Raw genomic sequence first — 54,996 nt, 5'->3', positions numbered from 1 at the left:
GCAATGCCCTTGCCGGCGATGTCGAAGGCGGTGCCATGGTCGGGCGAGGTTCGGATGAAGGGCAGGCCGAGCGTGACGTTGACCGCCTCGTCGAAGGCCAATGCCTTGGCCGGGATCAAAGCCTGGTCGTGATACATGCACAGCGCCGCGTCGTAGCCCGCCCGCGCCCGGGGATGGAACAATGTGTCGGCCGGCAGGGGACCGAAAGCGTCGATGCCCTCCGCGCGCAGGATGTCGACGGCCGGGCGCACGATACGCTCGTCCTCAAGGCCCATGGAGCCGCCTTCGCCGGCATGCGGATTGAGGCCCGCGACGGCGAGCCTCGGCTTGGCGATGCCGAACCGGCTGGCGAGGTCGGCGGCGGTGATGCGTGCGGTGGCGACGATCAACTCGGTGGTCAGGGCCTTCGGCACCTCGGCCAGGGCGATGTGGATGGTGACGGGAACCGTGCGCAGGTCAGGACCCGCCAGCATCATCACCGGCAGCGCCTCGACGCCGGTGTGCCGGGCCGCCAGATGCGCCAGATATTCGGTATGGCCGGGAAAGCGGAATCCGGCATCGTAGAGCGGCTTCTTGGCGATGGGGCACGTGACGACGGCGGCGGCGTCACCGGCAAGGCAGGCAGCGACAGCGCGATCGATGGCCTCGACGGTGCCGGCTGCATTGGCCGGATCCGGCCGGCCCGGACTGTCGACACAGCGCGCCGTCAGCGGAACGATCGGCAGGGCCTGGGCGAATGCCCGTGCCGATTGCGCGGGCGTTGTCTCGATGATCGGCACCGACAGGCCGAGCTGGCCTGCCCGCGAGGCGATCAGTGCCGGATCGGCAAGCAGATAGAAGGCAGGTACGCCAAGAGCTTCACGCGCCATAAAGGCGGCGATGGCGATTTCGGGGCCGATGCCGGATGGATCGCCGGCGCTCAACGCCAGCGCGCTCACCGCGTCATCCACGTCAGCGCCATTCACGTCAGCGCCACTCACGTTAGCGCTTGACGATGTGGGCTTTCGCCTTCAACTCTTCGACATATTTCTTGCTGAGCTCGTCGGCATTCTTGTCGCTGGAGCCTTCGCTCTGGAACACCATCTGGGCGGTCTTGTCGTCGGACACTTCACGCGATGAGCATATGCCGATGAACTCGACGCCGCGCTCGGTCTCGCGCGTGACGGTGGCGCCACCGACCTTGGTCGCCTTGATCTGCTCGGCCCAGTCCGGCGGCAATTGCGGCGCCAGCACCCGGCCCAGGTCGCGAACGGTGACGTCGATCAGGCCCTTGGCGAATTCGCGCGTCGTGGTGCAGCCGTTGAAACGGGCGCGCATGGCGTCGGCCTCGCGCTTGCGCTTGGCCAGCGTGGCGCTGCGCTCGGACGCCGGCACGACGAAGATGACCTGCTGCAGCATGTATTCGGTGGCGCTTGGCTTGGCGCCACCCTTGTCGAGCATGCGCCTGACCGCATCCTGCTCGGTCACGCTGCCGCCCTCGCCGGAACGGTAGCGCGCGCCCAAGGCCTGGTTCCAGGCCATCTGGGCGCGGATGAACTCCTTGAAGTGGTCCTTGCCGACGCCGGATTTTTCCATGACGCCGTTAAGCTGGCTGAGTTGCATCTTGTTGCTGGTTGCAAAGCGCTGATAGGCCGCTTCGACTTGGGCGTCGCTGATGCGGATACCAAGCCGTCTGGCTTCCGCGAGGCGCAGCGTCTGGTCGATCATTTCCTGGGCTGCATCGCCCTTCTTGCGCTGCAGTTTGAGGAAGGCGGCACGATGCGCGATATCACCAGTTGTGATCGGTACGTTGTTGACGACGTATTTGATCTCACTGGCGAAAGCCGGCGGCGTCATGACGGTCATCGACACGGATGTCGCCGCCACAAGCAGCGCAAACCCTGCTGAAAAGAGGTATTTCCTCATCGTTGGCATCCCAATTTTATCATCCCGGCTCCGCCCAATTTCGTCCTCATCCGGGTGCGCGAATCCGTGCCAGCCCTATGCGGCGAAACGATGTCGCCGACTACTGGATGGTGTCGATGGCGTTGGTCGACGAGCCGAAGTCGCCGAGCGTACGGAACGACAGGTTGAAGCCGATGCTCTGCGTCACCTCCCTGGTGTTCAGGTCGCGCGACTGCGAGTACGTCATCAGATAGGTGAAGCAGGAATCATTATAGGCAAAGCCCACCCCATCCTTGACCAGCAGGCTTTCCTGCAGGTCGTAGGTGCCTGTACCGAAGACGCGCCAGTTCTCGGCAAGATGCGTCGAGGCACCCAGCGTGACTTCATGACGGTCGGTCGTGAAACCATAGAGCGGCTGAGCCTGGATGAAGGCATATTTGGCGCTCAGCGATACCGGCAGCCCCGAATAGGCGGCTTTGAACTCGGCACGGCGGATCTCGAAGGTCTGTTCGTCGAAGCGACCGCTGACCGAGGCCGCGAACCCGTTGGGGCTGTTGATGCCAAACAGGCCGACATAGTCGGACTTGGTGTCCTGAAGACCCGAATAGGCGCCGACATTGACCAGATCCGGCGCCGCGAAGGAGTTCTCGCCGCCAATCTGATAGGACTGGCCGAAAATGGCGTTGGTACCCCAGCCGTTCATATAGGAGCCGGAATAGCGGAAGCCGACATTGGCGCGCGTGCCGCCTTCCACACGATCGTAGCCGGAGAACTTGTCGCGTTCGAACAGGGTGGTCGCATCGAACACCATGCTCTGGGCGTCTTCGTTCGGAATGGCGAGGCCGCCGACATACTGTTCGTTCGGACGCACAAAGACCTGTGCCATCGGTTCGATGACATGGCTGGACCCGCTGGCCATCGAAAACAGCAGCGGCCAGCGCATCTCCAGCCCGGCGGTTGCCATGTAACGGGCAAATGAAGAGCGCATGTCATCGCTGGTATTTATATCAGGATTGGCCGCCATCTGGTTGACGGCGGCGAGCGACGCCGACGACGCGTTGAGATAATCAACGTCGCCCTGAAATGCTAGCAACGGCGTCAGCACCAGCCCGCCGTCGGTGACGAATGTCCGCTTCCACTCGGCCTCAGCTGTGAGACGCCCCGATTCACCTTCAATGCCGCGCACGCGCTGCACAGGCGTGGTGGCATCGTATGGGGTGTTGTAAGTCTGATCGAGTTCATCGCGACGGAGCACCCGCGCGTGGACATTGAGCGACAACTGGCCGCCGGCGACCGCGACGTCGGGGATGTTTGTATAGTCGAACGACGGCAGCACCCAGGGCTGCTGATCGCTTCGCGCGGAGATATAGTTGTTGGGCGTGTTCTCCTGGACATCGAAGTGCATGGCGCGCACGTCGAAATAATTGCGGCCGTTGAGACCCGTCAGGTAAACCGTCGACTGGTGGACGGCGGCATTGTACTTGTCGATGTTGTAGGTGCTGGAGAAGTCCTTGTCGGTCTGCAGCAGAACGTCCCAGCCGAAATTCCAGCGTTCGTTGATGGCGAACTTGCCCTGCGTGCCCATCATGCCGCGGAACTTGTTCGGATCGCCCGCCGCGCCCGAATCGATGTTGTGGCCACCGGTAGAGGGGAAGGCGGTGGTATCAATGAAAGCGTCGGGGTTCTGCTGCTGGATCCCGGCAATCTTCAAACTGTATTCGCCGTTGTTGAACCGCTGGCGCCACTCGGCCTCTCCGAGGAAGCCCTGCTTGGTGTAGCCGCTTCCCGACACCGTCAGGTCATAGGTCGGCGACAGTGCGAAATAATAGGGAACCTTGACGCTGTAGCCCAGGTGGCTGTTGTAGCTGATACTGGGGATCAGGAAGCCGCTCTTGCGCTTGACCGTCGGGTCGGCAATCTCGAACGCCGGCAGGTAGGCGAGCGGGAAGCCAAAGAACTCGAAATTCGCGTTCTCGAAGCGAACCGTTTTCTTCTCGCCGTTCCAGATGATCTTCCTGGCCTTCACGCGCCAGGTCGGCGCTTTGTTGGGCTTGTCCTCGCACGGCTCGCAGGCGGTGTAGACGCCATTGTGGAACGTGGTCAGCACGCCGCCCATGCGTTCGGCGCTTTCGGCGGCGAAATAGGCCTTGTCGATGGTCTCGACGCGCAGTGCGTTGACGAAACCGTCGGCGAAATCGTCGGTTATATCGATATGATCCGAATTGATCTTGGTGCCGTCGCTGTTGATGACTTCGACATTGCCGCTGGCGACCATCCGCTTGGTGTTGCGGTCGTATACGACTTTCTGGGCAACCAGGCGGTTGCCGCCATAATCGATCTGCACGCCGCCGACGGCAGTCACGGTCTGGTTGTCGTTGTTGTAAACCAGCGTGTCGGCGGCCAGCAGCATCTGCGAGCCGGACGGAACCTTGGCCGCAACGTCACCGACCTCCTGCGCGACCGCAGGCAGCGGGACGGCGCAGGCAAACAAGCATGCCAAAGCGCTCGCCGCATAAAGGCGCGCCAAATGGGCCTGCCTGCTACTGGGCAAAACCGCTTCCCTCACTAGCCGTCTTCCTTGTATAGCAGGAAAGTCACCCCGAAGAACATAGCTACCACGACCGGCACCCACGCGGCTACGGCAGTCGGCACGAATCCCGCCACGCCGAATGCCTTCACCAGCACCGAAACGACATAAAGCAGAAAGCCGGCAACGACGCCACCCAGAATCATCGTTGCCGATTGTCCCATCCTCGCAAACCGCATTGAAACTGTTGCAGCAATCAGCGTCATGGCGACGAGGAGGAACGGCAACGCCACCAGCGAATCAAACTGCATGGCAAAGGCATTTGCCTTGAGGCCGAAGGAACGGGCAACCTCGATTTTTCCGGGCAGGTCGTAGAAAGGAATGGTTTCCGGGCGTGCCAGCCGCTCCTGCACGAATTCCGGCTTCAGATTGGTCGGCACGCGATCGTTCGCCGCGGACTGGATGACGCCGTTCCTGAAGGTCTTGACGTCCTGCAATTCCCAATAGCCGTCCCGAAGGTAAGCGCGCACCGCATCCTTGCGCTCGGCGATATTGCCTTGCTGGTCGAGGATGAAAAAGACGGCGTCGGACATCTCCAGGCCCTGGTTGAGGATGGCCCGCGCGCCGATGATGGTGTCGCCGGAACTGGTTTTCTGGCGAATCCAGGGCGCCGCGTCGGCCGAAACCGTGTTCGATTTTCCGGAGCGCAACTGGGTCTCGATCTGTTCGGACAAGGAGAAGGCGTGCGCGGCGAGCGGGTTGATGATCCCGACCGATACGACGCCGAACAGCAGTGCTCCGATGCAGCACGGCAAAAGGAATTGCCAGGCGGAGACGCCGGCCGAACGCGCGATGACCAGCTCGTAGCGCCGGTTGAGCGATACCAGCGTCGCCATCGCCGAGAACAGGCCCACGAACGGCACCGTCTGCAGCATGATCATCGGCATCCGGAGGCCTGAAATGGCCATCGCCGTCCCATAGGTGAAGCCGGGCAAGCCGGTGGTACGGCCGGACAGCTCGGTGAAATCGATCAGGAACACCAGCGCCAGCAGGCCGAGGAAGAACCAGATCGTGATCGCCACGTAGCGGAAGAAGAAATATCGGCCCAGCGTCCAGCCCATCAGCCGACCCTCTGACCTGAAGTGTCGCGCCTGGACAAACGCAGTTTGAGGGAATTCCAGCCGTCACCGATGCGGCTGGCCAGATTTGTCATCCAGTCCGCCCAGGCCACCGGCAATTCCATGGTCCGGTTGGAGACGATGAACCAGATCGCCACCGCCGAGGCCACGATGGGCACGCCATAGACCATATAGCCGTATTGCGGGATCTCATCGGCCTTGCTCGCGGCAAAGAAGCCCAGCCAGCGCACGAACAGCGATATTGCAATGGCCGTGATCAGCGGATTGACGCGCGCCTCCCGGTGCGAGCGCGCGTCGCCCGCGACCGCCAGTGCGATCAATGCGAAGACCATGGAATAGGTCCACTCTGAAAACCGCTGGTCGATCTCGGCCCGGTACTCCTGTGGATTTTGCTGATAGTTCTTGTCGTTGGCGCTGGGATTGAGCAGGTATTGGGTGGTCTGGTCCTTCGGCAGCAGCGTTACTTGATTGGCCGCCGACATGAAGGCCGACATGTCAAAGGCATAGGAGGTGAACCGGATGACACTGAGGTCACCGGTCAGCGTTTTGCGATGAATGACGCCGTCATTCATCATCAGCACCTTTTCGCCGCCGCGTTCGATGATGCTGCCGGTCTTGGCATAATAGACGAGATTGACGCCTTCCTCGCGCGAATCGGCGACGAAGATGCCACCCAGTTTGTTGTCGGGGAGCCGCTCGCCGATCTGCAGGAAAAGCCCATCCTCGATCTTTCGGAAGGTGCCTTCCTGGATGATCAGCGACAACAGGTCGGAGCGCGACTCCGCCACCAGGGCGCGGTTCTTCTGCCGCGCATAGGGGTCGATGCCGTTGTCCACCGCAAAGGAAAAGACGCTTGCGGCCAGCGCCAGAAGCATGATCGGCCGCACAATCGTCCACCGCGAGGCGCCCGAGGCGTTGACGACCGCGAGCTCCGAATCCGAATTCATGACGCTGAGTGTCTGGGCGACCGCCACCACCAGCGCGAAAGGCACGACGATCGGGATGATCGAGGGAAGGATGAGGGATGCGACCTCGAAGAAGGTCAAGGCGGACTGGCCGCTGTCGGTGACCAGATCGATCTTGGCCAGCACCTGCGTCGTCCACACGATGGCCAGCGTCCAGACCAGCGCCGCCATGAAGACCACGAAAGCGCGGCGCATGATGTAGCGTTCAACGACCGTCATGAAGGCTTTACTCGGTTTTCTCGAACGGCATCATGCCACCACGCTAAGGGTAGCTGTCCGGCGACGACCGCACAACTGGCTCCGATGGGCTCGATCAGGCAGGCGATCCGGTTCCCGTCCCACGTCGCGTGCCGCTGTGGACCGGAGTGTCGGCGGCAATGGATAAGAAAGGGCGAACATCGATGGTTAACAACAGGTTGCGGCATGAAGCGGGGCCGTGCCGCGACGAATCGCCATCGATTCCATGTGTCATATGGGTAGCCATTTTGGCAAAGTCTTGCCAAATGCCGGAAAACGACCAAATGTCGCGGATCGCTTCAACCGCTTCGCGCACAGTCAAACACTCCCCGAAAGCAGGACATGATGAACCCGAGACCGTCGATCGCCTTTGCAAAATTCGCCGCGCCCCAGGCTGCGGCGAGCAGGAAGGGCACCGTGCTCGTGCTGTCGGCGGATGACGGCGGCTTGACCGAGGCGGCCAGGGCTTACGATCCCGGCAAGACGCTGGAGCGCGCTTTCCCGGTGGCCGAGTTCACCGGCAAGTTCGCCGGCGTCGTCGAAATTCTGGCGCCGGAGGGATCCTCGCTCGACAGGTTGGTCGCGATCGGCGCCGGCAAGGCGTCGGGGCTCGACGAATATGCCTGGCTGAAACTCGGCGGCACCATTGCGGCGTCGCTGCGCAAGGCAACCGATGTGGCCGTGGTGCTCGACCTGGCCGGCGCCTCGCCCGATGGCAAGGATGCCGCCAGCCTCGCGGCGGGCATTCTCCTGCGCAGCTATTCCTTCGACAAGTACAAGACCAGGAAGGACAAGGATGACGCAAAGGCCGATCCCAGGAAGCCAGCCAAGGTCACCATCCACACCGCCGACCCGGCAGGCGCCAAGAAGGCCTTCGCGGATGCCGAGGCGGTGATCGACGGCGTGCTTCTGGCGCGCGACCTGGTCAACGAGCCGGCAAACGTGCTGGGACCGGTCGAGTTCGCCGCCCGCGCCAAGGAACTCGAGGCACTCGGCGTCAAGGTCGAGATCCTGGCCGAGAAGGAGATGAAGAAGCTCGGCATGGGCTCGCTGCTCGGCGTCGCGCAAGGCTCGCCTCGCGGCGCCCGCATGGCCGTCATGCAGTGGAACGGCGGCAAGCCCAAGGACAGCCCTGTCGCCTTCGTCGGCAAGGGTGTCACCTTCGACACCGGCGGCAATTCGATCAAGCCCGCATCGGGCATGGAAGACATGAAGGGCGACATGGGCGGTGCCGCGGCGGTCACCGGCCTGATGCATGCGCTGGCCGCCCGCAAGGCGAAGGCCAATGTCGTCGGCATCATCGGCCTCGTGGAAAACGCCGTCGACGGCCATGCCCAGCGCCCCGGCGACATTGTCACGTCCATGTCGGGGCAGACCATCGAGGTGCTCAACACCGACGCGGAAGGGCGCCTCGTGCTGGCCGACGCGCTGTGGTACTGCAACGACCGCTTCCAGCCGAAATTCATGGTCAATCTGGCGACGCTGACCGGCGCCATCATGGTCGCGCTCGGCGTGCATTACGCCGGCCTGTTCTCCAACAATGACGAGTTGGCGCAAAGGCTGACGGCCGCGGGCCAGTCGACGCAGGAGCGGCTGTGGCGCATGCCGCTTGGCGCCGAATACGACAAGCTGATCGATTCCAAGAACGCCGACATGAAGAACATAGGCGGCCGCTACGGCGGCGCGATCATCGCCGCGCAGTTCCTGCAGCGCTTCGTCAAGGACACGCCCTGGGCGCATCTGGACATCGCCGGCACGGCGATGGGCTCGCCGTCGAACGAGATCAACCAGTCGTGGGGCTCGGGCTTTGGTGTGCGGCTGCTCGACCGGCTGGTGCGCGATCATTACGAGAGCTGACCTCGATCCATGGCCGAAGTGCTGTTCTACCATCTGACTGAATCCACGCTGGAGGATGCGCTGCCGGGTTTGCTCGAGCGCAGCGTCGATCGCGGCTGGCGCGCCGTGGTGCAGACCGGCACCGACGAGCGGCGCGATGCGCTAGACCAGCACCTGTGGACCTTCCGGGACGATTCGTTCCTGGCGCACGCGACCGATCGCGAGGCCTATCCCGGCGAGCAGCCTGTCCTGTTGACCACCGGCGACGGCAATCCCAACGAAGCCAAAATAAGGTTCCTGGTCGATGGCGCGGCGCCGCCCGACCTCAGCGGTTACGAGCGTGCCGTGTTCCTGTTCGACGGCCATGACGCCGCCCAGGTCGATGCGGCCCGGGCGCATTGGAAGACGATGAAGGACGCGGGCCACTCCGTGACCTATTGGCAGCAGACGCCGGACCGGCGCTGGGAGCGCAAGGCTTAGCCCTGCGGCTTTTCGCGAATGGCGCTGCCTACTGCTTTGCTTTGATCCGGTTTTCTTTCCGGGTGACGTAGTCGCCATGTTTCAGTTTCATGAATTCGTCCGCCAGGTTGCGATGCGAGCTCCTGAAGACATACCATTCTCCATCCGGAACCCGGCGCTGGTAGAGGATTCTGCCGGACTGGCGATGTTCGAAACAGGAAAGCGCGCTGGAGTCGCCTCCGGCGCCATGCCATTTTGCGCGAAAGCAAAGCTTGCCTCCCCCGGGAATGAACCAGATGCCGTCACCATAGCCCAGCTTGCCCTTGTCCGAGGTCCAGGCGCTGAACTGACGGCGCTGCACGGCAAAATACCCTGTGCCGTTTCGACCCCAGAGCCATGAACGGTTCTGGTACATTTGATAAATGCCTTCGTCAGGCACCACCTCGGCCTTCTTGGCCAGGTCGGCGATTTGCACCGCTGTCTTGGCCATTGCCGGAAGCTGGAAAGCAAGAAATACGATGGAACAGGCAAACGCCGTTCCGATACAATTCCCCAGTACTCGTTTCACGACCCCACCCCAACCATTTTACGCCACGCCCAGTTTTTACGCCTACACCCGGTCCAGCACCCTAGGGAAGGACGTGCTGGGTAACCCTCCAATCAGGCAGCCCGTAGCCCCCCAGCCACGGCCACACTTCCTTCTGATTGAAGTAGACGACCGAGGTCAGGGCCGGAAATTCCGAGTAGGACTTGCGGGAATCGGCCTCCCATTGCGAAACGTATCCCTGCTTCCCGACATAGCCGAGCTCAGCCACCTCGATCGGCTTGTTGAAACCCGCGACGCGATCATAGCCGGGCTTCAATGTCTCGGCGAACGTCCGGTCACGACCGGTCTCGTCATTGTCCTTTTTCTGCAGACCGAACACCGACAAGCCTATGACGTCGACATAGTCGTCGCCGGGGTAATATTTTTCCAGACCCTCGTCGCCTTTGGGTGACCACATGTATTTGGCGGCAGGGGCGGCTTTGCGGCAGATATCGACCTCGCGCTTGTAAGCGGATATCCAGTCCTTGGGCGCCCAGTTGGCCCAGGTGAAGCGACCGTTCTTGTCCTCCATTTCCTGCGCCCAGCGAATGGTCACGGGGCTCTTCATGCCTCCCACGAGATCGCAGATTGCCTGCATGTTGGCGTCATATCTGCCGCTCAATATGCCGTCGCGCAGTTCGTTCGGGGTGATGCGCCAGTCCTTCGACCAGGTCCACGGCTCGATGGTGATCAAGAGCGACCGGCCTCGCTGAAGCGCATAGGCGTCGGCCAAGGGCAGGCTCGCCAGGTCGACGTCTTCCCAAGGCAAGAACAGTTCCTCGATGCTGGCGCTCTTGTCGGCGGTGAAGTCGCCGTAGGGATCATAGGATCCGAACGCTGAAGCCGCACTGTTGGTCTGGACGGGATCCGTCCCAGCCGTGGAGCCAGCGCTTCCGATGGTCGGGAATGTCATGCTCCCACCCAACGCCAGGGCAATTGCAAGTGCACTTGCCGTATAGTTTTTCATATTTGTTCTCCCATCGCCTCAACTTCCCGCGGAAATCAAAGCGTCGCCACCGCGCGTCGATGCGTGATCGACACGACCGCCCAAAACCGATCGGCTCAGTTGGGGGAATCTGTGGGATTTCGGAGCGATTGGTGGCGTGCGAACCTCGCACGGAACCCACCCAAAATTGTCTCTCGAGGCACCGACACAAAGGAGCTACAGAGAGACTTCGCCGCGATACTCACAAATTCGCGTCAACATCCCGATATATATCATCCCTTGCTAAATTAAGAGCCGGCCGGGGCCAAGAGTCAAGTGCAATTAACGGTTGCTTAACCATGACATTCGCAACATGGTTAACGCTGCTCTTGGAACGCTACGGTCTGGTGGGGTCTGATCCCCATTCGTGAATCTCCCAGCGAAAAAATTCCCTATTTGCCCGGTCAGAACTGGCCTGGTGACCAGCAAGCATGTGGAATTCGTACTGCGATTCAACGCGTTAGGTTAACCAGTTCTCAAGAATCATAGTTAACGAGTTCTTAATTTAGTTGACTCTAAAGCAGCTCAAGCGGATTCTGTAGCCGGGTTTTGGGTTGTTGGCCGTCGGTCGGCTGACGTTCGAAGTGGCGGCGGTGCGTGTATGAGTGTTTCCGCGGACGTAGGAACCATCAGCGGTAGGACCAGCTCGAAACAAAGGCCTGGAGCGGCTCTGGCCAAGGCGGCAGGGAAGGCTCCTTTTCTCGTGCCCGTCCTGTCGGCTACCCATCAGCGGATTCTACGGTTCGGCTTAGCTTTCTGGTTCGTCACCCTCGGCTTTTTCTGGATCTGGTGGTTGAAGCCGGAGCATATCGAACATATCGGGCCATTCACCTTTGCAACACTCGTGCTGGCCTGGCTGACCTTGATGCCGATGTACTTCCTGCTTAATGTTCACGCGTCTAGGAAACCGTCCAAGCTTTACAGTATCCCGACGCGTTCGCGCGTCGCCATGGTGGTGACCAAGGCTCCGTCTGAACCCTTCTCCGTGGTGGCGCGCACGCTGCAAGCGATGCTTGTGCAGGATTATCCGCATGAGACCTGGCTGGCGGACGAGGACCCCTCGGAGGAGACGGTTCGATGGTGCGATGCCCACGGTGTACTGATCTCGACACGGCGCGGAAGGGAAGACTATCACCGCAAGACATGGCCGCGCCGCACCCGCTGCAAGGAAGGCAATCTGGCGTTCTTCTACGACCACTATGGTTATGAGCGTTATGATTTCGTCGCTCAGTTGGATGCCGATCATGTGCCGACGCCGACCTATCTCAGGGAAATCCTCTATCCCTTCGCCGATCCCGCAGTCGGCTATGTCTCGGCGCCCAGCATTTGCGACAACAATGCCGCCGAAAGCTGGTCTGCGCGTGGCCGGCTGTTTCCGGAAGGGATGTTCCATGGACCCTTGCAGTCCGGCCATACCGGCGGCGGGGCGCCGCTTTGCATCGGCTCGCACTATGCCGTGCGAACCAAGGCGCTGAAGGAGGCGGGCGGTCTTGGTCCGGAACTGGCAGAGGATCATTCCACCTCGATGCTGATCAACGCGGCCGGATGGCGCGGCGTGCACGCCTTGGATGCCATCGCGCATGGCGATGGGCCTCAGACTTTTGCCGATCTTATCACCCAGGAATTCCAATGGTCGCGGAGTCTGATGACGATCCTGCTCGAGTATTCGCCTGCATATTTGGCCAAGCTGTCGCCGCGGTTGAAGTTCCAGTTTCTTTTTTGCCAGCTCTGGTATCCTCTATTCGCCGTCTTTGCGTTGCTGATGTACGTCATGCCGATATATGCGCTGTTTACCGGGCGCAATTTCGCCAATGTCATGTATCTCGACTTCCTCTTCTACTACCTGCCGAATGCGGTCGCCCTGGTCGGCTTGGTAGTGATGCTGAAGGTTTTTGGCGTGTCGCGGCCGGTCACGGCCAAGACGATCAGTTGGGAGGGGACGCTGTTTCTGTTCTTCGCGCGCTGGCCCTGGGTGCTGGCCGGCACGCTATCGTCGCTGCGCGACTATCTGACCAAATCGTTCGTCGATTTCCGTGTCACGCCCAAGGGTAGCGGCCCCAAGCACCTTCTGCCAGTTCGTGCGTTCGCGCCCTACGTGATGCTGGCGATCGGTGCGGCGCTGCCGGTGTTGCTTGTGGAGCACCCCTTCGACGCCACCGGGTTCTACTGGTTCGCCGCGTTGAATGCCTTCCTCTATGGGCTTCTGGTGGCGGTCATCGTCGTGAGACATGTCATCGAGAACAAGGTTCCGCTGCGCGCCAATGCCGCGAGAGTCGCCTTGCAGGCGTCGCTCGCCATGCTGGCGCTCATCGTGCCGGCTATGAGTCTCTACGACCGTGGCATGGAGGGCGTCTACGGGCTGCAGCAAGGCGCGGTCGGCTTGCGCATCGTACGCATCGCCTATGTGGTTTCCGGTGCTGGCCAGGGCAATATCGGGACCCGAAAATTCTACTTTGATCCAGGTTGGGAAACCCGACGCTGACGCCCGGAGGCATCCGCGCAAAGAGCTGCGTTCGCCTTGGTTGACGGCCTCCATTGTCGGACGGCGAGCATTAGCCGCGGACGTAAAAATAAGATCAAATTTTAACAATATCCGATCGAGCGCCGGAAGGTGGCATTCACCACGCCGTTTGCGCGAATTTTAATAAGTATCCCCTAATATATGTTCATGATGTGAACGGCGATTGGCTGGTCACGCGGCGCGGAAGACACCAAAGAAAAATATCTCCGCATCCAATCAACTTGCGTTTTTCGGCAGGGGATAGACGATGAACAAGTTCATGAGGGGTTTGGCTGTAAAAGGCAGAAAAAATGCCTGGTCTATAGCCGCCATTGCATTGATGTCGATGGTCTCCGGTTGCCAGAGCATGGACGTGACTACGACCGGCTCGCTCGCCGGTAAGCTTGCCGCCGGTAAGCCTGCGGTGCATGCGCCGGCCAAGAAAATCCACTACGTCGGCAAGAAGCGGGTTGGCGTGTTCCATCGCAAGTCCCTCATGCAGACGAGCAGCGTGACGCGCACGACCGAGACGGCCTACGCCGTCTTCGTGCGGCCGCAGCGGGCCAGGATCGTCACGCCGGCGCCGATGAAGGTTTCCTATAGGCTGGGTGGTCCATTCCTCGGCCATTCGCCCTGGATTTGCGGCCCGAGCGGATTTGGCCAGCGCGCGGCTTGCCGCGCCCGTTAGCAAAAGTTCAGCGGGGGCTGGAATCCGGGTGCGGGGAGGGGGCGGAGCAAGCCGTGCCAGCCACCCGTCGCGCCCGGATTTACACAGCGCTGATATCAATCGACGACTGCCTTCGAACCCTCTTCCGCCGCCCCTCTTGGCTTGACGTCGAAGTCTCGAGCCAGCACGCGTTTACGCGGCCTGGCGCCTGCGGCCCGAAGCACCTGGCTATGGCGCGCAAGGTTGACATCGGCCTTTGCCCGACTGCTAATGCTCTCATGCCAAGGTGCTGACAGCGCTGCCCGAAACCTGGCGTTGCGTCGATGGGAGAGCGCTCCGTTGTGGCGCGTTCCCGGTCACGATCGGGTTGCTGCGGCGCTGGATCGAGATGTGGGACGACATGAGATCGCTGATTGTGCTGACGACTTCCACCGGATTGCCTCGGCCACGCACAAATAGAGATCGGGAACGCAGCTGGTCTGCCAGGCTTGCGCCTCTGCTGGTCATTTGCGGCCAGTTGGCATTTTCGGGAGCCGCTCATGCGGCTAACGAGAAGACCTCTAAGCCTGAGGAAGCAACCGTCACCGTTCCGACAGCCTTTGAATTGCAGCTTCTCTACGCCGACCATACATGGATATGGAAAGACGGAGCGGCCTATTTCGGAAAGGCCGATCGACCCCTCCGGGCCTGGACGTCGGGGCAGGATTCAGCCTCCGTCGCCGAGGGCAAGTGGTTGGTCATGAACAACGGCAAGATGTGCATGGACCTCGCCTGGCGGTCCAAGAGCTATAAGGGCAAGCAGCAGCGCACCTGCTACAGCCATCGCATCAAGGGCGGGTCCATCGAGCAGCGCAAGGATCCCGATGGGGAATGGTATGGGTTCAAGCGAACCCCCGAGGATCCTTCCGACGAATACCGGAAATTCGAAGTCGGCGACACCAAGAGCGCGCAGTTCGAAGAGACCCGCAAGCTGATTGATTCCAAGAATTAGGTCGCGTTCAGCCATCGAGCCGGTGGTGCCTTGAGCCTGTCAAGGAGCTTGCGAATCACCTATCGTAAGACTTCAGGACGGCCGGAGTTATCGGCGCGCCGATCTCCGATTAATTGCATTCAATTCTAAAGAAGAGCGAGACGCTGGCCTGCTGCACGGTCTGTTTAATAAGCGTCGTCTAATGTTTCTGCGTGATTGTAAGTGGCGAGTGGCTACTCATGCGGCGTGAAGCGACGAAAGCATGGAATGTCGTGCCCGCCGTCGGCTTTGATAGGAGGGGATACGTGATGGACCGTTCCGCAATGGGCGCATTTCGTCCAGGCAAATACAATTTGTGTGTTGTTGCGGCCGTGGCGATGGTTTCGGGTTGTCAGGGTCTGGATGCGACCAAAACCGATGCGGTCTTCATCAAGCCTGTGGTCCACTCGGTTCGAGGGAATTCCGCGGTCAAGCCGGTCTACGCCATGTCCACGGTTCATTCGTTTAGAATTGATCCTCCGCTCCTGACGACGAGTGCGATACGGACGACGGAAAATGCCTACGCTTTTACATCACCGCCACAGATGAAAGTTCACACGCCAGGGCCTGTGAAGGTCTCTTTCAATCCGGGCGATGACGGTGCATTCCCAGGCAGTTCGCCTTACATCTGCAGCCCCAGCGGATTTGGCCAACTCGCAAGTTGCCATCCCCGCTATCTCTAATCTATCGGGCGATGGCGAACGCTGGCGCCTCGGCCGGTGGCGCCATGGGTTTCGTCTCCAGTTCGAAGAATGGCGCCGCCGTCCTGACGATGGTATCGATATCGGAAAGCTCGGGCACGAAGCCAAGATGCTCGCGTGCGTTGCCTGGATCTGCATAGAGTTCCGCCGGATCACCGGGGCGCCGGGCCCTGAAGACGGCCGGAACCGGTCTTGACGTCACGCGGCTGACGGTCTGGACAATCTCCTTGATGGATACGCCTCGCCCGGTGCCGAGGTTCACCGCCAGGCTTTGTCCACCTCTCTCGAGATATTCGAGCGCTTTCAGATGGGCGCGTGCCAGATCGCTGACGTGGATATAGTCGCGCACGCACGTACCGTCCGACGTGTTGTAGTCGGTGCCGAAAACCTCGATCTCGTCGATGATGCCCGATGCGGCCATCAGTACCCTGGGAACCAGATGCGTTTCGGGTGAATGCCATTCGCCAAGTTCGCCGTCGGGATCGGCGCCGCAGGCGTTGAAATAGCGCAGGATCGCGAATTTCATTCCGTAGGCCGACGCATAGTCGCCGATGATCTGCTCGCCCATCAGCTTGGTACGCCCATAGGGGCTGATCGGATTTTGCGACGAACTCTCGCGAACGGGCAATGCTTCGGGCACGCCGTAGGTTGCACAGCTGCTGGAGAAGATGATGTTTTCGATTGAATTCGCGCGTGCCGCATCGAGCACCGCGATGGTGCCCATCACATTGGTCGAATAATAGTCGGCCGGCTCCTGAACGGACTCGCCGACATAGGCCAATGCCGCGAAATGGATGATGGCCGTCGGCCGGTGCGCGGCGATCGCCGCCTGCAGCGCATCGCGGTCCCGGATATCGCCGACGACAAGCGGACCCCAGAGGACGGATTTCTCGTTGCCCCGGCACAGATTGTCGAAAGCCACGGGTAGATAGCCGGCCGCGGCCAGCAGTTTGCAGGTGTGGCTGCCGATGAAGCCCGCCCCACCTGTCACCAGGATTGGCGGACGGCTCATGAAGCGGCTGCTTCTTTCGTCAGCCGGTTTCCGTAGAGCAAGGTGTCAAAATATTCGACGGTATGCGCCAGCCCCTGGCTCAGGCTGATCCGCGGCTGCCAGCCGAGATTGTCCCTGGCAAAGGAAATGTCCGGCCTGCGCTGCCGGGGGTCGTCGATAGGCAGTGGTCGATGCACGATCTTCGAACTGGAATTGGTATAGGCGACGACCAGCGTCGCCAGTTCCATGATGGTGAATTCGCCGGGGTTGCCGAGGTTGACCGGGTGGGCGGGCGCGCGCGGTGCGTTCATCAGCCGGACAAAGCCCTCGATCAGGTCGTCGGCATAGCAGAAGGAGCGTGTCTGCAGGCCGCTGCCGTAGACGGTAAGGTCTTCGCCGCGCAACGCCTGGACGATGAAGTTCGAGACGACGCGCCCGTCATCGGGCTGCATGCGCCGACCGTAGGTGTTGAAGATGCGGGCGACACGGACATCGAGGCCATATGTCCTCGAATAGTCGAAGAACAGCGTTTCGGCCGAGCGCTTGCCTTCATCGTAGCAGGAGCGCGGTCCGTGCGTGTTCACGTTGCCGAAATAGCCTTCTGGTTGCGGGTGCACGAGGGGGTCGCCATAGACCTCGGATGTCGAGGCCTGGAATATCTTGGCGTTGTTCCGACGCGCGAGCTCCAGCAGGTTCAGCGAACCGAGCACGCTTGTCTTGAAGGTATGGATTGGATCCGCCTGGTAGTGCGGCGGCGAGGCGGGGCAGGCAAGGTTGTAGATCTCGTCGACCCGAAGATCCAAAGGCAGTGCATTGACGATGTCGTGCTCGATGCAGGTGAATTTGGGATCGCGCAGAAGAGCGTTGAGGTTGTGTTTCTTCCCGGTGTGGAAATTATCCAGTGCGACGACTTCATATCCGTCCTGCAAAAGACGTTCGCACAGATGCGAGCCCAGGAACCCCGCGCCTCCCGCGACCAGGGCGCGACTTCTATGGTTGGCACCGCGTTGATCGTTCCGGGAACCAAGTTTCAGAACCTTGATGACCTTGCTCATGCTTTCCTCTCACGCAACGCACACGCTACCACCCTGGCCAGGACAAAGCATCGCCCGCCCACGTCCTTAAGAACGAGACAAAACTTTCCGCGTCCGCGGAGCCGCCATCACTGATGTGCGCCTATTGTTCTCTGAGTTTGCAAGGCCGATGCCGCGACGGCTTATAGTCTGCCGCTCAGCACTCCATGCGCCCCGAAATCGCGATCACAGGCCTGATGCCATCATCGTCGATTGCTCGCCCAAATTGCACATCCCAACACACCAAAAATATACCTGTGGAGGCCGTAGTCAACTAAATTAGCAATTCCTTAACCATCTTCATTTTCGAATGGTTAATCATGACGCCGGTGTCGACTTCGGGTTTGCCGCAAGGGTGCCCAGATAGATCCCTTTGTGATTCAACGCATTGGCTCGATAGTCCGGAATTTTCGTCGGATGCGACAGGCCGTTTTCGAGACGCCATCAAGGCTTTGCAGAGGATTGCCCAGTGGGGCGGTTTGGGTGCAACCCAGGAAATGTACCTGCATGGAAACGGGTCGGGCAAATGTCAATCTTCAGAGCGTAGCGAGATTGCTGCGCGGACCCGCTCGAGCCGGTCGCGGATACCCGCGACGGGCGACGGCCTGTATTCAGCTTCGTCGCCCCCGGAATCATTGATGAACAGAAGGGCGCATCAACCGGCTGGTCGATCAGGTCCCGGATCGGCCCCCGGAAGCAGTGTCCATTCGGTTTGAATATGCCAGGGCCGCCCATTTCCTTCCTGCCAGCGGCTATTGCCCGCCCATTTCCTTCTTGCCGGCGGCTATTGCCCGCCCATTTCGTTCTTGAACGTGTCGAAATCGATCTGCATGCCATTGAAGATGGTGCTCCAGTGGCGGGTCAGCGCGGACATCGCCACCGCTTCCTGGATCTCTTCTTCGGTGGCGCCGGCGCGCTTGGCGTCCTGCGTGTCCGACCATATGCAGTAGGTGCACGGAATCTGCGCCGCCACCGCCAGTGAGATCAGCGACTTGACCTTTGGCGGCAGCGCCGTCTTGTCGCTGAGCTCGATGGCCTTGACCTCGGCCCAGGCACCGGGCAGACCGGATTTCGGAAACTGCTTCACGAAGCTGGGCACGCCGCCCACGGTCGACTGGATGTCCTTGATTGTCGCATCATAGTCGTCGGCGTGCACGGGCGCCGTGGCGAGCGAGAGGATGCAGACCGAAGCGGCGAGCAGGGACGCACGGCGGATAGAAGAATGCACGGATGAAAGACTGCGATAGGCAGACATGGTTTTTCTCCTCTGGTCTTCGTTAGCCTTACGATGTAAGGTGACGTGGAAGATGAACCTTACAGTGTAAGTTGTCAAGCGACGCCATGGACTCATCGCTCAAAAAAAAGCGAGCGCGCGGGCGGCTGTCCCGCGAGATGATCGAGGACGCGGCCTTCGAAGTGATCGAGCGGGAGGGGCTTTCCGGCTTTTCGATGCGCAAGCTCGCGGCCGCCCTCGGCTGCGAGGCGATGAGCATCTATCATCACTTCCCTTCGCAAGCGCATCTCTATGAGGCGCTTGTCGATCGACAGGTCAGCACGATGGCAATTCCCGACGGCAGCATGCCGTGGCGCGAGAGCATTCGTCTCGTGATGCAGGAGTTTCGTCGCATCGCGACGGAGCATCCGGCCTTCGCGCCGTTCCTTGTCGTCTATCGGATGAATTCGCCGCCGTGCCTTGCCATGTTGAACGGCGTCATCGGCCTGTTCGAGGCAGGCGGTTTCGGCCCGGAACTCAGCGCCCGGCTGTTCCGCACCGCGAGCTACTACCTGTCCGGCGCGATCCTCGACGAAACTGCCGGCTATGCCAAGGGACCGTCGGCCGTCACCACCGTGAGCGAGGAGCGACTGGCGAAGGATTTTCCCAGCGTCATGAGAGCTGGAGCTTATTTCGGCACCGCTGGTTTCGACAAGACATTCGAGATCGGCCTTGACATGCTGCTGGACGAGATGGAACGCCTGCGCGAGGGTGTCAGCGCAAGCCGATCGTCCGGCAAGGGGTGATTGCAAGGTGACCGTCTGAATGCGCTTTCTGTTTGTCCTGATCCTGCTGGCCGGCGCCGGCGTCAGCGTCATCTATCCCTGGGCGATGACCAATTTCTCCGGCCGCGAGATCGGCACCTGGCGGGTCTATGAGCAGGGCCGCTTCAGGCCGCTGACCGTATCGCTGAAGAGCCGCGATGCACCGGTGCGGGTGCTTGTCGACCTCACCGCGAGGGCCGAAAGCATCGTTTCGCAGCAGCGTACTGTGCTGACGCTAACCGCGGCAACCAACGGCCGCACGGTGCTCGCCTCGACGCTGCAGTTCAACCACGTGGACAATCCGCGCCAGACCAGCCCGCAACTGCCCGACAAGATCTTTCGTGACGAGGCCGGACTGATCCCGGCGGTCAGCACCGGATCCTACCTCTTCACCGTAGGCCCGGGCGATGTCGAGGACATACCGATGCGGGCGGTCGACCTGATCTTGCGCTCCGGTGTCGGTGAAGCCGACAGCCGTGCGCGGCCGGTCGGCTTCTCCCTGATGGCGGTCGGCTTGATCGGCCTCCTGCTGTCCCTGCGCTTCGGCGGCGGCCGGCCGGACAATCCGAACTCGCAGCCGCCACCGCCGCGCTGGGGCAGGGGGACCACGTGAACTACCGTCACGCCTACCACGCCGGAAATTTTGCCGACGTCGTCAAGCATGTCGTGCTGACGCGCCTGCTCGAATACCTCAAGCAGAAGGACAAGGCGTTTCGCGTCGTCGACACCCATGCCGGCATTGGCCGTTACGATCTGTCGTCAGTCGAAGCGCAGAAGACCGGCGAGTGGCAGGGCGGCATCGGCCGGCTGATCGACGCCTCGTTCGATGCCAGGGCGGCGGCGCTGCTGGCGCCCTACCTGGAGACGGTGCGGTCGCTCAATCCCGAAGGCGGTGTAAAGAAATATCCAGGCTCGCCGCTGCTCGCACGCAATCTCCTGCGCAAGCAGGACCGGTTGTCGGCGATCGAATTGCACCCCAAGGACGCCGCAAGGCTGAAGGCGGAATTCGCCGGCGATTTCCAGGTGAGGGTGATGGAACTCGACGGCTGGCTGGCGCTCGGGGCGCATGTGCCGCCGAAGGAAAAGCGCGGCCTGGTGCTCATCGATCCGCCATTCGAGGAAGAGGGCGAGTTCGCCCGCCTCGTCGACGGGCTCATAAGGGCGCACAGGCGCTGGCCTGGCGGCATCTACGCGCTGTGGTATCCGATCAAGGACCGCAAGGCGATCATCGCCTTCAGGAAAGCGCTGAAGCAATCCGGCATCCCGAAAATCCTCGACATAGAATTCGAGATCAGGCCGGCCTCATCGGAACCCAGTCTCGACGGCAGCGGCATGGTGGTGGTCAATCCGCCCTTCACGCTGGAAGCCGAATTGCGAACCGTGCTGCCGGCACTCCACAAATTGCTCGCCGTGGCAAAGCCGGCGCACTGGATGCTGGAGTGGCTGGCCGCGGAATAGGTCGAGGTTTCGAACCGGGAAACCATTGTTTCGGCAACCGCTTGACCGACGCCAAGCGAATCCGCACAGTGCGCGCAATCGACCTTGAGAGGCTGTCATGACTCGCTTCGCCAAATCCGCATTTGCTGCCCTGATTTCGCTCTGCACTTCGCTCGCCGCACCCCTCGGTGTCACCCAGGCTGTGCAGGCGGCCGACCTTGTCGGCGTCTATCCCGACGACGATGGCGGCGTCTGCGGCGAGCCTTGGGTGCTGAACAAGATCACCCACCGCTTCTCCTACCAGGTGCATCACGTGCCGCACCTGCCGGATGTGCAGATCACCGATTTCCGGCGCATCCACCAGCACCGCTATCTGCCCGCCAACGACACCTGGCCGATCGGCCGCCGCTACTGCGGCGCCACCGTCAGTCTCTCTGACGGCCGTGACCGGACCATCTGGTACCTGATCGAGGAAGGGCAGGGCTTCGCTTCGATAGGCGACAATGTCGAATTCTGCGTTTCGGGCTTCGACCGCTGGATGGTCTACAACGGCCGCTGCCGCGTCCTGCGCTGAACGCAGCCTTCCTTTCGCGATCCCTTTTCGCGCTCGCAGCCTGATCGGCCGCGGGCGCTTTCGCGTGCCGTGTTGACAGCCAATGCGATCCATCGCATAAGGATGAGACAGACCTGTCTCATCACTTGGTAGGCCCCATGACATCATCGCCAGCTTCCGACAAACGTCAGCATGTCGTCGAAACGGCCTACGCGCTGTTCAAGCGCGCCGGCTTCCATGCCACCGGTATCGACCGGATCATCGCCGAGGCCGACGTGGCCAAGATGACGATGTATCGCCATTTCCCCAGCAAGGACGAACTGATCGTCGAGGTGCTCGACTATCGCGCCAGGCGGTTTGATCGCCAGCTCGACCGGCTTGCCCTGGAGGGCATCACGCCGGAGCAGAAAATCGCCAGGATCTTCGACTGGCATGGGCGATGGTTCCGCAGCCCGGATTTCCACGGCTGCCTGTTCGCGCATGCGCTGGCCGAGTTTGGCGATCCCGGGCACCCGGTGTTCAAGGCGGTCGCCAGGCAGAAGAACGGCTTGAGGCAACGCATGCAGGCGATCCTGTCGGATGCGATGCCGCCTGGCCGCGCCGAGAGCGTGGCGGCGACACTTTTGATGCTGATCGAAGGTGCGACGCTGATGGCGCAGATGGGGCAGGCGGACACCGTCATCCGCGACGCCCGCAAGGCCGCCCTGGGCATCATCGCCGCCTCGCGCAGGCCGCAATGAGCCCGCTGGTCATCGGGCTCGCGCTCCTTGCCGCGATCCTGCACGCAACCTGGAACGCTTTCCTGCGAACCGGAGCCGACAGGTTGTGGACCGTCACCGTCATGAGCTTCTCCAGCACGGCGCTCGCCATCCCCTACGCGCTCCTCAGCGGCTTTCCGGCCACATCAGCCTGGCCCTATGTCGGGCTCTCGGCCGGCCTTCAGGTCGGCTACAGCGCGTTTCTGGTGGCCGCCTACAGATATGGCGAACTCGGGCAGGTCTATCCCATCGTTCGCGGCAGCGTGCCGCTGCTCGTCACGCTCGGCGGATTTCTGCTGGCCAACCAGCAGCTCACCATGCCGCAGACCATAGGCGTTGCCCTGGTCGGTGGCGGCATCATGGGTCTTTCGCTCGGACGGGGCAGGGCGGCCACGACATCGATCCTCTATGCGCTGGCAACGGGAGCGATCATCGCCGCCTATGCAACGGTCGATGCCATCGGCGTTCGCACGGCGGGAAATGCCGGCGCCTACACCGCCTGGGTCTTGCTGATCTACGGTGCATTGCTGCCGGCGACATTTGTCGCCTGCCGTGGCCGGCTCACCGTCGACCCGCGCGCGCCGGAAACCTGGAAGGCGCTGGGCGGCGGCTTGTTCGCGCTTCTGGCCTATGGCGTGGTGGTCGCCGCCTTCGCGCTCGGGCCGGCCGGGCCCATCACCGCGATCCGCGAAACCAGCGTCGTCTTCGCCGCCTTCATCGGACGCTTCTTTCTCGGCGAGACGCTGACGCCACGACGGATCGGCGCTTGCGCCATCGTCGCGATCGGCGCCATCTGCTTCGGCTACCAGCCATGACGACAATGGACGTGCCGGTCGAACCGGGCGGCGGCAGCGCCTGCGGCTCGTTTGCCGGCCGCGACCGATCGCCAATGATCTACGACGAGCGCCGCCGCGTTCTGCGTTGAGGGCGATCCGCCGCCGGTTCCGCTTCGTCGAGGATGGCCCGAAGCCAGGCGGCATGACTGCGAAAGGCGCGCCGCCCGACCGTCGTTGCCCAGACCCGCGTTTGTGGCCGCCGCTCGACGAACAGCTTTTCGACATCGACGTAGCCGACCCTTGCAAGCGTCTCGATGTGCGCGCCGAGATTGCCGTGCGTGGCTTCGACCATGTCCTTTAATCGTGTGAATTCAAGCGCTTCGCGCCTGTCCAGCGTGTGCAGGATGGCCATGATCCTGAGCCGCGTGCTTTGATGTATGACCTCGTCGGTGCTCATGAATTGGCTCCGGCGTGACAAGGCCGCGGGTAATCCACGGCGATGCCGTCGCCATGGAGCGTTGTCTCCGCGTTTCCCCACAGCGACAGCGTCGTTTCCTCTTCTGCGATCCGCATCGAAACAGCCTTCTGTTTTTCACAAAATACTCTGTCATGCAGAGTAGTCTGTCAATTGGCAAAAAGGTGAGGCGATGGAATCAAACTTGACAAGGTGATGGACAGATCGGTCGTCGCATTGCTCTCACGGTCCGCGTAGATCGTGCAACCACCAAAGATGATTGTATCGACGAAGCAGCGGCTCTTGATGTTCGCGGCTGACGATCGATGCGCGAGGCTGGTTGTTGATCTTCGAAGCTTCACGCCACGACCGGTCTCACTGCGTGCGAAGAATGCCGGTATCAAATTGCTGGCGATGTCTGAAGATCAGCGGCGAATTTTTGCCATGACGAGTGAGATCGTGTGTCGATCTCAATCAAAATTTAAGCTGACGAAATCATACCATTGCTTCGCTGGCTAGCGAGCCGCGAGTCAGATATGCATTGCGCGCCGGGGTCATTCACGGCCATCGGCATAACGTGAAGGGGCATGACATGGCTAAGCAGTCATCTAAAGCGCCGGCATCCAAGGCACCGGCAAAGAAAGCACCCGCAAAAGCAGTCGCGGCGAAGGCCGCAACGGCAGTGAAGAAAGCAGCGCCTGCGAAGGCGGCGGCAAAGCCCGCAGCGAAGGCGCCGGCGAAGAAGCCCGTGGCCAAGGCTGCGGCGAAACCGGCAGTGAAGAAGGCAGCGCCGGCCAAGGCAGCGGCAAAGCCGGCAGCCAAGGCAGCACCGGCGAAGAAGCCTGTGGCCAAGGCGGCGGCAAAACCCGCGGCCAAGGCAGCGGCAAAACCCGCGGCCAAGAAGGCGGCACCGGCGAAGAAGCCTGTGGCCAAGGCCGCGGCAAAGCCTGCTATGAAAGCTGCGGCAGCCTCGACCAAGCCCGCGGTGAAGAAAGCCGCGCCGAAGGCCAAGGCAGCGCCTGCGAAGGCGAAGGCTCCGGCCAAGAAGTAGACCGGGCCGTTGGGGCGTCGCGCGTCCTTCGGGACTCGGCAAGGACGCTCTGACGCTCTGGATTGAACTATCTCGGCAACGGCTTCAGCCCGGTTGGCTGAACGTCGGGGAAAGGCAGAGGGCAAGCAAAGCGAGGCGCCGGTTGGCTGCCTCGCTCGCCTGCCTGATTGTCTCCTTGCCGCGCTTGGCGGAGGGTCCCGATGCAATGCCCGGGACCTATGAGACGCGAACGCAGATATGAGTCCCATCAGCCTGCTGTCGGCGTCCGCCTGCGTTTCCCAGCCTACCAATCTGTAAGCTTGTCGAGATGCTTGGGGCAGGAACCGCAACCGATTCCTGGCTGCTATTTTTTCGCGCTCTGGCGGTTGATCGCAAGAACCTGTCAGCCGACAGTGGACGTCTGCAAACAGGAAATCGATCATGCCGAAACTGCTCTACGCATCCACCTCTCCTTACAGCTCCAAGGTAAGGATGGCCGCGGCCTATGCCGGGATCGTGATCGAGCAGGTTCCGGTGAAGACCGAGGACCGGCCGGCCGATCTGATCGGCGCCAATCCGCTTGGCAAGATTCCGGTGCTGGTGCTCGACGACGGCCGTTCCATCCACGACAGCCGCGCCATCACCCAGCATCTCAACCGGATTTCGAAGAACGCGCTGTTCCCGCGCAATCCCGACAAGCGGTTGGAGGCCGAGGTGCTGGAGGCGCTGGCCGACGGCATTTGCGACTGTGCGCTGTCGATGGTCTATGAGCGCCGCACCCGGCCTGAGGAGATGGTCTATCAGCCCTGGCTCGATCGCCAGTGGGCGAAGATCACGGCTGCTCTCGATCAGCTCAATGCCAACCCGCCCAAACTGCCGAAGAAGATCACCGCTGGGCAGATGGCGTTGCGGGCTTGCCTTGGCTATCTCTCCTTGCGCTTTGCCGGGAAATGGGAAAAGGGCCGTGGCCGGCTCACCCGCTGGGCGGCGCGCTTCGACGAAAAATTCCCGGAACTGAAGCCCGCGGTTCCGGGCTGACGGGCGGCGTCGACAATGGAGATTAGCGAAGCCGAGGCGACGAACCAATCTCCCCCTTGCGGGGAAGATGCCCGGCAGGGCAGAGGGGGTGCTGGCGCGGCGCAGCGTGGGTAATAAAAAAGCCGGGCGCGAGGCCCGGCTTTTTCGTGTCGTGGCTTGAACGACTTAGAACTTCATACCGAGGCCGAAGGTCACCCGGTTGTCGGTTGCCTTCACCTTGCCGATGTTATCGAAGCTCTTGCTGCCGAAGTCGGTGTAGCGGTACTCGACACGGCCGAACACATTGTCGGTCAGCTTGATGTCGGTGCCGAGACCAGCGGTCCAGCCGAGCATGGTGGCGGTGTCGCTACCAAAGGTATCATCTTCCACCTTCAGGCTCCTGCCGGCGAGACCGCCGGTGCCGTAGAGCAGGATTTCCGGGGTCACGGCGTAGCCGAGACGGGCACGCAGCGAGCCTTCGAAGCCGCCCTTGGAGTGGACGCCATTGTCGTCGCCCTTGACGCCGTTGTAGCCGAGTTCGGCTTCACCGCCGTACACGAAGTTCTCCTGCTGCCACTGATAGCCGCCGAAGACGCTGCCGACGAAACCCTTGGTGTCGGTTTCAAAGCCGAGATCCTTTTCCTTGGTACGGCCGCTGAAGCCATAGCCGAGGTTGATACCGGCGTAGGGGCCGGCCCAGGATGCGACGGGCAGTTCGGCAACCGGGGCGGGTGCCGGCGGCTCTTCCTGGACGACGTCTGCGGCATAGGCAGTTCCGCCGAGGGCGAAGAGCCCGAGCGCAACGGCCAGCGGCCGTGCGAATTTGAGATTGGCTTGCATTGTTCTCTACTCCTTAAGCCACAGGACACAGGCTTGTTTCTCACGATCGCCATCAACCCGTCCGGGGGGTGAAACGGATCTGGCGTTCGTCGGTTCCAAATGTCGTGTCAAAATGCGGCTGAACCGAACCTGAACTTGGGTCATTCCCCGGCACGAATGAGGCAGAACCTTGACGTTGCATCTTCGCAACAGCGAAATGTCAGCAGCCCGGTCATGTTGCGCTGCACACCGCTTGGTGCAAGGAGTCCAGCGCCCTATATTGGAGTGCTGCCGGCCTCGGGACACGGCGAGTCGGAATACCCGCCGGGCGGTTTCGCCACAATGCTGCCCCAGGTGCAAATGCCGTTTAACGGATGGCAGGCCATATTTCGCCGGCGCCGTTATTCGTGCCGAAATTGAGGATTGACAGAAGATGAGCAAAGCCACCGCGGCGCTGGTGACCGGCGGGGCGAAACGGATCGGCAAGGCGATCGTCGAGGATCTCGCCGGCCATGGTTTTGCAGTCGCCATCCACTCCAACCGCTCGCACGACGAGGCGGACGCGTTGGCCGCGGGGATCAACCGGTCTGGCGGCCGCGCCGCCGTGGTGGCGGCGGACTTGACCGACATGGACGCCGTCAGCGACCTCGTCGGCCAGGCGGAAGCAGCGCTTGGCCCCATCTCGCTGCTGGTCAACAACGCGTCGCTCTTCGTCGACGATTCGGTTGAGGATTTCGACTGGCAGGCCTGGGACCGGCACTTTGCCATTCACGTGAAAACCCCGGCGCTGTTGGCGCAGAATTTCGCCCGCTCCTTGCCGGAAGGACAGGAGGGGCTGATCGTCAACATCATCGATCAGCGTGTCTGGCGGCCGACGCCGCGCTATTTTTCCTATGCGCTGTCGAAGTCGGCACTATGGACCCAGACCCAGATGCTGGCGCAGGCGCTCGGGCCCGGCATCCGTGTCAACGCGATCGGTCCGGGCCCAACGCTGAAGAACCTGCGCCAGGATGATTCCGATTTAGATGCGCAGGTCGCCGGCCTGATCCTGAAGCGCGGCCCGGAATTGCCGGAATTCGGCGCCACAATACGCTATCTCTGGGAGGCGCGCTCGGTCACCGGCCAGATGATCGCGCTCGATGGCGGCCAGCACCTTGCGTGGCAGACGCCCGATGTGACAGGCATGGCGGAATGAGTCCTTTGGATCACAAGAACAAGGCGCGCGGCGGCGCCGAAGATCTTCCTCCCGAAATCGACATCGAGGATGAAGCGCTCGAGGAGATCGTCGAACCCGCCGGCCCGGATGTCGCCTTCACGGCGATCGACTGGACGCCGCATGCCGGCGACGCCGAAGGCATGGTCGGCGCCGAGGTGATCCAGACGCTGGTCAAGCGGTTGCCCAATGCGCCAGGCGTTTATCGCATGATGAACGCCGCCGGCGACGTGCTCTATGTCGGCAAGGCGCGCAGCCTGAAGAAGCGCGTCACCAACTACGCGCAAGGCAGGTTCCACACCAACCGCATCGGCCGCATGGTGCGCGAAACGTCGACGATGGAGTTCGTCGTCACCCGCACCGAAATCGAGGCGCTGCTGCTCGAAGCCAATCTTATCAAGCGCTTGCGGCCGCGATTCAACGTGCTGATGCGCGACGACAAGTCGTTCCCCTATATTCTCCTGACCGGCGACCATATCTCGCCTGGCATCTACAAGCATCGCGGCGCACGCTCGCGCAAAGGCGACTATTTCGGGCCTTTTGCCTCGGCCGGCGCTGTCGGCCGCACCATCAATTCGCTGCAGCGCGCTTTCCTGCTGCGCAGTTGCACCAACTCCTTTTACGAGAACCGGTCGCGGCCCTGCCTGCTCTACCAGATCAAGCGCTGCGCCGGTCCGTGCACGGGAGAGATCTCGCATGAGGGCTATGCCGAACTGGTCGAGGAGGCGAAGGATTTTCTCTCCGGCCGCAGCCAGAAGGTGAAGACCGAGATTTCGGCCGCCATGCAGCAGGCCTCGGAGGATCTCGATTTCGAGCGCGCCGCCATCTACCGCGACCGGCTGGCCGCGCTGGCGCACGTGCAGAGTCATCAGGGCATCAACCCGGCGACAGTCGACGAGGCGGATGTCTTCGCCATCCACCAGGAGGGCGGCCAGGTCTGCATCCAGGTGTTCTTCTTCCGCACCGGCCAGAACTGGGGCAACCGCGCCTATTTCCCGAAGGCCGATCCGGCGCTGGAAGGATCGGAAGTGCTGGGCTCGTTCCTGGCGCAGTTCTATGACGACAAGCCGACGCCGCGCGCCATTCTTCTGTCGCAGACTGTCGAGGATCAGGAACTGTTGGCGGAGGCACTCTCGACCCGGGCCGGCCGCAAGGTGGCGATCTCGGTGCCGCAGCGCGGCGAGAAGAAGGACCTGACCGACAATGCCTTGCAGAATGCGCGCGAGGCGCTTGGCCGCCGGTTGGCCGAAACCTCGACGCAAGGCCGGCTGCTTGCCGGTTTCGCCGAGACATTCGGCCTGGCCAAGCCACCCGTGCGCATCGAGGTCTACGACAACTCGCATATCATGGGCACGAATGCCGTTGGCGCCATGGTTGTCGCGGGGCCGGAAGGGTTTGTGAAAAACCAGTACCGGAAATTCAACATCCGCTCGACCGAGATCACGCCGGGTGACGATTTCGGCATGATGCGCGAAGTGATGGAGCGGCGCTTTTCGCGGCTGCTCAAGGAACATGGCGATGTCAAGCCGGATGATGTTACGGAAGCAGCCGACGAAGACGATATCTCCGGCAGCTTCCCGGCCTGGCCCGATGTCATCCTGATCGATGGCGGCCAGGGCCAGATGACGGCGGTGCGCAAGATCCTCTCGGATCTCGGCATCGAGGATCGCGTCGTGGCCATCGGCATCGCCAAGGGCCAGGACCGCGACGCCGGACGCGAGCGCTTCTTCGTCAAGGGCAGGGACTCGTTTTCGCTGCCCGTGCGCGACCCCGTGCTCTACTTCGTCCAGCGCCTGCGCGACGAGGTCCACCGCTTCGCCATCGGTTCGCACCGGGCCCGCCGCAAGAAGGAAATGGTCAAGAGCCCCCTCGACGAGATCAGTGGCATCGGCCCGGGCCGCAAGCGCGCTCTGCTTTTGCATTTCGGCACCGCCAAGGCGGTCAGCCGTGCCGCCATCGAGGATCTGAGGAAAGTCGACGGTATTTCCGAACAGGTGGCGAAACTGGTCTACAATCACTTCCATGAAAGCTGAAAATTCGGCACTTTCATCTGGCCAGTCGAATCTGGCCTGTTGACCCCCTACATTCGCTTCTGATTTGAGTACGCAGGCAGAAAGAGTCCCCCAGACATGGCCCAGCGCGCATTCAACCTGCCTAACATGCTCACCTACGCCCGCATCATCGCGGTGCCGCTGGTCGTGCTGTGCTTTTTTCTCGAGGGGCATCTGAAGTCGAGCGACTTCGCCCGCTGGTCGGCGCTGGTCATATTCCTGCTGGCCTCCATCACCGATTACTTCGACGGCTATTTCGCACGCGCCTGGCAGCAGACCTCCAACATCGGCAAGATGCTCGATCCGATCGCCGACAAACTGCTGGTCGCCACCTGTCTCCTGCTCTTGGCGGCCGACACCGACCGCCATGCCGGTATCGCCGGCTGGTCGCTGTGGGCGGCGATCATCATCCTGTGCCGCGAGATCCTGGTTTCGGGCCTGCGCGAATATCTGGCGGCACTCAAGGTCTCGGTGCCGGTGACGCAGCTTGCCAAATGGAAGACCACCATCCAGATGGTCGCCATTGCCTTCCTGCTGGCGGGGCCGGCCGGCGACAAGATCTTCCCGCTGACCACGCAGACCGGCCTGGTGCTGCTATGGATCGCGGCACTCGTAACGCTTTACACCGGCTATGACTATTTCCGTGCCGGCCTCAAACACATCATGGACGAGTGAGATGCGGCTCATCTATTTCGCCTGGGTCCGCGAGCGGATCGGCACATCGGAGGAAGACGTCGAATTGCCCGACGGCATCGACACTGTCGCCGACCTCTTGCGCTGGCTGCAGTCGCGCGGAGAAGGCTACGAGCAGGCGCTGCAGTTTCCCGACGTGATCCGCGTTGCCATCAACCAGGAACATGTCGATCACCGCGAGAAGATATCCGGCGCGCGCGAGATCGCGCTGTTCCCGCCGATGACCGGGGGCTGACACATGTCGGCCGCCGTGTTGCCGACGGTGCGCATTCAGCGCCAGGATTTCGACGTTGCCGCCGAGATCGCCGCATTGACACAAGGCCGCGCCGACATTGGCGCCGTGGTCACCTTCTCCGGTCTCTGTCGCGACGAGCAAGGTGCGCTCTCGGCGCTTGAGCTCGAGCATTATCCCGGCATGGCGGAGGCCGAAATCGGCCGTATCGCGGCCGAGGCTGCCGAACGCTGGCCGCTGCAAGGCCTCACCGTCATTCACCGCCATGGCAAGATCGCGCCGGGAGAGAACATCGTGCTGGTGGTGGCCGCGTCGGCGCATCGCCAGGCCGCGTTCGAGGCGGCCGACTTCCTCATGGACTATCTCAAGTCGCGCGCACCCTTCTGGAAGAAGGAGCACCGCGCCGATGGTTCCGAGGGCGGCTGGGTCGAGGCCAAGGAAACCGATACCCGGGCGGCGGGACGCTGGAAGTCGCAGGAATAAATCCCCCGGCAGTCATGTATTGACCGCATTCCTTTGGCCAATTGGCGGAAGTCATGGGCAAGGGAGATGGTCATGCTGGGCAGGCTCGCGGAATTCTTCGTCTTCGGTTTCGTGCCTCTGGTGGTCGGCATCCTGGCGGTGCCGGAGCTGTCCGTGGCCGCCGAGAAGGCGGTGAGGGGCGAGGTGATCTATCGCGAGCGCATCGCCTTGCCGCCCAATGCCGTGCTCTCCGTCCAGCTTGCCGATGTCTCGTTGGCCGACGCGCCTGCCAGGATCATCGGCGAGCAGAAGATCAAGCCAGCCGGCCAGGTGCCGATCAGTTTCGAGATCAAATTCGATCCCGCCGTCATCCAGCCGCGAATGACCTATGCGCTGCAGGCCCGGATCACCGTCGACGACAGGCCGATGTTCATCTCCGATGTGCGCTATCAGCTCGATCCGCTGACCGACGCGCCGCAAACCATCCTGCTCAAGATGGTCACGCAGCGCACCGAACCCAAAGCTTCCGTCTTCGGCCAGCTCTGGGTTGTCGATTATGTCGATGGCATCGGCGCCATTACCGCGCCGCAAGCAACCTTCCGGGTCAGCGAGGCCGGCAAGGCAGGCGGAAGCGGCCCCTGCAACAGCTATTTTGCCACTGCGAAGGTCGACGGCCAGGCGATCGCGATCAGCAGCATCGGCTCGACCTTCAAGGCCTGTGCGCCGGAGGTGATGGCCGAGGAAAAGGCGCTATTCGATGCGCTGGCCAAGGCGGCGTCATGCAATGTCGAAGCCGGCAAGCTCACCATATCAGACAAGGACGGCCGCGAAATCCTGCGCTTCAGCGCCGCGAGCTGATTTCCGGGCGGTCACCTCGCGGCCGTTTCCTCGACCACGGCCTTGACGATCTCGATGGTCTGGTCGTCGGCTGGAAACAGCATTTCCAGGGCAAGCTCCGCCAGGGTCACGTCGTTGGGCACGAAACCGGATCGGGGATCCAACGAAAAAGGCCGGCGAAACGCCGGCCTCTTCGCATTGGATGTGGCGGTGTCGGCTCAGCCGACGATCTCGGTGTCGGAGAACCAGTACTTGATTTCCTGCGCGGCGGTTTCGGGCGCATCGGAGCCGTGCACCGAATTTTCGCCGATCGACAGCGCATGCACCTTGCGGATGGTGCCTTCGGCGGCATTGGCCGGGTTGGTGGCGCCCATCACTTCGCGGTTCTTGGCGATGGCGTTCTCGCCTTCCAGCACCTGGACGATCGTCGGTGCCGACGACATGAACTCGACCAGTTCGCCGAAGAACGGGCGGTCCTTGTGGACGGCGTAAAAACCTTCCGCCTCGCGGCGGCTCATCCACACACGGCGCGAGGCGATGACGCGAAGGCCGGCATCTTCCAGCATCTTGGTGATGGCGCCGGTGAGGTTGCGCCGGGTTGCGTCCGGCTTGATCATGGAAAAGGTGCGTTCGAGCGCCATGGGTCGTCCTTGTCTGAGAATGGAATTGAGAGTGGCGGGCTCTATACAAGCCGCCCGGCCCATTGCCAAGGGGTGAGGAACGGTGTGTCGTAAGCACATGAGTTGTCCGGATTAGGTAGCACGCGAGTTGTCCGGTTTTATCGCCAGCGAAGGGGTGGCTCGGTCCGCGATGCGGACGGAAAGCCAATTGCCTGGCTTTCCGAGTGACGAACGGTGAAAGCCCGGTCCGCCTTCGAGAGGATCGAAAGGTCCAGTGGTGTTTCTACGTCAGGCCGGTACCGCGAACGTGCGGCGCTGGATGACATCGGATGGCTGCACAGCAACGCTTTGCTTGCTATAGTCGCGTGTCGGCGCCGCGCTGAAGTCGGCCCGCATGGAGACAATATGACCATGGCAGACGATCGTCAGGAACGCATTCGCAACCGGGCACATCAGATCTGGCAGCAGGAAGGGCAACCGGCCGGTCAGGACGAACGCCACTGGCACCAGGCGGCAGCCGACGTGGACGCCGAGGATGCGTCGTTGGTCACCAGGAAGCCTGCCAAGAAGGCTGCTGGCGCCGACAAGGCAAAAGCCTCGCCCAAGGAGGCGAAGTCGGCCAAGAAACCCAGCAAGCCAAAAAAGGCGTCGGCCAAGTAGGCCTGTCATCGCCTGCGGTGTCATCGCCGGCAAATCAGGGCGTCACGCCGCGGCTTCAACCTTTCGTCCCAGCCCGCCATGCAGGTCGAGGCAGCGGTCGAACCACTGCGCCACCACGTCGCTGCTTTCGAGCAATCGATAGGGCGAAGCCACGCGCGCCCATTGCAGCGCGCCAAAGACGATATAGTCGGCAAACAGCGGCGAGGCGCCGCCGATGAACGGCTGGTAGCTCAACATTGAGCGCAGCGGCTCCAGGGCCGCCCGGAAGGCTGCCAGCCCGGCGTCGCGTGCGGCGACGACATCCTCCAGCCGCTTGCCGAAGCGTTGTTCCCGGCTCCGGCGGAAATACGCGGCGTTCTCCTCGTCCTGCATGCCATGGAGGTCCACAATCGCCGCGGTGGTGACATAGGGGTGGATGGTCAGTTGCGACCAGCGCTCGATGAAGCGAGCCATCGCCTTGCCGCCTTCGCCGCCAAACAGGGTCGGCCGATCCGGGTAGGCCTCATCGAGATAGAGCGCGATGGCGAAGGAATCGACGACGATCTTGTCGCCGTCGCGGATCACCGGGACGGTCTTTGAGATACCGCCTTCGACGGCGGGCACCTCGAGGAAGCGCGTCGGCGCGGTCGAGATATCGAGCCCCTTGTGGGCCAGCGCCATCGTCGCCTTCCAGCAATGCGGGCTAAACGGCCGCTTCTCGTCATGCCCGACGAGATCATAAAGCAGAATGGTCATTGGCGTCGGCTCCCTCGCGGTCTAGGTATCGCTCCCGATACCCGAAACAGGCCCGGCGGGAGAAACGATGAAACAACACTTCATGATGTTTGCGGCATACAATCAATGGGCCAATGGCCGCATCTACGATGCCGCCGCCGATCTCGACGAGGAAGAATTCAATCGCGATGTCGGCGCCTTCTTCCGCTCGCTGATGGGTACGCTCAACCACCTGCTCGCCGCCGATCGCATCTGGATGAAGCGCTTCACCGGCGAAGGCGACGCTCCGACGGCGCTCGACGTCATCCTTCACCGCGCCTTGCCCGGCCTTCGGGCGGCGCGCGAGGCGGAGGACCGGCGGATCGTCGACTGGGTTGGCGGCTTGAGCGACAAGGCGCTGTCGGGCCGCTTCACCTACATGACCGTATCGGACATGCGCACCGTTTCGCAGCGTCTGGCGCCGGCGCTGGATCATGTCTTCAACCACCAGACCCATCATCGGGGCCAGGCGCATATGATCCTGACGGTTCTGGGCCGCCCTTCCGTATCGCTCGATCTGACGCATTTCCAGCGCACCGAGGAGGGCAGGGCCTTCGCCTGATTTTCCAGATCGTTTCGTTCTGGATTCGAAGGCGAGCGGCCGGCTATCGTCGCATTTTTTGCTGCAGCATGGCCTTCACTTCAGGCCACTCGGAATGCTCCGGCTCAAGGGGCTTGAGCTCGACAATTTCACCGACCAGCGCGGGTTGCCTGGATTGGACGTCTATTGGCCGATGGCCCTCAATTTCTGGCCGGCGGTCATCGGGAATAGTACAAGCTGGTCCGAATTTCAGGCGCTCTCAAAAGCCAATTCGCTGTCCAACTGGCTCTGCGTCAGAGCCGCTTCCGCCATCACCCATTGTTTGAACAGCAGCACCCTGCGTGTGGCGAGGCTCTTGTGGGGGGAAACAAAATACCAGCCGGCCGTGTTCGGATGATGCACGGCAAAGGGAGCGATCAGCCTCGCGGCGCGGATGTCGCTGGCCATATAGGCGCGGTTGGCGACGGCAAAACCCATTCCGGCATTGGCCGCCTCGTAAGACATCATGCAGGAATCGAAATAGATGCCCTTGGTCTCGCTGAGCACGAAGCTGGCGCCCGCGAAACCAAGCCAGGATTGCCAGTTCTGGGTGCAGGTGTCGGAATGCAGAAGCGTGAAGTGCTTGAGGTCATCCGGCGTCACCTTCGACCGCGGCCTGTTGCCGAGAACCTCATGGAACAGCTTGCGGCTGCAGACGGGAGTCAGGTCCTCCCGGAACAGAAGATCGGACTGCAGCCCGTGAAAGTGGCCGTCGCCATAGCGGATTTCGAGATCGAAATCCGACGCCGCGAACTCATGTGTCGCGTAGGAGGTCGAAACCCGCATCACGATATCGGGGTGTTGACGCTGGAACAGCGGCAGGCGCGGAAACAGCCAGCGTGCGGCAAAGGTCGGCAGCACCGATATCTTCAGCACATGCTCCTGTGACTGCCCGGTCGCTTCCATGCTGGCGGCGACGATACGCTCCAGCGCTTCGCGAACGCGCGAGACATAGGTTTCGCCTTCGGGCGTCAGTGACACCGCATTGCCGCCGCGCTGGAAAATCTTGAAGCGGAGTTGATCCTCCAGGCTTTTGACGCGCTGGCTGACCGCCGAGGCGGTGATAAACTGTTCTTCGCCGGCGCGCGTGAAGTTCCCGTGCCTCGCAGCACTCTCCACGATCTTGAGCGAATTTAGGTTGACCTGACTGAGCAGACGCACGGTTTCGACCTTAAGCTGGGCTTACACTAGCACCAGCATTCCTAATTTTACAGGGGTGGGTGAATTAATCGACTATTTACCAAGTGTTGCCCCCATCCTGGAGAAGTAGAATGAACGCCCATACGATCCCCGAACTGCGTTATGCGATGAGTCGAGAGGCCATCATCGGCCACGAAACCGCCTGGAAAGTGTCGAGCTTCGGCGTCGCGCAATATCTGCACGGCTATGACCCGGCACTGCTTGCGGCGATCGAGGAGGCGGCGCTCAAACTCAAGGCCAGCCATGCCGTGCACAAGCACCTCGATCTGACCTTCATCACCGGCGCCGACCGTTATATTCCGGAGATCAAGGAGCTTTTGCACGACAAGGTGCGGCTGGAGCGTCTGTCCGACATGATGGGCACCAAGCTTGAGCCCTATCCGCTGTCGATCGTCGGCTCGACCGTCACCTTCATGAATCCCAGGGATGGCGCCGTGGACTGGCATTGCGACGGCGTCCCGGTCACCGAGCTCATCCCGCTGTCGATCAGCAATCCATTGGTTGGCGGCCATCTCGAAATCTATTGCGACGACTCGGAAACTGGCCGCGCCATCCTCGAATCCGGCCACGAGATCCCGCGCAACCGCATCATGCGTATCGATCACAAGATGAACTACGCCACGCTCGGGCAGTTTCTGGGCGTCCTGCATCGCACGGCGCCGATCCAATTCGGCGAGCGCGTGACACTGGTGCTCAACCAGCGCTCGGTGGCCAAGCCCTATGTCGACGACAACCGCATGTTCTATCTCGCCGCCGACAACGACCAAGACCGCGAATGGGTCAACGAACTGGCCGAGGATGTCTGGACGAACCAGCTGCCGGCCTATCGCCGGTTCGAGGCGGAACATCCGGCACCGGCTCCCGCCGAGGCATCGGTACCGGGCGGAGCCAGGGAATCATGGTAGACAACCTTGATCCCGGAAAGTGGGAACCGGTTCTCGGACGAGATCATGGTCAAGCACGGAGATAGCGCCCCATACCGGTTCTTTCCGCATGGATCAGGCTCGATATCCGCGCTGGTCTTTGCCGCCGGCGCGGTGGCTTTGTGGTCCACCAATGCCCTTGTCGGCAAATCCCTGCTGGCGAACCACTCGGTGTCGCAGGTGCAGTTCCTGCAATTCGCGGGAGCCGCACTGGTCTTTGCCCTGATCCGGTTCATGAGCCGGGAGAGCGCTCCGCCGGTCGGCGCGAGGGCCGCGCTGCTTCCGCTCGCGGTCGGTTTCATCGGCCTGGTCGGCACCATGGTGCTGCAATACATCGCCTTCGCTTCGATGCCGGTGATCGAGGCCAACCTCGTAGCCTACACCTGGCCTTTGATGGTTGCCGCGGCGGTGATCCTCTTTGAAAACCCGCGGCGTCCCGCGCTGTTGGGCCTCGCCGCGACCCTTGGCTTCATCGGTGTGGCGCTGGTGATTTCAGGCGGGCGCGACCGAACTTGGTTCCAGGGCGATCTCGTCGGCTATTGCGCGGCATTCGGGTCCGCGCTGTGCATGGCATTCTATTCGGTGATGGTGGGACGGGTCGCCACCTCGCCGGATCGCCTTTTGCTGCCGTCGTCGCTGATCGGCGTCGCCCTGACGCTTGCGTGGTGCGCGCGCGATGGCGTTGCCTTGCCCACGGGCACCGACCTTGCTCTCGGGCTCTATCTCGGCGCCGGCCCGATGGGGCTGGGCTACTATTTCTGGTCGCGCGCCCTGAAACTCGAAGGCAGCGGCAAGGTTGCTGTCGTCGCCTATCTCACGCCGATTGCTTCGACGCTGCTGCTGACCCTGTCCGGCGAACGACTGACGATGACGGCCGTTGCCGGAGCCGGCCTTGTCATCGGCAGTTGTGTCGCGGTCGGCCTGGAACGCTCGGAGGCGGAAAACTATGTTTGATGAAAACGAGCGCCTCGCCAGGCGGGAAGCGCATTGGCTGCTCAAGGAATTCGGCGCCGAGGCGCCCTTATACGCGGCGATGAAGGCCGAAAAGGCGATTGAACAGAAGGATTTTGGGCGTTGTGCCCGTTGGAAGCGTATTCTTGAGATATTGGCCGACAGCAGGACAGCCAAGTCTGTCGCTACCAAGTATTAGATTTTCTAATTTGCGCGGCGCCCATTTTCCATAAAGATAGTTGGTGGCAAGTCTTGATTCGTTTTGGGGCTTGGTGGTCCGTTGGGGGCGCGGTTAGAAGGATACATAGACAAAAGTCTTCACTGGGGTAGATGATTTTGTCGCAAATAAGGTGAAAGCATTGTCAAATATCGAGGATAAGACCGTTATCGAGCTCACGGCCGATATTGTCTCGGCCTATGTTGGCAACAATCCACTTCCAGCTTCCGGCCTGCCTGACCTGATTGCCAGCGTCAGCGCCTCGGTTCGAAAGCTGGCCGGTGCGGCTGTCGTTGAAAGTCCGAGCCTGGTTCCTGCCGTAAATCCGAAAAAGTCGGTATTTCCCGACTACATCGTCTGCCTGGAGGATGGAAAGAAATTCAAGTCGCTCAAGCGACACCTCAGGACAGACTATGGCTTGAGCCCGGACGACTATCGGGCCAAGTGGAGCCTGCCGCCGGACTATCCAATGGTCGCCCCGAATTACTCGGCGACCCGTTCGGCGTTGGCGAAGTCGACGGGGCTTGGCCGTAAGCCGGCCGTGGCACCGGCCGCGGTGGCCAAGACGGCAAAGCGCGGCAAGGCCACTGCCTGAGGGCGGTGGCTCGGCCGGCACGAAAGCCGCCGATCTGCGATACTGACGGGCCACTTGCGGGTACCGTTTTGAGGCCTTGCGCGACCAACTGGTCCGCAAGGCCTTGCGAAGCACTGATCTCCCGTGCAAAAGCGCGGCCATGCTTATCATCAATGACCTTTCGCTGCGCATGGCGGGGCGCCTGCTTCTCGACCATGCCTCCCTGACCCTGCCGGCCGGTACCAAAGCCGGGCTTGTCGGCCGCAACGGCACCGGCAAGACGACGCTGTTCAAGACCATCACCGGCGATTTTCCCTCCGAGACCGGCTCGATCAGCCTGCCGAAGAACACGCGCATCGGCCAGGTGGCGCAGGAAGCGCCTGGCACCGAGGAACCGCTGATCGAGATCGTGCTCAAGGCCGACCTCGAACGCACGGCGCTGCTCGAAGAAGAAAAGACCGCCACCGATCCGCACCGCATCGCCGACATCCACATGCGGCTGGCCGACATCGATGCACATTCTGCCGAGTCCCGCGCCGCCACCATCCTGGCCGGCCTCGGCTTCGACGATGTGGCGCAGCGCCGGCCGGCCTCGTCCTTCTCCGGCGGCTGGCGCATGCGCGTGGCGCTTGCCGCCGTGCTGTTTTCGGAACCGGATCTGCTGCTGCTCGACGAGCCGACCAACTATCTCGACCTCGAAGGCACGTTGTGGCTGGAAAACTACGTCTCCAAATACCCGCACACAGTGCTTCTGATCTCGCACGATCGCGACCTGCTCAACCGTGCCGTCAACTCGATCGTCCATCTCGACCAGAAGAAGCTGACCTTCTGGCGTGGCGGCTACGACCAGTTCGAGCGCCAGTATACCGAGCAGAAGGAATTGCAGGAGAAGGGCCGCGTCAAGCAGGAAGCCGCCCGCAAGCATATGGAATCCTTCGTCGAACGCTTCCGCGCCAAGGCCTCGAAGGCCAGGCAGGCGCAGTCGCGCATCAAGGCGCTGGAGAAGATGAAGCCGATCGCGGCGATCGTGAACGATTCAGTGCGGCCGTTCTCTTTTCCCGAACCGGTGAAGACGGTGGCCTCGCCGATCGTTGCCTTGAACAACGTCAATGTCGGCTACACCGAGGGCCAGCCGATCCTGAAGAAGATGACGCTGCGCATCGATGCCGATGATCGCATCGCGCTGCTCGGCGCCAACGGCAACGGCAAGTCGACCTTCGCAAAGCTTCTATCCGGGCGGCTCAAGCAGGAGAGCGGCACGATGACGGTGGCGCCTGGGCTGAAAGTGGCGATCTTCGCCCAGCACCAGCTCGACGATCTGCGTCCGGAGGAAAACGCCTATGAGCATGTCCGCCGATTGATGCCGGAAGCGCCGGAATCCAAGGTGCGCGGCCGCGTTGCCCAGTTCGGCCTCACCACCGAGAAGATGAACACCCCCGCCAAGGACCTGTCAGGCGGCGAGAAGGCGCGTTTGTTGATGGGCCTGTCGGCCTTCGAGGGCCCGAACCTGTTCATCCTCGACGAGCCGACCAACCACCTCGACATCGACAGCCGCGAGTCGCTGATCCATGCGCTCAACGAGTTTCCCGGCGCCGTCATCCTGATCTCGCACGACCGCCATCTCCTGGAAGCGACCGCCGACCGGCTGTGGCTGGTCAAGGACGGCGCGGTCAACCCGTATGATGGCGATTTGGAGGACTACAAAACGCTGGTCACCGGCGTGTCCGGCGACCGCCGTGGCAAGCGCGAGGCCGACAAGGCGTCGAAAGCCGACCGCCGCCGCGACGCGGCCGCGCGTCGCGCCGCCTTCGAACCGCTGGCCAAGGAAATCCGCGCCACCGAGGCGCTGATGGACCGCATCCGCAAGCGCATCGACGGCATCGAGGATGAGCTGGCCAACCCGGCGATCTACGAAAAGGACCCGTCTACGGCGACGCGGCTGGCCAAGGAACGCTCGCAGCTCGCCCAGACGCTGGCCGGTCATGAGGAAAAATGGCTGACCATGTCGGCGGAGTACGAGGAAGGCGCGGCGGAGTGAGTGCGTAATCTCCCCCCTTGTGGGGGAGATGCCCGGCAGGGCAGAGGGGGGCGCTGTCCTGCCAACCTGTCGGCCTTTTTGCAACCACCCACCGCCGGATTCGAGGACGAATAGATAGGTCGCGATCCTTCGCGCCCCCCTCTGTCCTGCCGGACATCTCCCCCACGAGGGGGGAGATTGGCTAGTCATCTGGCCCTACACGCCGACGCCAAAACCCGCTAGACAAACCCCATGAACCAGCACGCGAAGCTCCGCATCGGCCATTCGGCATGTCCTCATGATTGCCCATCGACCTGCGCGCTCGAGGTCGAACTGCTCGACGGCAACCGCATCGGCCGCGTCCACGGCGCCAAGGCCAATACCTACACGGCGGGTGTCGTCTGCGCCAAGGTCGCGCGCTATGCCGACCGCGTCCATCATCCCGACCGTTTGCTGAAGCCGCTTATCCGCGCCGGCGCCAAGGGCGACGGCTCATGGAAGGAAGCGAGCTGGGAGGCAGCGCTCGACCTCGTCGCCGAAAAATTCATCGCGGCCGAAGCAAAATACGGCTCGGAGACGGTCTGGCCCTATTTCTATGCCGGCACGATGGGACTGGTGCAGCGCGACGGCATCGACCGGCTGCGCCACGCGAAAAAGTATTCCGGCTTCTTCGGATCGATCTGCACCAATCTCGCCTGGACCGGCTGGATGATGGGGGCAGGCGCCTTGCGTGGACCGGATCCGCGCGAGATGGCGAAGTCCGATTGCGTGGTGATCTGGGGCACCAATGCCGTGGTCACGCAGGTCAATGTGATGACCCACGCCATCAAGGCGCGCAAGGAACGCGGCGCGAAGATCGTCGTCGTCGACGTCTATGAAAACGCGACGATGAAGCAGGCCGACATGGGTCTTGTGCTCAAGCCCGGCACCGATGGCGCGCTGGCTTGCGCGGTCATGCATGTGCTGTTCAGGGAAGGCATGGCCGACCGCGCCTACCTCGAAAAATACACCGACGACCCGAAGGGGCTCGAAGCGCATCTCAAGACACGCACGCCGGAATGGGCGGCTGGCATCACGGGCTTGACCATTGGCGAGATCGAGGCCTTTGCCCGCCTCGTCGGCACCATCAAGAAGACCTATTTCCGCCTCGGCTACGGCTTTGCCCGCCAGCGCAATGGCGCCGTCAACATGCATGCCGCGTCCTGCATCGCCGCGGTCACCGGTAGCTGGCAGTATGAGGGCGGCGGCGCCTTTCACTCGAATTCGGGTATCTTCAAGCTCAATCAGGAGGTGCTGGAAGGCACCAGGATGCGCGATCCCTCGATCCGCCATCTCGACCATTCGCGCATCGGCCCGGTGCTGACCGGTGCCAGCGATGCGCTCTATGGCGGGCCGCCGGTGACGGCCATGTTGATCCAGAACACCAATCCAGTGAATGTCGCGCCCGAGCAGCGGCTGGTGAAGCAGGGCTTTCTGCGCGACGACCTGTTCACTTGCGTGCACGAGCAGTTCATGACCGACACGGCCAAGCTTGCCGACGTCGTGCTGCCGGCGACGATGTTCCTCGAACATGACGATCTCTACAAGGGCGGCGGCAACCAGCACATCACGCTCGGCCCGAAGCTGATCGAGCCGCCGGAAGGCCCGCTCACCAACCATTTCGTCATCGAACAATTGGCCGTGCGCCTGGGGGTCTCCGATCGCCCGGGCTTTGGCCTGACCGAACAGCAGCATATCGACATCATCTTGGGCAAGCGCGGGCTGGGCAGCTTCGACAGCCTGAAGGAAGACAAGTGGGTCGACCTGCAGCCGGATTTCGAGGCCGCGCATTTCATCAAGGGGTTTGGCCACGCGGATGGAAAATTCCGCTTCCGCGCCGACTGGACCGGGCAGGCGGCCCCCAACCGGCCGCCGAAGAGCATGGGCCTGTTCGGCCCGGTGGACCGGTTGCCGGAATTTCCCGACCATGTCGATCTGATCGAGGTGGTCGACGAGGCGCATCCGTTCCGGCTGGCGACCTCGCCGGCCCGCAATTTCCTCAATTCGACATTCTCCGAAACGCCGGTGTCGAAGGCCAAGGAGGGCCGCCCGGAGCTGCTTCTCCATCCCGACGATGCCGCCGCGCATGGTCTGGCCGATGGCGACCGTGTCGAGATCGGCAACCAGCGTGGCGAGGTGGTGCTGCACGCCAAGCTGTTCGACGGCATCAAGCGCGGCGTTGTCATCGCCGAAGGCATCTGGCCGAACAGTGCGCATGAGCGCGGCGAGGGCATCAACGTGCTGACCGGCGCCGATGCGCCCGCGCCCTATGGCGGCGCTGCCTTCCATGACAACAAGGTCTGGCTGCGCAAGCCAAGGAGCTGACGGCATAGCCGGTCAGGGATTTCCTGGTCGTGCATCTGGTGACGCAGAAACAAAAGCAAAAATATTGGCCGCGACGCACATAGCTGCGAAGATGATATTGTTGAGATTTCAGCGAAGACTATGTATCGCGAAAATCACGAGTGATTAGAAATAATTTCGCGTTGGGATGGATGTACGTCAAGTTCATTTGCCAGAAACGTTAAAATATTTTTTATACGATTGTTGAATGAAATAGAAATACCTAGATGAAAAAATGCGAAAAAAACCAGGTAAAAAACCATATCGGATGCACTTTTGTTGGATACTAGGAGACATACCCATCCAAAAAAAGCTAAAATCAAAGCTGGATACGATATCCATGTCCCGCTATTAACAAATGATCCATGTATAAATTTATCTCCTTCACTTTCAATAATTTTTGCCTTAAAGGTTGTTATGTTTCTGTATGCCCCAGATTCAATCCAGAATTTCTTATTGACGTTGTCTAAAAGAACTCTGCCTATCAAGATGCCGTGATTTTCCTTCGCATCAGAAAGTCTAAAAAATAAATCTTTTGCTGATGTCTCATATTTGAAATCTCCGACCATTCTTGGGAAGGCCAAAATTCTTAGGAAATTGGTATGTTTGAAAGGTTCCATGAAGCTCCGCTTGGTCTTATTACCAAATACGAGATCTCGCATAAATTCCCAATTTGAAGCTACGATTTCGCATCTAAGTTTTGCAACACCCTTAGGGGTCTTGCGCTGCTCACCCAATATCCTGGCTCTTGCGATCGTGGCGGGCGTTTTTCCCATTCGACCGTAAATCTGGCTCCTGTTAGGACCGCCACCGCCCCAACCAGCATCTCTGCAACATGACGGCGCTTGTCGCCGTCAAGCTGAGGAAGGAGATCGCCAGCATGATGCTGAAGACTGCACTGGGATAAGCAACCGCAAATCACACCGGCAGAATTTCGGAAGCCTTTTTCCTGTTCAGCCGGTGCCAGATGTCGTCGGCGATCGCCTGGGCTTCGATCCCGATTTCGCGCAGCAAGCCGGTCACGGCGTTGTGGAAACCAACAAGGTACAGGCCGAGATCCGAAGCTTGCGCGGTAACGCCGCTGCGGTCCGGCTGGATGCCAGGCTCCAGGAACTTGGCATAGCCCGGCCGGTAACCTGTCGCGAAGATGATCGCGTCGAATTCGCCGTTTTTGCCGTCGGCAAAACGGGCGCCGCGTTCCGAGATCTCGGCAATATCGGGCGCAACCTTGATCGCGCCTTCGCGGATCTTGCCGATGGTGCCGACGTCGATCACCGGAATGCGCGATGCAATCGCGATCTGTTCCAGCAGTCCCTGTCCCGGCCGTTTGAGCCCATATTTTTCCAACCTGCCCATCACCAGGTCGAGGATGATGGGAAAGAGAGCATCGTTGAAACGTTGCGGCCCCAGGCGCGCCGCCATGCCGACCATCTGGATCGGAACGCCGAACAGTTCGCGCGGCACGATATGAACGCCGCCGCGCACGGAAATCGTCGGTTTTGCGCTGTTTTCGGCCAGATCGAGCGCGATCTCGGCGCCGGTGTTGCCCATGCCGACGACCAGCACCGACTGGCCGGCAAAAGGCGTGGCATTGCGATAGTCGGCGCTGTGCAGCGTCTTGCCCATGAAGGTGTCGATGCCCGCAAATCCAGGTCGCAAGGGCTCGGCATTGTAGCCTGACGCGATCACCACATGCTTGGCGCGCAACGGACCGGATGTCGCATCCACACGCCAGCCGCGACCGTCCCGGGTGACCGCTTTCACCGTTTCTCCGAACCGAGGCCGCAGGTCGAAGCGTTGCGCATAGGCATCGAGATAGTCGACGAAGAGAGCGCGCGGCACGTAGCGTGGATAGTGCTTCGGAAACGGCACGAAGGGCAGGGACGAATAGCGCTTGGTGGTGTGCAGGTGGACCCGTTCGTAATGGCGCCGCCAGGCGGGTGCGGCCTGCTGCTCTTTTTCGAGCAGGATGAAGTCGACGCCGGCCTGCCTCAGACAAGCGGCAACAGCCAGGCCCGCAGGCCCGGCGCCGATGATCGCAACTGGGGTGGTATCGTCCAAGCGTGCCTCCATCACTCAATTCGCGTCCGGGAGAATGTCAAAAGCATGGCGCGGCCGGGCTGAACTTGCCGCCGCCAAGCTCAATCCGGCAGCGGCACCGTCAGACCGACCTTGACGCGATCCATGGCTACGAAGGTGCGGAATTTTCTGACATTGTTGCTGCCGAAAAACAGTTTTCGTGTCAGCGCCTCATAGGCGCCCATGTCGGCCACGGTGATGACGAGAATGAAGTCGGCCTCGCCGGTGACATAGTAGCATTGTTGCACTTCGGGCGCCGCCGAGAATTGCCGCTTGGCCGCGTCGATCAGTTCCGTGCGCTCGCTCTCCAGCTCCACCTCGACGAAGATGGTGATGGGCTGGCCGACGGCCGCGGGTTCGACCACGGCGACATTGCCCGCGATGACGCCGGCCTGCTCCATGCGCTTGATGCGGCGCTGCACCGCCGGCGCCGACAGGTTCACCGCTTCGCCGATCAGCCGCTGCGGCGTGGTGTTGTCCCGCTGCAGGATGGCAAGGATGGCGAGATCGAAACTGTCGAGCGGCGACTGAGGCAATGGCAATGTCCAGCGAAACAAACTTGCATTTCAGGGGCCCAAATACAGCGCTTTTTGCGCAGATCTTGCAATATATTCTCGCCGATCACCAAGGAGGCCGCCAGTGTTCCTGCCCAATCGCAATGCCCTGCATCGCCAGCCGCTTGACGCTGCCGATGCCGAGACCCTCGGGATTGCCGGGGCGGACACGGTCGAACGCTTTCTTGCCCATCGCGACAATCACAGGATGACGCCGCTGCACGCGCTGCCAGCGCTGGCGGACGAACTCGGCCTCGCTGCGCTGCATGTCAAGGACGAGGGTTTTCGCCTCGGGCTTGGCAGCTTCAAGGCGCTGGGCGGCGCCTATGCGGTCTTCCGCCTTGTGTTGGAGGAGGCTGGAAAGCGGCTTGGCCGCCCCGTCGATATCGGTGATCTCGACTGGCCAGATGTCCGCTCGGTTGCCGCGACGATGACGGTCGCTTGCGCCACCGACGGCAATCACGGCCGCTCCGTTGCGCAAGGTGCCGAGCTTGCCGGGGCCAAGGCCGTGATCTTTGTCCATGCCGGCGTCAGCGATGAGCGGATCGCCGCAATAGCCCGCTATGGTGCCCGGATGGTTCGTGTCGAGGGCAATTATGACGATTCGGTCAGGCAAGCCGCAGAGGTCGCCGCCGGGAAGGGCTGGATCGTGGTGTCAGATACGTCGTGGCCGGGCTATGAGCGTATTCCCGGCCTGGTGATGCAAGGCTATACCGCGATTGTGCGCGAGGCGTTGCGCCAGCTCCGCGAACCGCCGACCCACGTCTTCGTCCAGGCAGGTGTTGGCGGCGTTGCCGCCGCGGTGGCCGGCCATCTCGCCATCGTGCTCGGCAATGCCAGGCCGACCTTCATTGTCGTCGAGCCGGCCCGTGCCGCCTGCGTTGTCGCAGCTGCCCGGGCAGGGCGCGTGGTCAAGGTGCCGCATGACGAGCCGACGGTGATGGCCATGCTTGAATGCTACGAGGCCTCGTCAGTCGCCTGGCGCGTGCTGGCGCGCGTTGCCGACGCCTTCATGACCGTGGACGAGGATGACGCCGTCGCGGTGATGCGGCGGCTGGCGCGACCAGCCGGCGGCGACCCTGTGATCGTGGCCGGTGAAAGCGGCGGCGTCGGCCTTGCCGGGCTGATCCGGGCAGTGGCCGAAAACAAGGCCGAACTCGGGCTTGACGGCAAATCCCGCGTGCTGGTGATCAACACCGAAGGCGCCACCGACCCAAGCCGTTATGCCGCGCTCGTCGGCATGAGCCCCGCCGAGGTGCTGGCCGGCAAGCTTGCTGTCGAGGCCAAGCTTTCCGTCGAGGCAATGTCATGATCGCGATCGACGCACAGCGCCTGTTGGGCCGCATCCGTGAACTCGGCGCTGTTGGCCGCGACGCAGAGGGCAGGCTGACCCGGCTGGCCGCTTCCGACACCGACAAGCTCGGCCGCGACCTCTTCGTCGGCTGGCTGCGGCAAGCCGGGCTCGATGTCGCCGTCGACCGCATCGGCAACATCTTCGGCATCTGGCAAGACGCGGATAATAACGGGCAGGCGCCGGTGCTCATCGGCTCGCACATCGACACGGTCATCGACGCCGGCATCTATGACGGCTGCTACGGCGTGCTTGCCGGGCTGGAGGTGATCGAGACGCTGAAATCATCAGGCCTTTCGCCGTCGCGCCCAATTGCCGTCGCAGCCTTCACCAACGAGGAAGGCGTGCGCTTCTCTCCCGACATGATGGGATCGCTGGTCCATGCCGGCGGCGTTGAAGTTGAAGCGGCACTCGCCGCCGTCGGCACGGACGGCAGCACGCTCGGCCAGGAACTCGCCCGCATCGGCTATGCGGGCGATCGCGAACCTGGCTTTCTCAAGCCGCACATCTATGTCGAGCTGCATATCGAGCAGGGGCCGGTCCTGGAGCGCGAGGGCATCCCCATCGGCGCGGTGGAGAGCCTGCAAGGCATCTCCTGGCAGCGCATCACCATCGACGGCGTCGCTAACCACGCCGGCACCACGCCGATGTCGATGCGCTGCGATGCCGGATATGCGGCTGCACGCGTGGTCACCTTCCTACATGACCGGGCAGCGGCCTCCAATTCGCCAACCGTTGCCACTGTCGGCACGATGCGCTTGGAGCCGAACGCCATCAACGTCATTCCATCGCGCGCCGTCTTCACCGTTGACCTGCGCGATCCCGACGAACAGCATTTGCAGGCGGAGGAGGCGGCGCTGGCCGCCTTTCTGGAACGGCTCGCCGACGAGGGCATCACCGACATATCGGTGGTTTCGGTGACCGAACTGATCACCGACGGCACCCGCAATGCGCTGCCCGGCCTGGCCCGCATCCTTGGCGACGCACGCAGCTTCCGCCCCGAGGTCAGCGCCGGGATCGAACGCCAGATGCGTATAATCGCCGAAGGCACCGCCGCCGCTTACAACGTCACCGCCGAAGTGAACTACAGCCGCGAATTCGTGCCGCTGTGCAACGATGCCGAACTGGTCGACGCGGCTTTCGCCGCCGCCAGGGACGTCTTCGAACCCGGCAACATCGCGGTGGCGGCTGAGCCGATGACAGCCTCGGAGGATTTTGCCCGCCTCCTCGACCACGTGCCGGGCTGTTTCGTCTTCCTCGGCAATGGCGAGGCCTCGGCGCCACTTCATAATTCCAGCTATGACTTCAATGATGAGGGGTTGCTGTTCGGTGCCAACTTCCATGTCGCCATCGCCAGGCGACGGCTTGGGGTTTGAAGGGCGAGGACTCGTTTGGTTCGTTTTGCGGGGGAAAACGCCCGGAAAGAGCCAAAATCCTCGATCCTGCATGACGCAGCGGCAAGACTCAGCTAGCCTCTTCCTTGCGGCGGACCTCTTATCCGCTTGGCCGGCGCCTTTCTCCTCCCAAGCGGCGCCGGCCTTCTTCTCCGTGGCGCCGCCTTGCTAAATTAGCACTCATTAAATTTGGAATATTCGCACTTCCAGGAAGTTAGGGTCTTGCTGGCATAAGGCGGCGGGCCTTTGGGGACTTGCGGGAAGACAGATGCGCGGGCGGAACTGGATAAAGGCGTTGCGTCAGGACGAAGCGCGGCAGGTGCGTGCGCGTATCGCCGAGCTCGAACGGAACCTGACGGCGGCGTCAGCGTCCCCAAGCCGTCAGCAACGGCACGAAGCCGGGCACGAACTGCGCAATGCCAAGTTCCGCCTCGAGCGGCTCGAGGAATGCATCTCGGCGATGCCTTGAACACCCGACCTGTTGCAAGGAGCCCAGAACCTGTTGCACGGAGCCCAGAACCTGCTGCACGGAGCATTGGCTCACTTGCCGACAGTGCCCGTGTTTACGACGGGGTTGCTGGCGAGGCTTTGTTCAGCGCCGGGAGCCGTCGTTGGCGGCAATTTGTTGTCGCAGGCCGAAACAGCCAATGCCACCAGGACGAGGCCCAATCTTAGCTTTTTCATCGCTATCGCCTCCTGTCTCAAAACGAGGTGATGTCGGTTTGGTTGCGAATTTCGCGTGAGGGAACAAAACGCCGTCCCTTTGGTTGATCCCGATCACGGGAGAACCGATCCATGGTCCGTTTGCTTCTGGCAGCCACCCTTGCCCTTCTCGCATACCGGCTCGCTCGCAAGATGATCGATGAGGTGCCCGACAATTTCGACCCGCTGTTGCTGCCGGCGCCAAGAAGCGACCGCGAGGCTCTGCGCCGTCAATCGGCGGCGATGGGTGTCGATCCCAAACGGTAGTCCCCAAGCGATAGTCCCCCAAGCGATAGTCTCCAAAGCGGTCGTCCCCTATCGTGCCGCTTCTGTGTTGCGAACAAAGCGGAAACGATGCTTGATGGGCGATGAACCTCGCCGCCCATGATTCGACCTTTGTGGAATCGACCGTCCCGCCCGCCTACCTTGAGCGGTTGAACGACGCCCAGCGCCAGGCCGTCGAGCATGGCGACGGCAAGATCGCGGGGCCTTTGCTGGTCATTGCCGGCGCCGGCTCGGGCAAGACCAACACGTTGGCGCATCGCGTCGCGCACCTGATCGTCAAGGGCGCCGACCCGCGCCGCATCCTGCTGATGACCTTTTCGCGGCGCGCCGCGTCCGAGATGGCGAGACGCGTCGAGCGCATCGCCGGCGAGGTGCTCGGCCGCGACGCGGCGGTGATCACGGATGCGTTGACCTGGGCCGGCACCTTTCATGGCATCGGCGCCCGGCTGCTGCGCGATTATGCGCTGGAGATCGGCCTGGATCCGGCCTTCACCATCCATGACCGCGAGGATTCCGCCGACCTGATGAACCTGGTCCGGCATGAACTCGGCCTCTCGAAGACGGAGGCGCGCTTTCCGACCAAGGGCACCTGCCTCGCCATCTATTCGCGCGCCGTCAACGCGCAGGCGCCGTTGGGCGAAGTATTGGGTTCCGCCTTTCCCTGGTGCGCCGGCTGGGCCGAGCAGCTGAAGCAGCTGTTCGCCGGTTACGTCGAGGCCAAGCAAGCGCAGAACGTGCTCGATTACGACGATCTGCTGCTCTATTGGGCGCAGATGGCGGCCGAGCCTGAAATCGCCGCGCATCTGGGCGGGCGTTTCGACCATGTGCTCGTCGATGAATACCAGGACACAAACCGGCTGCAGGCTTCGATCCTGATGGCGCTGAAGCCCGACGGTGCCGGGCTGACGGTGGTCGGCGACGATGCGCAGTCGATCTATTCGTTCCGCGCCGCCGAGGTGCGCAACATTCTCGATTTCCCCAAGCAGTTCGCGCAAGCCGCCGATGTGGTGATGCTGGAGCGCAACTACCGCTCGACCGAGACCATCCTCGCCGCCGCCAACGCGGTGATCGGCGAGGCCTCGGAACGCTTCACCAAGAACCTGTGGTCGGAGCGCAAATCCACGGGCAAGCCGAGACTGGTGAACGTCCGCGACGAGGTCGAGCAGGCGAATTTCGTCTGCGATACCATCCTGGCCGAGCGCGAGGCCGGCACCGCGCTGAAATCCCAGGCGGTGCTGTTTCGTGCCTCGCACCACAGCGGGCCGCTCGAGATCGAGCTGACGCGGCGCAACATTCCCTTCGTAAAGTTCGGCGGTTTGAAGTTCCTCGATGCCGCCCACGTCAAGGATGTGCTGGCGGTGCTGCGCTTCGCCGAAAACCCGCGCGACCGCGTTGCCGGCTTTCGGGTGCTGCAGCTTTTGCCGGGAATTGGCCCTTCGGCCGCCGCGCAGGTCGTCGAGACGATGACATCTGCGCTGGACGAGGCGATGGGCCTGGCCGGATGGCGCCCGCCGCAGCGCGCGGCGGACGACTGGCCAAGCTTCGTCGCGCTCTATTCGGGCCTGCGGGCCGGCGCCAAATGGCCTGCCGATCTCGAACAGGTCAGGCTGTGGTACGAGCCGCATCTGGAGCGCATCCATGAGGATGCGATCACGCGCCGCGCCGACCTTTTGCAACTCGAGCAGATCGGATCGGGTTATGCCTCGCGCGAACGGTTCCTGACCGAGCTGACGCTCGACCCGCCGGACGCGACCAGTGACCAGGCCGGGCCGCCGCATCGGGACGAGGATTATCTGATCCTGTCGACCATCCACTCGGCCAAGGGCCAGGAGTGGAAAAATGTCTTTGTGCTCAACACCGTCGATGGCTGCATCCCGGCCGATCTCGGCGTCGGCACCAAGGAGGACATCGAGGAGGAGCGCCGGCTGCTCTACGTCGCGATGACACGGGCCAAGGACAACCTCAACCTGGTCATGCCGCAGCGCTTCTTTCCTCACGGCCAGGCGGCGCGCGGGGACCGCCATCTCTATGCCTCGCGCACCCGCTTCATCCCGGCCTCGATCCTCGCCGCGTTCGAGCAGGTGTCGTGGCCAAGCGCGCAGGCCGCGCAGGGCAGGGCGCCCCGGCCGGACGTGCGCGTCGACATCGGCGCGCGCATGCGCGGCATGTGGAAATAGCCGAGGCCATGCCGCAGCCGCCGATCAGGATCGCCATCGCCGGCGCGCTCGGCCGCATGGGCCGCCAGATGACGGACGCCGTGCGGGCCGATCCACGGCTGGCGCTCGCCGCTCGCTTCCACCGGCCCGGCGCCGTCGGCGACGGGCTGGTCAGCCGCGAGGAGGCGCTTGCCGCGGCCGATGTGGTCATCGACTTCACCACGCCGGCGGCCTCGGCCGACCTGGCAAGGTTTTGCGCCGCCCGCGGCGGGCCGGCCCTGGTCATCGGATCGACCGGTTTCGATGCGACTGAATTCGCCGACATCGCCGAGGCAGCAAAGATCATCGCCATCGTGCGCTCCGGCAGCTTTTCGCTGGGGCTGAACATGCTGGTCGGATTGGTCGAACAGGCGGCGACAGCGCTCGATCCCGAAGACTGGGACGCCGAGGTCTTCGAGGCGCATCACCGACACAAGATCGACGCGCCGTCGGGCACCGCCTTGATGCTTGGCCAAGCCGTGGCCGGCGGACGCAAGGTCGAACTCGACGCGGTGGCGCGGCGTGTTCGCGATGGCGTCACCGGCGCGCGGCCCGCAGGCGAGATCGGCTTCGCGGTGGTGCGTGGCGGCAGCATCGTCGGCGAGCACAGCGTCAGCTTCTGCACCGAGGGCGAAACGGTTACCCTGTCGCATGCGGCCGGCGACCGCATCATGTTCGCCCGTGGTGCTATTGCCGCGGCACTCTGGGTGGCGGGGCGCCACCCCGGCGAATACGACATGCGCGACGTTCTCGGTTTCGGCGCTCCGTGACCGGCAGCCACAACGGATTCCATTTCAACGGCCGCTAAAACGACTGAAAGCCAGCTGAAAGCTTGGGCGTGCCATGAAGTCATTGCGGCGTTCGCCGTGTGACCGGTGCGGGAGCGGCCGGTAAGGAGGAATGCGGCGCAGCCGGGATGGCGCGCCGCCCAAGTGGAGGAAGTTTCGTGACCGGTTTCATCTCGAAGTGCGCCCTGCGCACAGCGGCGCTAACCCTTGCTATTGCAGCCACAAGCGCCACGGTGGCTTCTGCTGCCGACAAGATCACCATCATCGTCGGCGGCATGGAAAAGCAGATCTATCTGCCTGCCGTGCTCACCCAGCAGCTCGGCTACTTCAAGGACCAGGGGCTCGATGTCGAACTGCTCAACTCGCGCGCCGGGGTCGAGGCCGAAAATGAACTGCTGGCCGGTGCCGTCCAGGGCGTTGTCGGCTTCTACGATCACACCGTCGACCTGCAATCGAAGGGCAAATACATCCAGTCGATCGTCCAGTTCAGCCAGGCGCCTGGCGAGGTCGAGCTGGTCTCCGCCAAGCACCCCGAGATCAAGTCGCCCGCCGACTTCAAGGGCGCCACGCTCGGCGTCACCGGTCTCGGCTCCTCGACCGATTTCCTGACCCAGTATCTTGCCGTGCGCGGCGGCCTGAAGCCCGGCGACTACACGCTGCTGCCGGTCGGCGCCGGCAACACCTTCATCGCCGCCGTCAAGCAGGATCAGATCCAGGCCGGCATGACCACCGAGCCGACCATCGCCAAACTGCTCAAGACCGGCGAGGCAAGCATCCTGGTCGACATGCGCACGCCCGAAAAGACCAAGGAAGCGCTGGGCGGCGACTATCCGGCGGCGTCCTTCTATGTCCAGTCCTCCTGGCTGGAAGGCCACAAGGATGAGGCGCAGAAGCTCGCCAATGCCTTCGTCAAGACGATGAAATTCATCGCCACGCATTCGGCCGAGGAGATCGCCGACAAGATGCCGAAGGATTATTATGCCGGCAACCGCGACCTCTACGTGCAGGGGCTGGCCGGTGGCAAGGCGATGTTCACGCCGGATGGCCGCATGCCGGCCGATGGCCCGCCGACCGTGCTCAAGGTTCTCTCGACATTCTCGAAGAGCCTGCAAGGCAAGCAGATCGACCTGTCGAAGACCTATACGACGGAATTCGTCGACGCCGCCAAATAGCGGCGCCCGCCAGCCACTCGTTGAATAACAAGGGTTTGCGCCGGCTGCTTGAATCAAGAAGGCAGCGGCGCGGCATCCCGAACACCTGGAGATCCGTGGCACTGCCGCGGGCTCCCCTTGCCCCATTGCGACAGGAGTGCGCCATGCAAGTGCAACCCATGGCGGCCGAGAAGCTGTCTCAGGCCGCGCCACAAGCCGACGCCGCGATCGCCATCGATGATGTGACCTTGCGTTTCGTCACGCCCGACGGCCACATGATGACGGCGATCCGCGATTTCACGATGACCGTGGCGCGCGGCGAGTTCGCCTGCGTCGTCGGGCCGACCGGCTGCGGCAAGTCGACGACGCTCAACCTGGTCACCGGCCTGTTGCGGCCGACGACCGGCAATGTCCGCGTCATGGGCACGCCGGTCACCGATATCAGCCGGGACATCGGCTTTGTCTTCCAGGCGGATGCGCTGTTTCCCTGGCGCAGTGTCATCGACAATGTCGCCGCCGGTCCACTCTATCGCGGCACGCCGAAGGCGCAGGCCTACGACCGCGCCCGCGACTGGATCGCCCGCGTCGGCCTCGGCCGCTTCGAGAAGCACTATCCGCACCAGCTTTCGGGCGGCATGCGCAAGCGCGTCGCGCTGGCGCAGACCTTCATCAACCAGCCCAAGATCCTTTTGATGGACGAGCCGTTCAGCGCGCTCGACATGCAGACGCGCACCGCCATGCAGGACGAATTGCTAGGTTTGTGGTCGGAGCAGAAATCTTCGGTTGTCTTCGTCACCCACGACCTCGAGGAGGCGGTGGCGCTGGCCGACAAGGTCTATGTGCTCACCGCTGGGCCGGGCACGGTCAAGAGCGTCTACCGCATCGACCTGCCGCGCCCGCGCGTCATGGCCGACATCCGCTACGACCCGAACTTCGTCGAGATCGCCAAGGTGATCTGGAACGATCTGCGCGAGGAAGTGCAGCTCGGCCAGAGCCGGACCTTGCAGACCGGACATTGAAAGGAGAAACAGCATGACCGCAATCTCTCCGACCGCCAACCAGGCCGCTGTCCGCGATGCTTCCATCGCCGTTGCCGAAGCCCGGGCGAGGGCAAGGCTGCGCCGCCGCCACGCGCTTGTCATCTCCTTGCGCCTGGCGATCCTGGTCGTCTTCCTTGGCCTGTGGGAACTCGGCGCCGACTACAACATCATCGACCCGTTCTTCTTCGCCAGCCCTTCCGGCATCTGGCAGCAGATCTGGTCGTGGATCACCGAAGGCACCTCGCAAGGCCCGCTCTGGCTGCAGATCTACGTGACGCTGGAGGAAACCTTCCTCGGCTTTGTCATCGGTGCCCTTGGCGGCATCGCCGCCGGCATCATCCTCGGCCGCAATCGGCTGTTGGCGGATGTCTTTTCGATCTACATCAAGATCGCCAATTCGGTGCCGCGCGTCGTGCTCGGCTCGGTGTTCATCATCGCGCTCGGCCTCGGCATGGCGTCCAAAGTGGCGCTTGCCGTGGTGATGGTGTTCTTCGTTGTTTTCGCCAACGCCTTCCAGGGCGTGCGCGAGGCCGACAGGGCAATGATCGCCAATGCCCAGATCCTTGGCGCCTCGCCGTTCCAGATCACCCGCACCGTCATCATTCCTTCGGCGATGAGCTGGATCCTCGCCAGCCTGCATGTCAGCTTCGGC

At 62.2% G+C, this 54,996-nt stretch carries 57 protein-coding genes (2 of these 57 cut by a window edge); 37 read left to right on the top strand and 20 right to left on the bottom strand.

Annotation, left to right across the window (positions count from 1 at the left end; genetic code table 11):
* The 6 genes from pdxA to MESOP_RS35290 form a co-directional block, all read right to left on the bottom strand.
* Positions 1–950, bottom strand: the 5' portion of a protein-coding gene (gene pdxA / locus MESOP_RS25865) for a 4-hydroxythreonine-4-phosphate dehydrogenase PdxA (protein WP_041165011.1). 79 nt of this gene lie to the left of the window's left edge; the window shows 950 of its 1,029 coding nt (coding positions 1–950); it begins with the start codon at positions 948–950; its stop codon lies off the left edge, out of view.
* A gap of 31 nt (positions 951–981) precedes the next feature.
* Positions 982–1,914 carry a peptidylprolyl isomerase gene (locus MESOP_RS25860; protein ID WP_041164328.1) on the bottom strand — a complete coding sequence of 311 codons (933 nt, stop codon included), beginning with the start codon at positions 1,912–1,914 and terminating at the stop codon, positions 982–984.
* Between the two features lie 91 nt (positions 1,915–2,005).
* Positions 2,006–4,450, bottom strand: a complete 2,445-nt coding sequence (locus tag MESOP_RS25855; RefSeq protein WP_013896291.1) for an LPS-assembly protein LptD — start codon at positions 4,448–4,450, stop codon at positions 2,006–2,008.
* On the bottom strand, positions 4,450–5,535 hold the full coding sequence (gene lptG, locus MESOP_RS25850; RefSeq protein WP_031250372.1) for an LPS export ABC transporter permease LptG: 1,086 nt from the start codon (positions 5,533–5,535) through the stop codon (positions 4,450–4,452). Before lptG ends, MESOP_RS25855 begins: the two co-directional genes overlap by 1 nt.
* Positions 5,532–6,734 (bottom strand): LPS export ABC transporter permease LptF, encoded by a 1,203-nt coding sequence (gene lptF / locus MESOP_RS25845; RefSeq protein WP_013896289.1) that lies wholly within the window; start codon positions 6,732–6,734, stop codon positions 5,532–5,534. The genes lptG and lptF overlap by 4 nt, the downstream gene beginning before the upstream one ends.
* Positions 6,735–6,828: 94 nt before the next feature.
* Positions 6,829–7,068 carry a hypothetical protein gene (locus MESOP_RS35290; protein WP_150111232.1) on the bottom strand — a complete coding sequence of 80 codons (240 nt, stop codon included), beginning with the start codon at positions 7,066–7,068 and terminating at the stop codon, positions 6,829–6,831.
* A 29-nt stretch (positions 7,069–7,097) separates the two neighbouring features.
* Here MESOP_RS35290 and MESOP_RS25840 point away from each other — a divergent pair, with 29 nt between their 5' ends.
* Both MESOP_RS25840 and MESOP_RS25835 read left to right on the top strand, forming a co-directional pair.
* The gene (locus MESOP_RS25840; RefSeq protein WP_013896288.1) at positions 7,098–8,609 is read left to right on the top strand and encodes a leucyl aminopeptidase; all 1,512 of its coding nucleotides are present in this window, start codon (positions 7,098–7,100) and stop codon (positions 8,607–8,609) included.
* Positions 8,610–8,618: 9 nt separating this feature from the next.
* A complete protein-coding gene (locus MESOP_RS25835; RefSeq protein ID WP_013896287.1) occupies positions 8,619–9,068 on the top strand; it encodes a DNA polymerase III subunit chi in 450 nt (149 codons plus the stop codon).
* Positions 9,069–9,096: 28 nt separating this feature from the next.
* Here the strand turns inward: MESOP_RS25835 and MESOP_RS25830 are convergent, their stop codons facing one another.
* Positions 9,097–9,615 carry a DUF995 domain-containing protein gene (locus MESOP_RS25830; protein ID WP_013896286.1) on the bottom strand — a complete coding sequence of 173 codons (519 nt, stop codon included), beginning with the start codon at positions 9,613–9,615 and terminating at the stop codon, positions 9,097–9,099.
* Positions 9,616–9,676: 61 nt separating this feature from the next.
* Entirely contained in the window at positions 9,677–10,600 is a 924-nt protein-coding gene (locus tag MESOP_RS25825; RefSeq protein WP_013896285.1) for a glycoside hydrolase family 26 protein, read from the bottom strand.
* Between the two features lie 619 nt (positions 10,601–11,219).
* Here MESOP_RS25825 and MESOP_RS25820 point away from each other — a divergent pair.
* The 4 genes from MESOP_RS25820 to MESOP_RS34085 all read left to right on the top strand — a co-directional run bounded on the left by MESOP_RS25820 (position 11,220) and on the right by MESOP_RS34085 (position 15,477).
* Positions 11,220–13,100 (top strand): glycosyltransferase family 2 protein, encoded by a 1,881-nt coding sequence (locus MESOP_RS25820; protein WP_013896284.1) that lies wholly within the window; start codon positions 11,220–11,222, stop codon positions 13,098–13,100.
* A 385-nt stretch (positions 13,101–13,485) separates the two neighbouring features.
* Positions 13,486–13,806, top strand: coding sequence for a hypothetical protein (locus tag MESOP_RS25815; RefSeq protein ID WP_224730475.1), 321 nt, complete (start codon positions 13,486–13,488; stop codon positions 13,804–13,806).
* A gap of 265 nt (positions 13,807–14,071) precedes the next feature.
* Positions 14,072–14,776: a DUF995 domain-containing protein gene (locus tag MESOP_RS25810; protein ID WP_245264972.1), complete on the top strand. Its 705-nt coding sequence runs from the start codon at positions 14,072–14,074 to the stop codon at positions 14,774–14,776.
* Between the two features lie 287 nt (positions 14,777–15,063).
* Positions 15,064–15,477 (top strand): hypothetical protein, encoded by a 414-nt coding sequence (locus tag MESOP_RS34085; protein ID WP_013896281.1) that lies wholly within the window; start codon positions 15,064–15,066, stop codon positions 15,475–15,477.
* Position 15,478: 1 nt separating this feature from the next.
* Here MESOP_RS34085 and galE read toward each other — a convergent pair whose 3' ends face one another.
* From galE to MESOP_RS25795, 3 genes are all read right to left on the bottom strand, one after another.
* Positions 15,479–16,507, bottom strand: a complete 1,029-nt coding sequence (gene galE, locus MESOP_RS25805; RefSeq protein ID WP_013896280.1) for a UDP-glucose 4-epimerase GalE — start codon at positions 16,505–16,507, stop codon at positions 15,479–15,481.
* Positions 16,504–17,541: a UDP-glucuronic acid decarboxylase family protein gene (locus MESOP_RS25800; RefSeq protein ID WP_013896279.1), complete on the bottom strand. Its 1,038-nt coding sequence runs from the start codon at positions 17,539–17,541 to the stop codon at positions 16,504–16,506. Before MESOP_RS25800 ends, galE begins: the two co-directional genes overlap by 4 nt.
* A gap of 802 nt (positions 17,542–18,343) precedes the next feature.
* A complete protein-coding gene (locus MESOP_RS25795) occupies positions 18,344–18,814 on the bottom strand; it encodes a carboxymuconolactone decarboxylase family protein (protein ID WP_013896278.1) in 471 nt (156 codons plus the stop codon).
* A gap of 86 nt (positions 18,815–18,900) precedes the next feature.
* On the opposite strand from MESOP_RS25795, the gene MESOP_RS25790 reads away from it, so the two are divergent.
* From MESOP_RS25790 to MESOP_RS25765, 6 genes are all read left to right on the top strand, one after another.
* Complete coding sequence (locus MESOP_RS25790) at positions 18,901–19,578, top strand: TetR/AcrR family transcriptional regulator (RefSeq protein WP_013896277.1); 678 nt, start codon at positions 18,901–18,903, stop codon at positions 19,576–19,578.
* Between the two features lie 19 nt (positions 19,579–19,597).
* Positions 19,598–20,209, top strand: coding sequence for a hypothetical protein (locus MESOP_RS25785; protein WP_013896276.1), 612 nt, complete (start codon positions 19,598–19,600; stop codon positions 20,207–20,209).
* Entirely contained in the window at positions 20,206–21,054 is an 849-nt protein-coding gene (locus MESOP_RS25780; protein ID WP_013896275.1) for a 23S rRNA (adenine(2030)-N(6))-methyltransferase RlmJ, read from the top strand. Before MESOP_RS25785 ends, MESOP_RS25780 begins: the two co-directional genes overlap by 4 nt.
* A 97-nt stretch (positions 21,055–21,151) precedes the next feature.
* Entirely contained in the window at positions 21,152–21,607 is a 456-nt protein-coding gene (locus MESOP_RS25775; protein ID WP_013896274.1) for a hypothetical protein, read from the top strand.
* A gap of 137 nt (positions 21,608–21,744) precedes the next feature.
* Positions 21,745–22,326, top strand: a complete 582-nt coding sequence (locus MESOP_RS25770) for a TetR/AcrR family transcriptional regulator (RefSeq protein WP_013896273.1) — start codon at positions 21,745–21,747, stop codon at positions 22,324–22,326.
* Positions 22,323–23,159, top strand: a complete 837-nt coding sequence (locus tag MESOP_RS25765) for a DMT family transporter (protein ID WP_013896272.1) — start codon at positions 22,323–22,325, stop codon at positions 23,157–23,159. Before MESOP_RS25770 ends, MESOP_RS25765 begins: the two co-directional genes overlap by 4 nt.
* Before the next feature lie 79 nt (positions 23,160–23,238).
* Here MESOP_RS25765 and MESOP_RS25760 read toward each other — a convergent pair whose 3' ends face one another.
* Positions 23,239–23,577 (bottom strand): transcriptional regulator, encoded by a 339-nt coding sequence (locus MESOP_RS25760; RefSeq protein ID WP_013896270.1) that lies wholly within the window; start codon positions 23,575–23,577, stop codon positions 23,239–23,241.
* Positions 23,578–24,166: 589 nt separating this feature from the next.
* Here MESOP_RS25760 and MESOP_RS34080 point away from each other — a divergent pair.
* Both MESOP_RS34080 and MESOP_RS25750 read left to right on the top strand, forming a co-directional pair.
* On the top strand, positions 24,167–24,625 hold the full coding sequence (locus MESOP_RS34080) for a hypothetical protein (protein WP_013896268.1): 459 nt from the start codon (positions 24,167–24,169) through the stop codon (positions 24,623–24,625).
* A gap of 420 nt (positions 24,626–25,045) precedes the next feature.
* Positions 25,046–25,642, top strand: a complete 597-nt coding sequence (locus tag MESOP_RS25750) for a glutathione S-transferase family protein (protein WP_013896267.1) — start codon at positions 25,046–25,048, stop codon at positions 25,640–25,642.
* Between the two features lie 165 nt (positions 25,643–25,807).
* On the opposite strand, the gene MESOP_RS25745 is transcribed toward MESOP_RS25750, so the two are convergent.
* Positions 25,808–26,461 carry an outer membrane protein gene (locus MESOP_RS25745; RefSeq protein ID WP_013896266.1) on the bottom strand — a complete coding sequence of 218 codons (654 nt, stop codon included), beginning with the start codon at positions 26,459–26,461 and terminating at the stop codon, positions 25,808–25,810.
* A gap of 412 nt (positions 26,462–26,873) precedes the next feature.
* Here MESOP_RS25745 and MESOP_RS25740 point away from each other — a divergent pair, with 412 nt between their 5' ends.
* The 6 genes from MESOP_RS25740 to MESOP_RS25715 all read left to right on the top strand — a co-directional run bounded on the left by MESOP_RS25740 (position 26,874) and on the right by MESOP_RS25715 (position 31,949).
* Positions 26,874–27,635 carry an SDR family oxidoreductase gene (locus MESOP_RS25740; protein ID WP_013896265.1) on the top strand — a complete coding sequence of 254 codons (762 nt, stop codon included), beginning with the start codon at positions 26,874–26,876 and terminating at the stop codon, positions 27,633–27,635.
* The gene (uvrC, locus tag MESOP_RS25735) at positions 27,632–29,686 is read left to right on the top strand and encodes an excinuclease ABC subunit UvrC (protein ID WP_013896264.1); all 2,055 of its coding nucleotides are present in this window, start codon (positions 27,632–27,634) and stop codon (positions 29,684–29,686) included. Before MESOP_RS25740 ends, uvrC begins: the two co-directional genes overlap by 4 nt.
* Positions 29,687–29,782: 96 nt before the next feature.
* Positions 29,783–30,379: a CDP-diacylglycerol--glycerol-3-phosphate 3-phosphatidyltransferase gene (pgsA, locus tag MESOP_RS25730; protein WP_013896263.1), complete on the top strand. Its 597-nt coding sequence runs from the start codon at positions 29,783–29,785 to the stop codon at positions 30,377–30,379.
* 1 nt (position 30,380) lies between these two features.
* The gene (gene moaD, locus MESOP_RS25725; RefSeq protein ID WP_013896262.1) at positions 30,381–30,632 is read left to right on the top strand and encodes a molybdopterin converting factor subunit 1; all 252 of its coding nucleotides are present in this window, start codon (positions 30,381–30,383) and stop codon (positions 30,630–30,632) included.
* A 3-nt stretch (positions 30,633–30,635) separates the two neighbouring features.
* Positions 30,636–31,112, top strand: a complete 477-nt coding sequence (locus MESOP_RS25720) for a molybdenum cofactor biosynthesis protein MoaE (protein ID WP_013896261.1) — start codon at positions 30,636–30,638, stop codon at positions 31,110–31,112.
* A gap of 72 nt (positions 31,113–31,184) precedes the next feature.
* Positions 31,185–31,949, top strand: coding sequence for a YbaY family lipoprotein (locus tag MESOP_RS25715; RefSeq protein ID WP_013896260.1), 765 nt, complete (start codon positions 31,185–31,187; stop codon positions 31,947–31,949).
* A gap of 197 nt (positions 31,950–32,146) precedes the next feature.
* Here MESOP_RS25715 and ndk read toward each other — a convergent pair whose 3' ends face one another.
* Positions 32,147–32,569, bottom strand: a complete 423-nt coding sequence (gene ndk, locus MESOP_RS25710; RefSeq protein WP_008875017.1) for a nucleoside-diphosphate kinase — start codon at positions 32,567–32,569, stop codon at positions 32,147–32,149.
* 384 nt (positions 32,570–32,953) lie between these two features.
* Between ndk and MESOP_RS25705 the strand changes: the two genes are divergently transcribed.
* On the top strand, positions 32,954–33,208 hold the full coding sequence (locus tag MESOP_RS25705; RefSeq protein WP_013896259.1) for a DUF2934 domain-containing protein: 255 nt from the start codon (positions 32,954–32,956) through the stop codon (positions 33,206–33,208).
* Positions 33,209–33,250: 42 nt separating this feature from the next.
* On the opposite strand, the gene MESOP_RS25700 is transcribed toward MESOP_RS25705, so the two are convergent.
* Positions 33,251–33,943: a glutathione S-transferase family protein gene (locus tag MESOP_RS25700; RefSeq protein ID WP_013896258.1), complete on the bottom strand. Its 693-nt coding sequence runs from the start codon at positions 33,941–33,943 to the stop codon at positions 33,251–33,253.
* Between the two features lie 67 nt (positions 33,944–34,010).
* On the opposite strand from MESOP_RS25700, the gene MESOP_RS25695 reads away from it, so the two are divergent.
* Complete coding sequence (locus tag MESOP_RS25695; protein ID WP_013896257.1) at positions 34,011–34,523, top strand: DinB family protein; 513 nt, start codon at positions 34,011–34,013, stop codon at positions 34,521–34,523.
* A 228-nt stretch (positions 34,524–34,751) separates the two neighbouring features.
* Here the strand turns inward: MESOP_RS25695 and MESOP_RS25690 are convergent, their stop codons facing one another.
* A complete protein-coding gene (locus MESOP_RS25690) occupies positions 34,752–35,702 on the bottom strand; it encodes a LysR substrate-binding domain-containing protein (RefSeq protein WP_013896256.1) in 951 nt (316 codons plus the stop codon).
* 110 nt (positions 35,703–35,812) lie between these two features.
* Between MESOP_RS25690 and MESOP_RS35830 the strand changes: the two genes are divergently transcribed.
* The 6 genes from MESOP_RS35830 to MESOP_RS25660 all read left to right on the top strand — a co-directional run bounded on the left by MESOP_RS35830 (position 35,813) and on the right by MESOP_RS25660 (position 42,787).
* Positions 35,813–36,646: a hypothetical protein gene (locus MESOP_RS35830; protein ID WP_013896255.1), complete on the top strand. Its 834-nt coding sequence runs from the start codon at positions 35,813–35,815 to the stop codon at positions 36,644–36,646.
* Positions 36,647–36,691: 45 nt separating this feature from the next.
* Positions 36,692–37,618, top strand: coding sequence for a DMT family transporter (locus tag MESOP_RS25680; protein ID WP_013896254.1), 927 nt, complete (start codon positions 36,692–36,694; stop codon positions 37,616–37,618).
* Entirely contained in the window at positions 37,611–37,814 is a 204-nt protein-coding gene (locus MESOP_RS25675) for a hypothetical protein (protein ID WP_013896253.1), read from the top strand. Before MESOP_RS25680 ends, MESOP_RS25675 begins: the two co-directional genes overlap by 8 nt.
* A gap of 160 nt (positions 37,815–37,974) precedes the next feature.
* Positions 37,975–38,427: a Ros/MucR family transcriptional regulator gene (locus tag MESOP_RS25670; protein WP_013896252.1), complete on the top strand. Its 453-nt coding sequence runs from the start codon at positions 37,975–37,977 to the stop codon at positions 38,425–38,427.
* 139 nt (positions 38,428–38,566) lie between these two features.
* Positions 38,567–40,444 (top strand): ABC-F family ATP-binding cassette domain-containing protein, encoded by a 1,878-nt coding sequence (locus tag MESOP_RS25665; protein WP_013896251.1) that lies wholly within the window; start codon positions 38,567–38,569, stop codon positions 40,442–40,444.
* A gap of 231 nt (positions 40,445–40,675) precedes the next feature.
* Complete coding sequence (locus tag MESOP_RS25660) at positions 40,676–42,787, top strand: molybdopterin-containing oxidoreductase family protein (RefSeq protein ID WP_013896250.1); 2,112 nt, start codon at positions 40,676–40,678, stop codon at positions 42,785–42,787.
* Between the two features lie 134 nt (positions 42,788–42,921).
* On the opposite strand, the gene MESOP_RS35285 is transcribed toward MESOP_RS25660, so the two are convergent.
* The 3 genes from MESOP_RS35285 to MESOP_RS25650 all read right to left on the bottom strand — a co-directional run bounded on the left by MESOP_RS35285 (position 42,922) and on the right by MESOP_RS25650 (position 45,420).
* Positions 42,922–43,581: a hypothetical protein gene (locus MESOP_RS35285; protein WP_013896249.1), complete on the bottom strand. Its 660-nt coding sequence runs from the start codon at positions 43,579–43,581 to the stop codon at positions 42,922–42,924.
* A gap of 142 nt (positions 43,582–43,723) precedes the next feature.
* Positions 43,724–44,866: a flavin-containing monooxygenase gene (locus tag MESOP_RS25655; protein ID WP_013896248.1), complete on the bottom strand. Its 1,143-nt coding sequence runs from the start codon at positions 44,864–44,866 to the stop codon at positions 43,724–43,726.
* An 80-nt stretch (positions 44,867–44,946) separates the two neighbouring features.
* The gene (locus tag MESOP_RS25650) at positions 44,947–45,420 is read right to left on the bottom strand and encodes an Lrp/AsnC family transcriptional regulator (RefSeq protein ID WP_013896247.1); all 474 of its coding nucleotides are present in this window, start codon (positions 45,418–45,420) and stop codon (positions 44,947–44,949) included.
* 103 nt (positions 45,421–45,523) lie between these two features.
* On the opposite strand from MESOP_RS25650, the gene MESOP_RS25645 reads away from it, so the two are divergent.
* The 3 genes from MESOP_RS25645 to MESOP_RS25635 all read left to right on the top strand — a co-directional run bounded on the left by MESOP_RS25645 (position 45,524) and on the right by MESOP_RS25635 (position 48,652).
* The gene (locus tag MESOP_RS25645; RefSeq protein WP_013896246.1) at positions 45,524–46,750 is read left to right on the top strand and encodes a diaminopropionate ammonia-lyase; all 1,227 of its coding nucleotides are present in this window, start codon (positions 45,524–45,526) and stop codon (positions 46,748–46,750) included.
* Positions 46,747–48,165, top strand: a complete 1,419-nt coding sequence (locus tag MESOP_RS25640; protein WP_013896245.1) for a hydantoinase/carbamoylase family amidase — start codon at positions 46,747–46,749, stop codon at positions 48,163–48,165. Before MESOP_RS25645 ends, MESOP_RS25640 begins: the two co-directional genes overlap by 4 nt.
* A 286-nt stretch (positions 48,166–48,451) precedes the next feature.
* Positions 48,452–48,652: a hypothetical protein gene (locus MESOP_RS25635; RefSeq protein ID WP_013896244.1), complete on the top strand. Its 201-nt coding sequence runs from the start codon at positions 48,452–48,454 to the stop codon at positions 48,650–48,652.
* 71 nt (positions 48,653–48,723) lie between these two features.
* Here MESOP_RS25635 and MESOP_RS35825 read toward each other — a convergent pair whose 3' ends face one another.
* Complete coding sequence (locus MESOP_RS35825; RefSeq protein ID WP_013896243.1) at positions 48,724–48,867, bottom strand: hypothetical protein; 144 nt, start codon at positions 48,865–48,867, stop codon at positions 48,724–48,726.
* A 111-nt stretch (positions 48,868–48,978) separates the two neighbouring features.
* On the opposite strand from MESOP_RS35825, the gene MESOP_RS35820 reads away from it, so the two are divergent.
* The 6 genes from MESOP_RS35820 to MESOP_RS25610 all read left to right on the top strand — a co-directional run.
* Complete coding sequence (locus tag MESOP_RS35820) at positions 48,979–49,152, top strand: hypothetical protein (RefSeq protein WP_013896242.1); 174 nt, start codon at positions 48,979–48,981, stop codon at positions 49,150–49,152.
* Positions 49,153–49,253: 101 nt separating this feature from the next.
* Complete coding sequence (locus MESOP_RS25630; RefSeq protein WP_013896241.1) at positions 49,254–51,347, top strand: ATP-dependent helicase; 2,094 nt, start codon at positions 49,254–49,256, stop codon at positions 51,345–51,347.
* A gap of 8 nt (positions 51,348–51,355) precedes the next feature.
* The gene (dapB, locus tag MESOP_RS25625; RefSeq protein WP_013896240.1) at positions 51,356–52,135 is read left to right on the top strand and encodes a 4-hydroxy-tetrahydrodipicolinate reductase; all 780 of its coding nucleotides are present in this window, start codon (positions 51,356–51,358) and stop codon (positions 52,133–52,135) included.
* A 203-nt stretch (positions 52,136–52,338) separates the two neighbouring features.
* Positions 52,339–53,325, top strand: a complete 987-nt coding sequence (locus tag MESOP_RS25620) for an ABC transporter substrate-binding protein (protein ID WP_425339711.1) — start codon at positions 52,339–52,341, stop codon at positions 53,323–53,325.
* A gap of 143 nt (positions 53,326–53,468) precedes the next feature.
* Positions 53,469–54,323 carry an ABC transporter ATP-binding protein gene (locus MESOP_RS25615; RefSeq protein ID WP_013896238.1) on the top strand — a complete coding sequence of 285 codons (855 nt, stop codon included), beginning with the start codon at positions 53,469–53,471 and terminating at the stop codon, positions 54,321–54,323.
* Between the two features lie 13 nt (positions 54,324–54,336).
* A protein-coding gene (locus tag MESOP_RS25610; RefSeq protein ID WP_013532454.1) for an ABC transporter permease crosses the window boundary here: on the top strand, positions 54,337–54,996 show its 5' portion. It continues 219 nt past the right edge of the window; the window shows 660 of its 879 coding nt (coding positions 1–660); its start codon is at positions 54,337–54,339; its stop codon lies off the right edge, out of view.

This window comes from Mesorhizobium opportunistum WSM2075 (assembly GCF_000176035.2).
Lineage (GTDB): Bacteria > Pseudomonadota > Alphaproteobacteria > Rhizobiales > Rhizobiaceae > Mesorhizobium > Mesorhizobium opportunistum.
Note: the sequence above shows the minus strand (reverse complement) of the source record. Positions and strands in the feature narration are given on the sequence as shown.

What these genes read in the sequence shown, in the direction of transcription:
- MESOP_RS25800 (WP_013896279.1), bottom strand. Translation starts at nt 17,541, where the DNA reads ATGAGCAAGGTCATCAAGGTTCTGAAACTTGGTTCCCGGAACGATCAA.
- MESOP_RS25860 (WP_041164328.1), bottom strand. Translation starts at nt 1,914, where the DNA reads ATGCCAACGATGAGGAAATACCTCTTTTCAGCAGGGTTTGCGCTGCTT.
- MESOP_RS35820 (WP_013896242.1), top strand. Translation starts at nt 48,979, where the DNA reads ATGGTCCGTTTGCTTCTGGCAGCCACCCTTGCCCTTCTCGCATACCGG.
- MESOP_RS25715 (WP_013896260.1), top strand. Translation starts at nt 31,185, where the DNA reads ATGCTGGGCAGGCTCGCGGAATTCTTCGTCTTCGGTTTCGTGCCTCTG.
- MESOP_RS25635 (WP_013896244.1), top strand. Translation starts at nt 48,452, where the DNA reads ATGCGCGGGCGGAACTGGATAAAGGCGTTGCGTCAGGACGAAGCGCGG.
- dapB (WP_013896240.1), top strand. Translation starts at nt 51,356, where the DNA reads ATGCCGCAGCCGCCGATCAGGATCGCCATCGCCGGCGCGCTCGGCCGC.
- MESOP_RS25815 (WP_224730475.1), top strand. Translation starts at nt 13,486, where the DNA reads ATGGACGTGACTACGACCGGCTCGCTCGCCGGTAAGCTTGCCGCCGGT.
- MESOP_RS25775 (WP_013896274.1), top strand. Translation starts at nt 21,152, where the DNA reads ATGACTCGCTTCGCCAAATCCGCATTTGCTGCCCTGATTTCGCTCTGC.
- MESOP_RS35830 (WP_013896255.1), top strand. Translation starts at nt 35,813, where the DNA reads ATGAACGCCCATACGATCCCCGAACTGCGTTATGCGATGAGTCGAGAG.
- MESOP_RS25820 (WP_013896284.1), top strand. Translation starts at nt 11,220, where the DNA reads ATGAGTGTTTCCGCGGACGTAGGAACCATCAGCGGTAGGACCAGCTCG.
- MESOP_RS25790 (WP_013896277.1), top strand. Translation starts at nt 18,901, where the DNA reads ATGGACTCATCGCTCAAAAAAAAGCGAGCGCGCGGGCGGCTGTCCCGC.
- MESOP_RS25835 (WP_013896287.1), top strand. Translation starts at nt 8,619, where the DNA reads ATGGCCGAAGTGCTGTTCTACCATCTGACTGAATCCACGCTGGAGGAT.
- MESOP_RS25785 (WP_013896276.1), top strand. Translation starts at nt 19,598, where the DNA reads ATGCGCTTTCTGTTTGTCCTGATCCTGCTGGCCGGCGCCGGCGTCAGC.
- MESOP_RS25765 (WP_013896272.1), top strand. Translation starts at nt 22,323, where the DNA reads ATGAGCCCGCTGGTCATCGGGCTCGCGCTCCTTGCCGCGATCCTGCAC.
- MESOP_RS25750 (WP_013896267.1), top strand. Translation starts at nt 25,046, where the DNA reads ATGCCGAAACTGCTCTACGCATCCACCTCTCCTTACAGCTCCAAGGTA.
- lptF (WP_013896289.1), bottom strand. Translation starts at nt 6,734, where the DNA reads ATGACGGTCGTTGAACGCTACATCATGCGCCGCGCTTTCGTGGTCTTC.
- uvrC (WP_013896264.1), top strand. Translation starts at nt 27,632, where the DNA reads ATGAGTCCTTTGGATCACAAGAACAAGGCGCGCGGCGGCGCCGAAGAT.
- MESOP_RS25760 (WP_013896270.1), bottom strand. Translation starts at nt 23,577, where the DNA reads ATGAGCACCGACGAGGTCATACATCAAAGCACGCGGCTCAGGATCATG.
- MESOP_RS25675 (WP_013896253.1), top strand. Translation starts at nt 37,611, where the DNA reads ATGTTTGATGAAAACGAGCGCCTCGCCAGGCGGGAAGCGCATTGGCTG.
- MESOP_RS25700 (WP_013896258.1), bottom strand. Translation starts at nt 33,943, where the DNA reads ATGACCATTCTGCTTTATGATCTCGTCGGGCATGACGAGAAGCGGCCG.
- MESOP_RS25615 (WP_013896238.1), top strand. Translation starts at nt 53,469, where the DNA reads ATGCAAGTGCAACCCATGGCGGCCGAGAAGCTGTCTCAGGCCGCGCCA.
- MESOP_RS25720 (WP_013896261.1), top strand. Translation starts at nt 30,636, where the DNA reads ATGTCGGCCGCCGTGTTGCCGACGGTGCGCATTCAGCGCCAGGATTTC.
- MESOP_RS25705 (WP_013896259.1), top strand. Translation starts at nt 32,954, where the DNA reads ATGACCATGGCAGACGATCGTCAGGAACGCATTCGCAACCGGGCACAT.
- MESOP_RS25840 (WP_013896288.1), top strand. Translation starts at nt 7,098, where the DNA reads ATGAACCCGAGACCGTCGATCGCCTTTGCAAAATTCGCCGCGCCCCAG.
- MESOP_RS25740 (WP_013896265.1), top strand. Translation starts at nt 26,874, where the DNA reads ATGAGCAAAGCCACCGCGGCGCTGGTGACCGGCGGGGCGAAACGGATC.
- MESOP_RS25680 (WP_013896254.1), top strand. Translation starts at nt 36,692, where the DNA reads ATGGTCAAGCACGGAGATAGCGCCCCATACCGGTTCTTTCCGCATGGA.
- MESOP_RS25665 (WP_013896251.1), top strand. Translation starts at nt 38,567, where the DNA reads ATGCTTATCATCAATGACCTTTCGCTGCGCATGGCGGGGCGCCTGCTT.
- pgsA (WP_013896263.1), top strand. Translation starts at nt 29,783, where the DNA reads ATGGCCCAGCGCGCATTCAACCTGCCTAACATGCTCACCTACGCCCGC.
- MESOP_RS25770 (WP_013896273.1), top strand. Translation starts at nt 21,745, where the DNA reads ATGACATCATCGCCAGCTTCCGACAAACGTCAGCATGTCGTCGAAACG.
- MESOP_RS25640 (WP_013896245.1), top strand. Translation starts at nt 46,747, where the DNA reads ATGATCGCGATCGACGCACAGCGCCTGTTGGGCCGCATCCGTGAACTC.
- galE (WP_013896280.1), bottom strand. Translation starts at nt 16,507, where the DNA reads ATGAGCCGTCCGCCAATCCTGGTGACAGGTGGGGCGGGCTTCATCGGC.
- MESOP_RS25660 (WP_013896250.1), top strand. Translation starts at nt 40,676, where the DNA reads ATGAACCAGCACGCGAAGCTCCGCATCGGCCATTCGGCATGTCCTCAT.
- MESOP_RS25695 (WP_013896257.1), top strand. Translation starts at nt 34,011, where the DNA reads ATGAAACAACACTTCATGATGTTTGCGGCATACAATCAATGGGCCAAT.
- MESOP_RS34085 (WP_013896281.1), top strand. Translation starts at nt 15,064, where the DNA reads ATGGACCGTTCCGCAATGGGCGCATTTCGTCCAGGCAAATACAATTTG.
- MESOP_RS34080 (WP_013896268.1), top strand. Translation starts at nt 24,167, where the DNA reads ATGGCTAAGCAGTCATCTAAAGCGCCGGCATCCAAGGCACCGGCAAAG.
- moaD (WP_013896262.1), top strand. Translation starts at nt 30,381, where the DNA reads ATGCGGCTCATCTATTTCGCCTGGGTCCGCGAGCGGATCGGCACATCG.
- MESOP_RS35825 (WP_013896243.1), bottom strand. Translation starts at nt 48,867, where the DNA reads ATGAAAAAGCTAAGATTGGGCCTCGTCCTGGTGGCATTGGCTGTTTCG.
- MESOP_RS35285 (WP_013896249.1), bottom strand. Translation starts at nt 43,581, where the DNA reads ATGGGAAAAACGCCCGCCACGATCGCAAGAGCCAGGATATTGGGTGAG.
- MESOP_RS25745 (WP_013896266.1), bottom strand. Translation starts at nt 26,461, where the DNA reads ATGCAAGCCAATCTCAAATTCGCACGGCCGCTGGCCGTTGCGCTCGGG.
- MESOP_RS25630 (WP_013896241.1), top strand. Translation starts at nt 49,254, where the DNA reads ATGAACCTCGCCGCCCATGATTCGACCTTTGTGGAATCGACCGTCCCG.
- MESOP_RS25795 (WP_013896278.1), bottom strand. Translation starts at nt 18,814, where the DNA reads ATGTCTGCCTATCGCAGTCTTTCATCCGTGCATTCTTCTATCCGCCGT.
- ndk (WP_008875017.1), bottom strand. Translation starts at nt 32,569, where the DNA reads ATGGCGCTCGAACGCACCTTTTCCATGATCAAGCCGGACGCAACCCGG.
- MESOP_RS25825 (WP_013896285.1), bottom strand. Translation starts at nt 10,600, where the DNA reads ATGAAAAACTATACGGCAAGTGCACTTGCAATTGCCCTGGCGTTGGGT.